The sequence below is a fragment of the Synechococcus sp. H60.2 genome (assembly GCF_047462315.1).
GTDB lineage: Bacteria > Cyanobacteriota > Cyanobacteriia > Thermostichales > Thermostichaceae > Thermostichus.
In genome coordinates this window covers 1-46,100 of record NZ_JANSIZ010000014.1, presented here as the reverse complement: position 1 = coordinate 46,100, position 46,100 = coordinate 1, and the positions used below count along the sequence as shown (strand labels likewise).

45 protein-coding genes, 2 tRNA genes and 1 other RNA gene are annotated in these 46,100 nt (G+C 60.9%); 33 read left to right on the top strand and 15 right to left on the bottom strand.

The features are described from left to right. The first annotated feature begins 103 nt into the window (after positions 1-103). The gene (locus NW845_RS03840) at positions 104-1,378 is read left to right on the top strand and encodes a cytosine deaminase (RefSeq protein WP_414376922.1); all 1,275 of its coding nucleotides are present in this window, start codon (positions 104-106) and stop codon (positions 1,376-1,378) included. Here NW845_RS03840 and NW845_RS03835 read toward each other — a convergent pair. After that, a complete protein-coding gene (locus NW845_RS03835) occupies positions 1,375-2,544 on the bottom strand; it encodes a lipid-A-disaccharide synthase-related protein (protein ID WP_414376920.1) in 1,170 nt (389 codons plus the stop codon). The genes NW845_RS03840 and NW845_RS03835 overlap by 4 nt on opposite strands. A gap of 127 nt (positions 2,545-2,671) precedes the next feature. Here NW845_RS03835 and NW845_RS03830 point away from each other — a divergent pair, with 127 nt between their 5' ends. The 8 genes from NW845_RS03830 (at position 2,672) to NW845_RS03795 (ending at position 10,817) form a co-directional block, all read left to right on the top strand. Further along, positions 2,672-2,977, top strand: a complete 306-nt coding sequence (locus tag NW845_RS03830) for a hypothetical protein (RefSeq protein WP_414366606.1) — start codon at positions 2,672-2,674, stop codon at positions 2,975-2,977. Positions 2,978-3,044: 67 nt separating this feature from the next. After that, the gene (locus tag NW845_RS03825; RefSeq protein ID WP_414376918.1) at positions 3,045-4,091 is read left to right on the top strand and encodes a thiamine phosphate synthase; all 1,047 of its coding nucleotides are present in this window, start codon (positions 3,045-3,047) and stop codon (positions 4,089-4,091) included. A gap of 161 nt (positions 4,092-4,252) precedes the next feature. After that, a complete protein-coding gene (locus NW845_RS03820; protein ID WP_414376924.1) occupies positions 4,253-5,776 on the top strand; it encodes an AAA family ATPase in 1,524 nt (507 codons plus the stop codon). Between the two features lie 497 nt (positions 5,777-6,273). Further along, entirely contained in the window at positions 6,274-8,388 is a 2,115-nt protein-coding gene (locus tag NW845_RS03815; RefSeq protein WP_414376916.1) for an FAD-dependent oxidoreductase, read from the top strand. Positions 8,389-8,852: 464 nt separating this feature from the next. Next, positions 8,853-9,191: a hypothetical protein gene (locus NW845_RS03810; RefSeq protein WP_414366521.1), complete on the top strand. Its 339-nt coding sequence runs from the start codon at positions 8,853-8,855 to the stop codon at positions 9,189-9,191. 48 nt (positions 9,192-9,239) lie between these two features. Further along, positions 9,240-9,581 carry a histidine triad nucleotide-binding protein gene (locus tag NW845_RS03805; protein WP_414361150.1) on the top strand — a complete coding sequence of 114 codons (342 nt, stop codon included), beginning with the start codon at positions 9,240-9,242 and terminating at the stop codon, positions 9,579-9,581. Between the two features lie 60 nt (positions 9,582-9,641). Beyond that, positions 9,642-10,292 carry a precorrin-8X methylmutase gene (locus tag NW845_RS03800; RefSeq protein WP_414371540.1) on the top strand — a complete coding sequence of 217 codons (651 nt, stop codon included), beginning with the start codon at positions 9,642-9,644 and terminating at the stop codon, positions 10,290-10,292. A gap of 153 nt (positions 10,293-10,445) precedes the next feature. After that, entirely contained in the window at positions 10,446-10,817 is a 372-nt protein-coding gene (locus tag NW845_RS03795; RefSeq protein WP_414366525.1) for a hypothetical protein, read from the top strand. Positions 10,818-10,879: 62 nt separating this feature from the next. Here NW845_RS03795 and NW845_RS03790 read toward each other — a convergent pair whose 3' ends face one another. Together NW845_RS03790 and hflX are read right to left on the bottom strand one after the other, a co-directional pair. Continuing rightward, positions 10,880-12,610 carry a diflavin flavoprotein gene (locus NW845_RS03790; protein WP_414376914.1) on the bottom strand — a complete coding sequence of 577 codons (1,731 nt, stop codon included), beginning with the start codon at positions 12,608-12,610 and terminating at the stop codon, positions 10,880-10,882. A 123-nt stretch (positions 12,611-12,733) separates the two neighbouring features. Further along, entirely contained in the window at positions 12,734-14,476 is a 1,743-nt protein-coding gene (gene hflX / locus NW845_RS03785; protein WP_414376912.1) for a GTPase HflX, read from the bottom strand. Between the two features lie 161 nt (positions 14,477-14,637). Between hflX and NW845_RS03780 the strand changes: the two genes are divergently transcribed. Then, positions 14,638-15,915, top strand: a complete 1,278-nt coding sequence (locus NW845_RS03780) for an amidohydrolase family protein (protein ID WP_414376910.1) — start codon at positions 14,638-14,640, stop codon at positions 15,913-15,915. Positions 15,916-15,929: 14 nt separating this feature from the next. On the opposite strand, the gene NW845_RS03775 is transcribed toward NW845_RS03780, so the two are convergent. From NW845_RS03775 to NW845_RS03760, 4 genes are all read right to left on the bottom strand, one after another. Continuing rightward, entirely contained in the window at positions 15,930-16,370 is a 441-nt protein-coding gene (locus NW845_RS03775) for an FxLYD domain-containing protein (protein ID WP_414334570.1), read from the bottom strand. 25 nt (positions 16,371-16,395) lie between these two features. Next, entirely contained in the window at positions 16,396-16,992 is a 597-nt protein-coding gene (locus NW845_RS03770; RefSeq protein ID WP_414376908.1) for a 5-formyltetrahydrofolate cyclo-ligase, read from the bottom strand. A 108-nt stretch (positions 16,993-17,100) separates the two neighbouring features. After that, positions 17,101-17,565 (bottom strand): FKBP-type peptidyl-prolyl cis-trans isomerase, encoded by a 465-nt coding sequence (locus NW845_RS03765; protein ID WP_414334574.1) that lies wholly within the window; start codon positions 17,563-17,565, stop codon positions 17,101-17,103. A gap of 64 nt (positions 17,566-17,629) precedes the next feature. Further along, complete coding sequence (locus NW845_RS03760; RefSeq protein ID WP_414376906.1) at positions 17,630-18,292, bottom strand: hypothetical protein; 663 nt, start codon at positions 18,290-18,292, stop codon at positions 17,630-17,632. Positions 18,293-18,347: 55 nt separating this feature from the next. Here NW845_RS03760 and cobJ point away from each other — a divergent pair, with 55 nt between their 5' ends. The 7 genes from cobJ (at position 18,348) to NW845_RS03725 (ending at position 27,190) form a co-directional block, all read left to right on the top strand. Then, entirely contained in the window at positions 18,348-20,216 is a 1,869-nt protein-coding gene (cobJ, locus tag NW845_RS03755; RefSeq protein WP_414376904.1) for a precorrin-3B C(17)-methyltransferase, read from the top strand. 142 nt (positions 20,217-20,358) lie between these two features. Next, positions 20,359-22,206: an NAD(P)H-quinone oxidoreductase subunit F gene (locus tag NW845_RS03750; RefSeq protein ID WP_414376902.1), complete on the top strand. Its 1,848-nt coding sequence runs from the start codon at positions 20,359-20,361 to the stop codon at positions 22,204-22,206. A 13-nt stretch (positions 22,207-22,219) separates the two neighbouring features. Continuing rightward, positions 22,220-23,737, top strand: coding sequence for an NADH-quinone oxidoreductase subunit M (locus NW845_RS03745; protein ID WP_414376901.1), 1,518 nt, complete (start codon positions 22,220-22,222; stop codon positions 23,735-23,737). Between the two features lie 54 nt (positions 23,738-23,791). After that, positions 23,792-24,958 (top strand): CO2 hydration protein, encoded by a 1,167-nt coding sequence (locus NW845_RS03740; RefSeq protein ID WP_414364134.1) that lies wholly within the window; start codon positions 23,792-23,794, stop codon positions 24,956-24,958. A 157-nt stretch (positions 24,959-25,115) separates the two neighbouring features. After that, a tRNA-Cys gene (locus tag NW845_RS03735) sits at positions 25,116-25,187 on the top strand. Between the two features lie 30 nt (positions 25,188-25,217). Next, a complete protein-coding gene (locus tag NW845_RS03730; protein ID WP_414333171.1) occupies positions 25,218-26,378 on the top strand; it encodes a pyridoxal-phosphate-dependent aminotransferase family protein in 1,161 nt (386 codons plus the stop codon). A gap of 143 nt (positions 26,379-26,521) precedes the next feature. Beyond that, on the top strand, positions 26,522-27,190 hold the full coding sequence (locus tag NW845_RS03725) for a PHP domain-containing protein (RefSeq protein ID WP_414376899.1): 669 nt from the start codon (positions 26,522-26,524) through the stop codon (positions 27,188-27,190). A gap of 28 nt (positions 27,191-27,218) precedes the next feature. Here NW845_RS03725 and NW845_RS03720 read toward each other — a convergent pair whose 3' ends face one another. After that, on the bottom strand, positions 27,219-28,268 hold the full coding sequence (locus NW845_RS03720) for a potassium channel family protein (protein WP_414376897.1): 1,050 nt from the start codon (positions 28,266-28,268) through the stop codon (positions 27,219-27,221). An 89-nt stretch (positions 28,269-28,357) separates the two neighbouring features. Here NW845_RS03720 and NW845_RS03715 point away from each other — a divergent pair, with 89 nt between their 5' ends. Beyond that, positions 28,358-28,570, top strand: coding sequence for a DUF2997 domain-containing protein (locus NW845_RS03715; protein WP_414376895.1), 213 nt, complete (start codon positions 28,358-28,360; stop codon positions 28,568-28,570). Between the two features lie 39 nt (positions 28,571-28,609). Here the strand turns inward: NW845_RS03715 and NW845_RS03710 are convergent, their stop codons facing one another. Continuing rightward, positions 28,610-28,840 carry a hypothetical protein gene (locus NW845_RS03710; protein ID WP_414376893.1) on the bottom strand — a complete coding sequence of 77 codons (231 nt, stop codon included), beginning with the start codon at positions 28,838-28,840 and terminating at the stop codon, positions 28,610-28,612. A gap of 201 nt (positions 28,841-29,041) precedes the next feature. Further along, entirely contained in the window at positions 29,042-29,452 is a 411-nt protein-coding gene (gene petE / locus NW845_RS03705) for a plastocyanin (protein ID WP_414364139.1), read from the bottom strand. 1,814 nt (positions 29,453-31,266) lie between these two features. Here petE and NW845_RS03700 point away from each other — a divergent pair. The 12 genes from NW845_RS03700 (at position 31,267) to NW845_RS03645 (ending at position 39,408) form a co-directional block, all read left to right on the top strand. Then, complete coding sequence (locus NW845_RS03700; RefSeq protein ID WP_414364140.1) at positions 31,267-31,665, top strand: hypothetical protein; 399 nt, start codon at positions 31,267-31,269, stop codon at positions 31,663-31,665. Between the two features lie 79 nt (positions 31,666-31,744). Continuing rightward, positions 31,745-31,963, top strand: a complete 219-nt coding sequence (gene ndhO, locus NW845_RS03695; protein WP_414364141.1) for an NAD(P)H-quinone oxidoreductase subunit O — start codon at positions 31,745-31,747, stop codon at positions 31,961-31,963. Between the two features lie 96 nt (positions 31,964-32,059). Continuing rightward, entirely contained in the window at positions 32,060-32,845 is a 786-nt protein-coding gene (locus NW845_RS03690; protein WP_414376891.1) for a cell division protein FtsQ/DivIB, read from the top strand. A 21-nt stretch (positions 32,846-32,866) separates the two neighbouring features. After that, a complete protein-coding gene (locus NW845_RS03685) occupies positions 32,867-33,592 on the top strand; it encodes an energy-coupling factor ABC transporter ATP-binding protein (protein ID WP_414364143.1) in 726 nt (241 codons plus the stop codon). Between the two features lie 530 nt (positions 33,593-34,122). Next, a complete protein-coding gene (locus NW845_RS03680) occupies positions 34,123-34,431 on the top strand; it encodes a carbon dioxide-concentrating mechanism protein CcmK (protein WP_011430450.1) in 309 nt (102 codons plus the stop codon). A gap of 92 nt (positions 34,432-34,523) precedes the next feature. Next, positions 34,524-34,865: a carbon dioxide-concentrating mechanism protein CcmK gene (locus tag NW845_RS03675; protein ID WP_011430451.1), complete on the top strand. Its 342-nt coding sequence runs from the start codon at positions 34,524-34,526 to the stop codon at positions 34,863-34,865. Further along, the gene (locus NW845_RS03670) at positions 34,866-35,165 is read left to right on the top strand and encodes a EutN/CcmL family microcompartment protein (RefSeq protein ID WP_011430452.1); all 300 of its coding nucleotides are present in this window, start codon (positions 34,866-34,868) and stop codon (positions 35,163-35,165) included. Between the two features lie 48 nt (positions 35,166-35,213). Beyond that, on the top strand, positions 35,214-37,187 hold the full coding sequence (locus NW845_RS03665; RefSeq protein WP_414376889.1) for a ribulose bisphosphate carboxylase small subunit: 1,974 nt from the start codon (positions 35,214-35,216) through the stop codon (positions 37,185-37,187). A gap of 75 nt (positions 37,188-37,262) precedes the next feature. Beyond that, a complete protein-coding gene (locus tag NW845_RS03660) occupies positions 37,263-37,943 on the top strand; it encodes a hypothetical protein (protein ID WP_414371514.1) in 681 nt (226 codons plus the stop codon). 31 nt (positions 37,944-37,974) lie between these two features. Beyond that, positions 37,975-38,691, top strand: a complete 717-nt coding sequence (locus NW845_RS03655) for a BMC domain-containing protein (RefSeq protein WP_414364146.1) — start codon at positions 37,975-37,977, stop codon at positions 38,689-38,691. Between the two features lie 142 nt (positions 38,692-38,833). Continuing rightward, an RNA gene (gene ffs, locus NW845_RS03650) (signal recognition particle sRNA small type) lies at positions 38,834-38,931 on the top strand. Between the two features lie 63 nt (positions 38,932-38,994). After that, positions 38,995-39,408 carry a hypothetical protein gene (locus NW845_RS03645; RefSeq protein ID WP_414376887.1) on the top strand — a complete coding sequence of 138 codons (414 nt, stop codon included), beginning with the start codon at positions 38,995-38,997 and terminating at the stop codon, positions 39,406-39,408. A 69-nt stretch (positions 39,409-39,477) separates the two neighbouring features. Here the strand turns inward: NW845_RS03645 and NW845_RS03640 are convergent. Then, positions 39,478-39,550: transfer RNA gene (locus NW845_RS03640), tRNA-Trp, on the bottom strand. 59 nt (positions 39,551-39,609) lie between these two features. Continuing rightward, a complete protein-coding gene (gene rplS, locus NW845_RS03635; protein ID WP_414364148.1) occupies positions 39,610-39,993 on the bottom strand; it encodes a 50S ribosomal protein L19 in 384 nt (127 codons plus the stop codon). Positions 39,994-40,165: 172 nt separating this feature from the next. On the opposite strand from rplS, the gene NW845_RS03630 reads away from it, so the two are divergent. From NW845_RS03630 to thrB, 3 genes are all read left to right on the top strand, one after another. After that, the gene (locus NW845_RS03630) at positions 40,166-41,566 is read left to right on the top strand and encodes an efflux RND transporter periplasmic adaptor subunit (RefSeq protein ID WP_414376885.1); all 1,401 of its coding nucleotides are present in this window, start codon (positions 40,166-40,168) and stop codon (positions 41,564-41,566) included. Continuing rightward, on the top strand, positions 41,563-42,774 hold the full coding sequence (locus tag NW845_RS03625; RefSeq protein WP_414364150.1) for an ABC transporter permease: 1,212 nt from the start codon (positions 41,563-41,565) through the stop codon (positions 42,772-42,774). Before NW845_RS03630 ends, NW845_RS03625 begins: the two co-directional genes overlap by 4 nt. 357 nt (positions 42,775-43,131) lie before the next feature. Next, entirely contained in the window at positions 43,132-44,052 is a 921-nt protein-coding gene (gene thrB / locus NW845_RS03620) for a homoserine kinase (RefSeq protein ID WP_414376883.1), read from the top strand. 98 nt (positions 44,053-44,150) lie between these two features. On the opposite strand, the gene NW845_RS03615 is transcribed toward thrB, so the two are convergent. From NW845_RS03615 to eda, 3 genes are read right to left on the bottom strand one after another with little or no spacing between them, the layout of a single operon-like run. Then, entirely contained in the window at positions 44,151-44,711 is a 561-nt protein-coding gene (locus NW845_RS03615) for a diacylglycerol kinase family protein (RefSeq protein WP_414376881.1), read from the bottom strand. After that, positions 44,695-45,186, bottom strand: a complete 492-nt coding sequence (ybeY, locus tag NW845_RS03610; RefSeq protein ID WP_414364153.1) for an rRNA maturation RNase YbeY — start codon at positions 45,184-45,186, stop codon at positions 44,695-44,697. The genes NW845_RS03615 and ybeY overlap by 17 nt, the downstream gene beginning before the upstream one ends. A gap of 25 nt (positions 45,187-45,211) precedes the next feature. Continuing rightward, positions 45,212-45,949 (bottom strand): bifunctional 4-hydroxy-2-oxoglutarate aldolase/2-dehydro-3-deoxy-phosphogluconate aldolase, encoded by a 738-nt coding sequence (gene eda, locus NW845_RS03605; protein WP_414364154.1) that lies wholly within the window; start codon positions 45,947-45,949, stop codon positions 45,212-45,214. Positions 45,950-46,100 lie beyond the last annotated feature (151 nt).

Sequence of the window (46,100 nt, the reverse complement as noted above, 5' to 3'; positions counted from 1 at the left end):
GGGATCGATGAAGCAACTGGGGCAGAAGAAGAGACAAAAGCTCTGCTGTCAAGCGGGTGAGGAAACCCCACCCGCCTACGCGGTGGGGTAGTTCATAGATGCGGTGCCGGGGGCCGCGCCTAACCGGGAGGGCCTGGTGCTGCTGGATCTGGAAATAGAGGCGGGGAGAATTGCCCGCATCCAAGCAGCCAATGGGATCCCACCTCAGGGGATCGCGAGCGTAGATCTGAGGCGGGGCCAGGTGTGGCCCTGTTTTGTCGATATCCACACCCACCTGGACAAGGGGCACGTGTGGCCGCGCACCCCCAACCCCGACGGCACGTTTGCCGGGGCAATCCGGGCTGAGCAGGAAGACTGGGCCAAAATGGAGCGGGCCTACGCCGGCAGGCACGAAAAACTTTGGCAGGATATTTACCGCCGCTGCGACTTTGGCCTGCGCTGCAGCTATGCCCATGGATCCCAGGCGGTGCGCACCCACCTGGTCTGCAACGGCCCCCACGCCCAGCTGAGTTGGGAGGTGTTTGCCCAGTTGCGGCGAGAGTGGGCGGGCAGACTGGAGCTGCAGGCAGTGACGTTGACCCATTTGGACTTCTTTCTCACGCCGGCAAGGGAGAAGCTGGCGGACAAGGTGGCAGAGCTGGGCGGGATCCTAGGTGGGGTAGCGGCGATGGGGCCGGAGCTGGATGAGCAGTTGGAGCGGGTGTTTGCCCTGGCCCAGGAGCGGGGGCTGGATCTGGATTTTCATACCGACGAGACGGAGGATCCGGGATCCCTCACGTTGAGACACGTGGCAGCAGCAACCTTGCGCCATGAGTTTTCCGGCCAGGTGGTGTGCGGCCATTGCTGCAGTTTGGCGGTGCAGCCGCCGCAGGTGGCCCACCAGACCATGGCCCTGGTCAAAGAGGCGGGGATCGCCGTGGTCAGCCTGCCCATGTGTAACCTCTATTTACAAGACCGCCGCCCCGGCCACACGCCCCGCTGGCGGGGGGTAACGCTGCTCCATGAGCTGAAGGCTTTGGGCGTGCCGGTGATGATAGCCAGTGACAACTGCCGGGATCCTTTCCACGGCTTCGGGGATCACGACGGCCTAGAAGTGTTTCGGGAGGCCACCCGCATCCTGCACCTGGACACCCCCTACGGGGATTGGCCGCAGGCCATCACTGCCACCCCGGCCCGTAGGATGGGCTTGGTAGAGGCCGGACAAATTGGGGTGGGCCTGCCGGCAGACTTGGTGCTGTTCAAGGGCCGGGGGTTTGACGAGCTCCTTTCCCGACCTCAGCACGATCGGGTGGTGCTGCGCCAAGGCCAGCCCATCGACACGGCGCTGCCGGACTACGCAGAGCTGGACGACCTGATGGAGGGGGTGGGGCGGGCTTAGCCAGCAGGGTTGGAGAGCCAGGCTTTAATCTGGGCGGCAATGCGCTGAGCAGCGCCAGGGGATCCCATACGCCGCTGCCCGTGGGCCCGCAGTTGGGCGGCGTAAGCGGGATCGCTGGCCAGGCGGTCTAGAATTTGGCAGAGCACGGCAGGGGCCTGCTGGGGTGAAGTGAGGTGGACGGCGGATCCCAGGAGACGGGTTTGAGCTTCGGCAAAGCGGGGGGTAAATTGCGGCCCCTCCCCCGGCAGGGTGACCACCGGCTTCCCCAAGCCCACACATTGTTCGGTGGCCGTCCCCGCCATGGCCAGCACTGCCGTGGCCCGGTGGGCACAGGTGCCGAAATCTCCCCACACCAGGAGCAGGTCGCGGCGCCAAGAGGGGATCTTCTCCTGAAGAGGTGCCCGCTCCAGGTTGGGGCTGAGGGCGGCGTAAACTTGGATTTCCGGCGGCAGCTGCTCGACCACCTGCATCATCAAGGCCCAGTTGCGGTAGGCCTCTGGCGGGCGGGATCCCGGCAGCAGCAGCACCGCAGGCCGGTCGGGATCCAAAGGCAATTCTCCCCGCGGCTCCAAGTCATCCATCATCGGGTTGCCCAGGTAGAAAGCCCGGAGGCCCCGCTTTTGCAGAGCGGTGGCCGTCAGCTCATCTCGCAAGAAGGAGCCGCGACAGCGCCTACGGGCCATGAGCCAGCGTTCCCAGGGCAGGTAATCGGAAACCGGCTGCCCCATCCAAGCGCGTCGGTAGGGCCCTTGTTCGTCCCGCCAATAATAGTCCGACTTGGCTGTGCCCACAAAGACGTAGGGGCTGCCGCTCCACCAGGCCATTAACAAAGGCACAATGTCCCCCACCGCCAGCACCAGCTCCACTTGAGCCGCCGCCTGGCGAACCAAAGCCAATTGCCGCCCGGTCAGGCCCAGCAAGCCAGCACGCAGATCCCGCCACAACTGCCGCCAATCTTGATAGATAAATCCCCCCGAAGGCATCACCTGGGTCAGGGGCAGCAGCGGGATGCCGCGGCGGCAATAGGCGGTGCCTTCCCCCACAATCGGCAGGGCTTGCACCGAGATCCCCAGGCCAGTCAGGGCCAGGGCGATGCGACTACCTACCTCATCTTCCCCGTGGCCATTGCTCAGGCACAGCACCCGCGACAAATTCTGTGGATTCATTGGCTAGAGGATGGGGGTTCAACTCTGAAGTGTTGCCGCCTCTATTCGAGCTAAACGAGCAGAACTTCGTAGCCTACCCAAAATCTCCCCTTAAAATAGAGCCAACCTGCGAGGGGAAGCCAGGGTGATGATCCGCAATGAGCGACAACGAGCTGAGTTTATTGCAGCGGTGGAAGCTTTGCACCTGGAAGGCCCTTACTTCGTCGAGACCCGTCTTACCCGTCAGCGAGGGCATTTTTGGCGGGCGGTGAAGGATGTGGCCGCCGGCCAGCCCTGGTGGGAGATCCGCTACTTTCCTGCCTGCGAGTGCTACGCTTGGGCCTACCTGCCGGAAGGGATCGGCCCCCGCGAGTTTGCCTGGGGACACACGCCGCAGCAGGCTTTCCTCAACGCCCTTTGGCACCAGCCTGCTTCCTTTGCGGACAAAGGCTAGGGCAGGGGCCAGAAAAACCGTTTCAACTTACAGTAAAAAAAGATTAAAACTCCCACACGCAGGGGACATGAAACCGCAGGCCGTCGCCCGTATCCTGGATGCCAACCTCGACCGAGCTCGTGAGGGATTACGGGTGCTGGAGGAGTGGTTTCGCTTTGGCCTAGAAAACGGCGAGCTGGCTGGCGAATGCAAGGCGATGCGCCAGGCCCTAGCTCGTTGGCACAGCGACCCCCTGCGGTTGGCCCGCGACACCTCTGCCGACCCGGGCACCCAGATCTCCCATCCCCAGGAAGAGGAGCGGCGGGATCTCAGTCACCTGTTGCAGGCCAATTGCAGCCGCGTCCAGGAGGCGCTGCGGGTGCTGGAAGAATACGGCAAGCTGGCTGAATCCCACCAGTGGGTGGCCCCTGGGTTAGCCAAGCTGGCCAAAGACATGCGCTACCACCTCTACGTTCTTGAAAGTGAGCTGCTGGGCAGATCCCTGCGCCGGCGGCTTTTGGCAGCTCGCCTCTACCTAGTCACTAGCCCGGTGCCCAACTGGCTGGAGGTGGTGGAGAAGGCGCTGCGGGGGGGGGTAACCTTGGTACAGTACCGCCGCAAGAACCTCCCCGATAGGGAGATGCTCTGGGATCTCAAACAGCTGCGGCAGCTGTGCGACCGCTATCAGGCGTTGATGATTGTTAACGACCGGGTGGACTTGGCTTTGGTCAGCCAGGCGGACGGCGTGCACCTAGGCCAGACAGATCTGCCGGTTGCCCAAGCCCGGCAGCTGCTGGGATCCCAGCGCCTAATTGGCCTCTCCACCACCAACGCTGAGGAGCTGGCCCAAGCCCTCAGTAGCGGCGTGGACTACATCGGCGTCGGCCCTGTCTATGCCACTCCCACCAAAGCAGAAAAACCCCCTGCTGGTCTGGAGTACGTGCGCCTAGCCGCTGAGAAGGCCCATCTGCCCTGGTTTGCCATCGGCGGCATTGATCTCCACAACCTGCCGGAGGTGCGCCAGGCTGGCGCCAGCCGCGTAGCTGTGGTGCGGGCCCTGATGGAAGCGGCGGATCCCACCCAGACTGCCCGCGCCATGTTGGCGGAGCTGCAAGGGATCCCTGCTCTATCCTGAAGTATAGACCCCGAATCCTCTCAAGACCCTTTTAACTCCCGATGGCAGAGGCCGCAAAAGATCTCACTGAGCTCACTCGGCAAAGGGAAAGCAGTGGGGATCCCGGCTTGACTGGGATTGCCACTGAGGTGCAAGGGGAGCTGATCCAGGAGCTGGATCTGATGATCCGGGCCCGCTACCCCCTGATCTACCTGGTTTCCCCCGAAGAGGAGCCGGCGGACGCCGTGCTCGTGCAAGTAGCCAAGAGAACCGATCCGCCGCGGCGGCTGCTGTTTTGGGATTTGGTGCGGGGCTGGCAGGATACTGGCGAAGACCGCGGCTCCATCATGGCCGCCCTAGGGCGGGTGTGGCGCTCGGCCCCCCAGGAAGACACCCTGTTTGTGCTGCGGGATCTGCACTTTGTGCTGCGCAATGCCAGCAGTGAGAAAAACGCCCCCATCCTGCGGGAGCTGAAGAACCTCAGCCGCGAGCTCAAGCGCACCCGCAAGACGCTGATCCTGCTCAGCCACACCCTGGAAGTGCCCAGCGACTTAGCCGAGGAGATCACTGTTGTCGATATTCCCCTGCCCAACAGCGAGGAGATCAACCGCCTCATCCAGCTCTACGTGGCTCCGGAAAAGCTAAAGCTCAGCCCTCTAGGTCGTGAGCAACTGGTCAAGGCCTGTCAGGGGCTGAGCCGGGAGCGCATCCGCCGCGTTTTGGCCCGCGCCTTGGCCGCCAAGCAGGAGGTGAACGAGGCCGATATTGACCTGGTGTTGGAGGAGAAAAAGCAGGCCATCCGCCAGACCGGCATCCTGGAGTTTTTCACCGCCCGCGAGACCCTAAAAAGCGTGGGCGGGCTGGACAACCTCAAAGCTTGGGTGCGGGTGCGCCAGGAAGCCTTTACCGAAGAGGCGCGGCGCTACGGCCTGCCCAACCCCAAGGGGGTGCTGCTGGTGGGGATCCAGGGCACCGGCAAGTCTCTCTCGGCCAAGACCATTGCCAATGAGTGGCGTCTGCCCCTGCTGAGATTGGATGCCGGGCGCCTATTTGCCGGCATTGTTGGCGAATCGGAAAGCCGCGTGCGCCAGATGATCCAACTGGCGGAGGCCATGGCCCCCTGTGTGCTCTGGATTGACGAAATTGACAAGGCCTTTGGCAACATCACCAGCGGCGCCGACGGGGATTCGGGCACCAGCCGCCGGGTGTTTGGCAGCCTGATTACCTGGATGCAGGAGAAAACCAGCCCGGTCTTCATCGTGGCCACAGCCAATAACGTGCCTTTGCTGCCGCCGGAGCTGTTGCGCAAGGGCCGCTTTGACGAGATCTTCTTCCTCAACCTGCCCACCGAAGCCGAGCGCAAGGAGATCTTCCGGGTACACCTGCAGCGGTTGCGCCCCAGCCGCCTGCGGGAGTTTGACCTCGATGCCTTGGCAGCGGCTGCCCAGAACTTCAGTGGCGCTGAGATTGAGCAGGCCATTGTAGATGCTATGTACAACGCCTTTGGGGGCAGCGGCAGCGGCGCTCGGCGAGACTTTACCCAGGAAGACATCCTGCAGGCCATCCGCGAAACTGTGCCCCTGGCCTCCATTGCCCGCGACCAGATCGAAAGTCTCAAGTGCTGGGCTGCCCAAGCAGGCGCTAGAACTGCCTCCCAGGATGCCCAGGTGCTGCAGGAGATGAAGCAATGTTTTGCGGCTTCGTAGAGGGAATCCCCAAATCTTCTCGGCTCGAAGGAAGCAAGCGTTAGCACTCCCGCCAACTCGCAGTCCACAAACCGACGCGTAAAGGCGTTGTCAAACCGCCCCTCCCCCGTTCCTTGAGGCAAAGCCCCAAGGTTCTGCTTACTTTCTTCAGCAGGTTGGGCCGGAACCGCCTCTTTCTCGCGTAAGACCCGTGCAGAGGCTGGCCACTGGTCGGGTTTTTCACCGGCACTGGGCAGCTCGTTTGCCTTCAAGAAGCTGGCTTTTGCCCTGTAGCTATGCAAGCTGCATGAGCTTACGGGCTTTTCCGCCCGGCACTCAAGTACAGGGCCACCAAACTATCCCGTTGGGAAACCCACCAGGCTCAGGTTCAAGCCCTGGAGTCGGATTCCCGGCAGGCGGCTCATTTGTAACTGGGACTTGCCACTTTCCCTTCCTGAGCACTACTGACGTCTCTGGGGACGGATGGTTGAGACAACCGCCCCCTCAGGGATCCCGTCGTGTCACAATGGGTAAAAATTGGCTTTTTTTGTCTTGGCGCTGTGCTCAAGCCCCTCTACTACCGCGAGATCCCTTGCCCAGATACTGCTCAAGTGCTGCGCTGGCTACAGGAGCACCTGCCTCTGCCTACGGGCAGCCAAAAGGTGCTTACCCCCAGCGGTCTGCGCCTAGAGGGATCCGGAGCCAAGCTGGCCGTTTTCCTCTGGTCGGGGCTGAACACCACCTATCTCAAGATCTTTCAGTGGTCAGAGCGGCCTTTCCCCCGGCAGAACCGCTGGCTAAAGGAAGTGGAGAGGGCCATCCAAAGCCAATTTCCCCACCGCTACCCGCAGTTGCCAGAGGTCGATCCCAGCCAGGGATCCATCTTTGAGCAACTGGAGCCTTTTTACCCGCAGACGGTAAAGTACTTCCGCCGCATGCCCAACGGCGAGTTCGACCTGCAGCGGGTTTACTGGTGGGAGAAGCGCTGGCGGGAAGAAGTGCAATCCCCCCATCCTCAGCGGCAGCCGGTGCTGTTTCGCCAGCCGGCCCCTGAACCTGCCCCCTTGGAGTGGGACTTGGTGATCGTGGGCGGGGCGTTGGGGGCCATCTACGGCGCAGCCATGGCCCGCCTAGGCTATCGCGTAGCCTTGGTGGAACGGCTCCCCTTTGGCCGCATGAATCGGGAGTGGAACATTTCGCGGCGGGAGCTGCAGACGCTGGTGGAGTTTGGCCTCCTCAGCCCTGAGGAGATGGAGAGCCTCATCCTCAGGGAATACACCGATGGGTTTAACAAGTTTTTTGATGGCAACAGCCCCGTGCGCGCCCCCGTCTTGCACACGCCGACGGTGCTCAACCTGGCCATTGATGCCGAAAAGCTCCTGCAGCTCTGTGGTCAAATCTTGAGATCCAGGGGTGGTGCCATCTACGAGCGCAGCGAGTTTCAGCGGGCCTACATCGAGGAGCAGGGCGTCACAGTGGTGGTTAAGGACTTAACCACTCAAGAAGCGTTCTCTCTGGGATCCCGCCTGTTGGTGGATGCCATGGGGACGGCCTCCCCCATTGCCCAGCAGCTCTACGGCCGCCGCGCCTTTGACAGCGTCTGCCCAACGGTGGGGGCCACCATTGCAGGGGGGTTTGAGCCGGGGGTTTGGGATCCCCAATTTGGCGACATCCTCGCCAGCCACGGGGACATCAGCCGCGGTCGGCAGCTCATCTGGGAACTATTCCCTGGGCCAGGGGAGGATCTCACCTTCTACCTGTTCCACTACCACCAGGTGCATCCGGAAAACCCGGGATCCCTCTTGGAGTTGTACGAAGACTTTTTTACCATCCTGCCCGAGTACCGCCGCTGTGACCCGGAGCGTCTGCAGTGGAAAAAGGCCACCTTTGGCTATATCCCCGGGCGCTTCGGCCAGCAGCCAGCTCCCAAAGAGCCCTTCGACCGCGTCCTCTTGATTGGGGATGCGGCAGCCCTGCAATCACCCTTGAGCTTTACGGGGTTTGGATCCCTGGTGCGCAACTGCTCTCGCCTGTGCGATTTGCTGGATACGGCCTTGCGCCACGACCTGCTCAAAGCCTCTGACTTGGCTCAGGTTCGCGCCTACCAGGGCAACTCCGCTGTCACTTGGTTGTTCTCGCGGGGGATGATGGTGCCCACCGGCAAGGTGTTGCCGCCTGAGCGCATCAACGCCATTCTCAACAGCTTTTTCGGCATCCTCACCACCGAGCCGCCCGAGGTGGTGGACGACTTTATCAAAGACCGAGCCGGTTGGCTGGCCTTTAACCGCATGGCCGTCAAAGCCGCTCTGCAGAACCCGCGGCTGCTGCTGTGGATCTGGGAAGCAGTGGGGGCAGAAGGCTTTACCCGCTGGCTGCCCACCTACTTCAGCTACACTGGCCTGGCTTTGCTCTCAGCTCTGCTGCGGGGCTGGTTCCCCAAGCTGGTGCGGCGCCTGCAACCCTGGCTGGAGTCCCGCTACCCCCGCCTGTGGTTGCGCTGCCTGAGCTGGAGCTACACCCTCACCTATGGGGTAGGCCAGCCGCGCCTGGAGTTTCATCTCCCCGCTCCCAGCTCTCCTGCCGGGCAAAACCTGCAAAACCCAATACCGACCTGGATAGAAGAAAGGGCCTAGGCCGGAGACTTTCATCGCACCAGTTGTTTCTAGGCTTTCGCTCTCTTGGAACCACCGTTTCTCTGATGTCTGTAGGAGAGGTAGGTGCCGACTGTTATGTGGGCAGAATCAACTCGCAAAAAATCTCGATGAGTGCTAGCATTCGCTACCTTGGTTTGCTAGCAGTTTTCTCCCTTATCTGCACAGGATTGTTCACCGGAGCGCTCATCAGGCAAGGCTCCCCGCTTGCGTGCCAAAGCATCCATCCCCAGGTAGTAGCCGGCGGAGAAAGAGTTCTGTCCACCTGCTTTTTAGCCTTGGCAATTGGCCCAAGTTGAGTATAATCAGTGCCTACTATCCACCAACATTCAGGTTCAGGCCGATGAGGGTTGGGAAGGGATCCCAACTTAAGTCGGTCGAGGGGCTTCTAGCCTCTTTTGGCAAGATCTCTATTTTCGCGAGAAAACTCTGTAGGACTGAATCCAATGGTTTATACCTTTGAGATCATCGGCATTGCCCCTGCCCTCGATTTTTTCTGTCAGCAGCAGGAGCTGGCAAAGCGGCCTTGTGGGGTAGAGTACCTGGGCACCCGCCCGTGCACCCTGGATGCGCTGCTGGGATCCCTGGAGGAGGTGCCGGCGCGGCGGGGCTGGGACTGGGATCAGTTGGTCGAAACCGTCATCCGCTTTTGGTGCAGCAACCCTGATTTGGTGAGTTTGTGGCGGTCTCGCTTTCGGGATGCTGGGGAAGATGCCCTGTTGGTCTCGCGGGTGGGGCACATTCAATCCTTACAGCGGGAGTTTGAGTGGCTGCTCAACCAATGAGATCCATAAACCGGGTAGGCTAAGGGCAGGATTGGTTGGTGACTACCTATGAGCGACACCGTCTTCAGCAAGATCATTCGCAGGGAGATCCCGGCCCAGATTGTCTACGAAGATGAGCGGGCCATCGCCTTCAAAGACATCGCCCCTCAAGCCCCTGTCCACATCTTGGTGGTGCCCAAGGAGCCTATCCCCGGCATTGCCCAGGCCAAGCCCGAACACGAAGCGTTGCTAGGGCACCTGCTGCTGACGGCTCAGCGGGTGGCTGCCGAAGCTGGCCTCAGCAAAGGTTATCGCTTGGTCATCAACCAAGGAGAAGATGGCGGTCAAACCGTCTTTCACTTGCACATCCACGTCCTGGGCGGTCGGGCGATGGGCTGGCCGCCAGGCTAGCTCTGGGTTTACCCCAGCTAGAATGCTGGGAAGGCGGCTGGCGCACGAGGTCTAGGGGCAATGGAGTGGCATGTCACCGATGCGGAAAGCCTGATGATCATCGATCAGGAGGTGGGCAAGCATGAGCTTTCCCCTGCCGAATATGAGGTGGTGCGTCGGGTAATTTACGCTACTGCAGACTTTGAATATCTTCACCTCCTCCGTTTCGCCAACGAGGCGCTGCAGGCGGGGGCGGCGGCTTTGGCGGCGCGCACCACCATTGTGGTGGACGAGCCAATGGTGCAGGTGGGCATTGCACGGGCAGTGCAGAACACCTTCTCCAACCCCATCTACTGCGGCAGCGAAGCTGTCACCCGTCCCCAGAGGGACAAGACCCGCTCTGCTTGGGGCCTGCAAACCCTGGCCCAACGCTATCCTGAGGCCATCTTTATCGTTGGTCAATCCCAGACGGCTCTTTCCACCTTGGTGCAGTTAATCGCCGAGAAAGAGGTGGCCCCTGCCCTGGTAATCGCGACGCCGGCTGGGTTTGTGGATGTGGTGAAAGCCAAGCGGGAGCTGGCCGATTCGATGGTGCCCCACATCCGCACCGAGGGACGTAAGGGCGGCCCTGCCGTGGCGGCGGCGGTCTTGGATGGACTTTTGGACTTGGCTTGGCAGGCCTATGTGCAGGCCAGCAGCCCAGACCCTCCCGGCAAATCGGTTACCAGATAGACGGGAGCGCTCTGCACTTGAATCCAGATCACAGTTTCAGCGGGATCTCGGTCACTCCTCCCTCCGTCCAGCCTTGGCAAGATAAGAGCCATCTTCTCAGCGCCGGAGCGAAGAAGTGGCCTGGGAAGCGGCTAGTCGAACGGGGATCCGGTCATGCGTCAGTTGATCTGGGTTTGGGGAAGCGGCTGGCTTTTGGCGTTGACCTTGGCCGGGGGAGGGTGGGCCCAAACGGATCCCAGTCGAGTGGCGGCTCTTCTGCCCGCTGACCAGCCGGCTCTCCCGGCGCCGCCGGACATCGACCGGAGGGAAGCTCGGCTCAGCCCCTACCAGCGCTGGCAACAGCAGCATGCTGCTGCGGAGGTTCCCTTTTGTAGGTTCGAGGGGATCTTCTACCGCCTCTCTCAGAAGGCGGAACAAAGACCAGAAGAGCTGCCTTTTCCCCTGCAGCCAGCCGGGATCCCTTTGGGAGAAGGTAGCCCTTTTTTTCTACATGCCAACGGGCTGGTCTACCGAGTGTCCTATTGAAAGGGGGGAAGTGCTTGCGGCAGCAGGACAGCTATTTCTCCTCAGGGAGGGGGATCAGGGGTTCAGTAATGATTTCCCACCTTGCGATGGTGGATGGCGGTGAGGCCCTCAGGGCTGGAGACCCGTCCGGCTTCCAGGGTGCTGTACACTACCCAGTGGTCGCTGGTTTCTAGGCGGCTGACCACGCGGCACTCCAGGTAGGCCAGGGCATCAGCAAGGATAGGGGATCCGTTGGCGGCGGGGTAGGTCTTGATGCCGGCAAAGCGGTCGGCTCCCGGCGGGAAGCGCTTTAGGAAGTGGCGCATTAAGGGCTGGTAGTGGCCCTCCTGCAACACGTTAAGGACAAAGGTATCCCCCACCTGTAGGAAGGACTCAATTGCCCGATCCTTAGCCACGGCCACGCTGATCCCTGGCGGATCGCTGCTGGCCTGGGCCACCCAGGAGGCGAGCATGGCGCTGGTGGCCTGTCCTTTGCGGGCGGTGAGGATGTAAAGGCCATTGCTGATGCGGCCCAGGGCGCGATCCAGATCGGCATCCAAGGCTTTCATCTGCTGAATGTTGCGATCCCGCGTTAGCCATTGCCCTAGATCAGTGCCAGCTTCCTCCGCTGCTTGCAGCAGAGTTTCGTTCACGGGCTGCTTGAGGAGAATGGGAGGGAACACCTCTTTGGCGCCCAGTTCCTGCAGCGTGTTGCGGCAGAGGTAGACCGACTCATCATCTTCACCGCCCGACTCGAAGAGGCCAAAGCCTTGTTTGCTGTGGGCAGAGGCCAAGAGGGTTTTTAGCAGCACCTGGGTGGTGGCCGCATCTGGCCCTGATTGGGGGGGCATGCCTATCACCACGCCGGCGGCCAGGCTCATCAGCTCCCGCACCTCGTGGGCATCCAGCAGCCGCAGATCCGCCAGCTCGACGGCAACGCCGGTTTTTTGGATCCCGCGGGCAATCGCCTGAGCCAAGGCTTCTGCCTGGCCGTAGCCCGATCGGTAGAACACCGCCACCATTCGTTCGGCTTTGGCCTGCTCTAGGCTCCAGGTGCGGTAGTGCTCCACCCAGTCAGACAAGTGATGGCGCAGCAGGGGGCCGTGGCCGGTGGCAATGGCGGCAATGGGTGGCAGGGCCTCCATGCGCTTGAGGGCAGACAACACCGAGCGGGCATTGGGCCCCATGAGGCAGTCGTAGTAGAGCTTAAAGTCGGCCTGTAGCAGGTGGGGATGCTCGTCCCAGGCAAAGTCGTCGCAGTAGTGCATCCCAAAGACGTCGCAGGTGTAGAGGATATGGGTGCCGTGGTCGTAGGTGAGGATGGTGTCGGGCCAGTGCAGGTTGGGGGCAGAGATGAACTCCAGGACATGTCCCTTGCCCAGATCCAGGCGATCCCCCTGCTTCACCACCAGGTGCCGGAAGGGCCGATGCACGAGGTTTTCCAGAAATTGCACGGCCACTTTGGAGGCTACCACTGTCATTTGAGGGGCTAGCTCCAGCAGATCCCCAACTAGGCCGCTGTGATCCGGCTCGGTGTGGCTGACCACCAAGTAGTCGATGGTGGCGGGATCCAGGATGCCTCGCAGCAGATCCAAGTACAACTGGCGAAATTTTTCGTGGGAGGTGTCAATCAGGGCCACCTTTTCCCCGCGAATCAAAAAGGAGTTGTAGGTCGTGCCATTTTCCAGGGCAAACTCAATGTCAAACCGATCCCGATCCCAGTCTTGGGAGCGGATGGCCAGGGTATCGGCCCCAATGAGCAGAGTTTGCAGCGTAAGATGAGCTGAACGCGGTGCAACTGCCGTAGCGGCCATGTTTCCCCCCTTTACCAAATGGCAACTTTACTTAACACTCATCGTAACCCTGATGTAACTGAATGTTGGGGCCGGCAGGCGCGAGAGGGCAGCCGCCAAGTTTCGATTTTCTGATGAAATGCTTCAGGGATCCCCAAACTGCCGACCCCCAAAGGAAGTGGGAGCAAAGGCTGCGGCAAATTGGGCCAGGGTGTGGCGCAGTTGATCCAAGTTTTGGCCGGTGGCAGCGGAGACAAAGAGAGCCTTAGGATAAAGCAGGCGCACATCCTCTACCCATTCGGGATCGAGGCGGTCAATTTTGTTAAACACCAGTTGTCGCGGGCCGGTGGCCAGGGGCATCTCGTCCAGCAATTTTTCCACCGCCTCGATTTGCCCTTCCCAGTTGGGGTGGGAGAGATCCACCACGTGCAGCAGAGCATCCGCCTCCGTCACCTCCTCCAGCGTGGCTTGGAAGGCCTCTACCAGTTGCTCAGGCAGTTCGGTTAAAAAGCCCACCGTGTCGGTCAACAGCACCGCCTGGTGGTGAGGTAGATCCAGCCGCCGCGTGGTGGGATCCAAGGTGGCAAAGAGTTGGTCAGCCACGTAGACCTGGGCGTGGGTGAGGGCATTCAGGAGGGTGGATTTGCCGGCGTTGGTGTAGCCCACCAGGGCCACCACGGGAATTTGGGATCCCTCCCGTCGCTGGCGCAGCCGCTGGCGGTGGCGGCGCAGCTCTTCCACTTCTTGCTGCAGCTTGCTAATGCGCCGCTGGATGGCCCGCCGCTCCATTTCCAATTGGGTTTCCCCCGGCCCCCGGGTGCCGATCCCACCCCCCAGCCGCGACATGGTGCGGCCGCGACCAGCCAGGCGCGGCAGGAGATACTGCAGTTGCGCCAGTTCCACCTGCAACTTCCCGGCCCGGCTTTTGGCCCGCTGGGCAAAGATGTCTAGGATCACCTCGCTGCGATCCACCACCCGCACCCCCAGGGCCTCTTCTAGGTTGCGCACCTGGCTGGGGGTGAGCTCGCGGTCGAACACCACCAAGTTGGCCCCCAAATCCTGCACCAGCAAGGCCAACTCCTGGACTTTACCCGAGCCAATGACTGTAGCGGAATCGGGGCCCTCCCGCCGCTGCCAAAGAGTGCGGAGCACCTGTCCGCTGGCACTTTCCACCAGGCGGCCCAGCTCTGTCAGCCTGTCCACCAGGTCTTCGCTGCTCTGCCCCGGCTTCTGCAGCCCCACCAGGATGGCCCGCTCCTGCTGGGGATCCACCTGGTGAGCGCTTGCTTGGCGGCGAAAGCCATCTTCTAGCTCCGCCACCAGCTCCTGCAGATCCTGCTCTGCCAGGATCCCTAAGGGCAAAGGCTCAGAAACCTGCCAACGGCGCTCTTCCTCCGGCACCAGATGGGCTAGGTAGGCGCACTTGATAAAGCCTGTGGCCCCTCCTCCGCGGCGCAGCCGTCCCTCTAAGGGGGATACCGACAGGGTAATGAGAGCGTCCAGCCGCTGTAGGGCCATGGCTGTCAGGGCTTTTTGGCTAGGCCCCCCCGCCCCCACCTGGGTGGTGATGCAGCGGATCCCAGAGAGGCGCTCCGCCCCCTGGCGCGGCAGCTCCCAAGCCGGGATCTGGGTTTCAAAAGGGGATCCCAGCCCCACGCGAATTACTTGGCCGCGCCGGTTGAGGTAAACACTAATGGGCTGGCCTTCCAGATCTTGAGTGAGGGATCCCAGCCGTTGGGCAAACTCCACCGTCACCAGACAGTTGGGGGGCAGGCGCAGTTGGTAGAGGCGTTGCAGTTGCTTACGCTGGTAGGGCTTTAGCCCCTTGGCCTGGGCAAAGCTAAAACCGAGGTCATTCTGCTGGCGAGAGGTGCCAACGCTGGGCATAGGGAGAGGGAAAGACCCGAAAAGAGGCTTTCCTCTACCATATACGCTAGTAGCCAGCAGGAACTTGAGGAAAGCAGCGGCAGCAAACCCTAGACAAGGGATCCCTGGAGCAAACTTGCTTTTGAGCAAGAAAATGGTCAAGCCGGGTTGGGAAGAGGGGGATGGATGTAATCTTGCGTCGGGCCAACTTGCCGGATGGCCGTAAGGGAGTGGATATCGGCATTGAGGGAGACCGCATCGTTGCCCTGGAGGTGAATCTGCAGGCCACCGCTCCCCAGGAAATCGATGTGAGTGGCCGCTTGGTGTCACCCCCCTTTGTGGATGCCCACTTTCACCTGGATGCCACCCTTACCTACGGGATCCCGCGCGTCAACCAATCGGGCACCTTGCTGGAAGGGATCGCCCTTTGGGGGGAGTTGAAGCCGCTGCTGACGCCAGAGGCAGTGATGGAGCGGGCCTTGACCTACTGCGACTGGGCGGTGGCGCGCGGGATCCTGGCCATCCGCACCCATGTGGATGTGTGCGATCCCAACCTGTTGGCGGTGCGGGCCTTGCTGGAGGTGAAGCAAAAGGTTGCTCCCTACCTGGATTTGCAACTGGTGGCCTTTCCCCAAGATGGCTACTACCGCTCGCCGGGAGCGGTGCAGCTCTTGGAGAAGGCCCTGGACTTGGGGGTGGAGGTGGTGGGTGGGATCCCCCACTTTGAGCGGACGATGGCTGAAGGAACAGCTTCGGTGCGGGCCCTGTGCGAGATTGCGGCGGCGCGGGGTCTGCGGGTGGATCTGCACTGCGACGAGACGGACGATCCGCTTTCGCGCCACGTGGAGACCTTGGCCTATGAAACGCAGCGGCTGGGCTTGCAGGGGCGGGTGGCCGCCTCCCACCTTACCTCAATGCACTCAATGGACAACGCCTACGTGAGCAAACTCATCCCCCTGATGGCCGAGGCAGAGCTGGGGGTGATTGCCAACCCGCTGGTGAACCTGGTGCTGCAGGGCCGCCACGACACCTACCCCAAGCGGCGGGGGCTGACGCGGGTGCCGGAGCTGATGGCCGCCGGGCTGACAGTAGCTTTTGGCCAGGACTGCGTGATGGATCCCTGGTATCCCCTGGGCAGCGGCAACATGCTGGAGGTGGCCCACATGGGGATCCACGCTGCCCAACTGACCGGCTATGAGCAGATGCGCCAGTGCTTCTTGGCCGTTACGGAAAACCCGGCCCGCATTCTGGGGTTAGAAGGCTACGGACTAGAACCCGGCTGCTATGCCGATTTGGTGGTGCTCCAGGCTGCCGATGCCGTCGAAGCCATTCGCCTGAAACCGGCTTGCCTGTACGTTTTCCGTCGGGGACGGCTGATCGCCCAAACCCCGCCGGTGGTTACCCAACTCCATTTGACCGGGCGCCCGGCCCAGGTGGACTTCACCCGCCAACTCTTCTAGGGATCAACTGGATGTCAACGGCGCACGGTGCCGCTGAAGCCGCTGGCCTTGAATTGCTCCAGGGTCAAGGGCAGCGGGCTGGTCACGGGCACGGAGATGCGAATGGAGAAGGGGCTTTCGCCGGGGGGAACCTCTTCGATGGCTCCCACGCGGGTGCGCTCCGGCAGAACCTCATTGCCGTTGGCATCGTAAAGGCGACCGAAGACATCCGCATTGACCAAGGTGTTTTTGGAGCGGTTCACCACCGTCCCTTCAATGAACATGCACCTGGCCGGTATGGGGTTGCCGTTGCTGGTGACCAGGTTGGTGTATTCGGGGGTATCCGGGCAGGGGGTGATGTGCAGATCTTTCAATTGTAGGGGGATGGCGCCAAAGCCCAGCAAGAGGGCCGCCAAAGCCGCCCAGCCCAGGCTCCAGCAGAGGGAGCGAAGCCCCTTCTTCCAAACTTGGCTCATGTTTTTCCTCCAAGGCCCATCTCCCTTAGTCTAGGGGATCCCCCGCCGGGTAAAACCCCTCTTCGGTTTGGATCCCGTCCAGGCGTTGATCCCAGGGATCCTGAGGCAGAGGCTGCCGCAGCAGGCAAGCCTGCGGGACAATGCCCCACTTGGGCACACCGGGATCCGGCAGCGAGGCCAAAAAGCGGTCGTAATAGCCGCCGCCATAGCCCAAACGCCTTCCCCAGCGGTCGCAGGCCAGGGCGGGCACGAGGATCAACTCCGCTTCGGCAGGATCGATAACCTCACTGGTGGGAGAGGGCTCCGGCAGCCCCCAGCGGTTGGGAACAAGCTCGGCTGGGTGGTAGCGATGCCATCCCAACTGCCGCTGCGGCAAGCAACGAGGGATCCCCCAGCGCTTTTCAGGGAAAAGGGCGAACAGGGATCCCAGATCCACCTCGGAGTCGAAGGCCGCGTAGGCCAAGATGGTTCTGGCCGCCAAAAGCTGGGGGTGAGAGGCCAGATGAGCCACTATTTTCTGCTCGATCAGGGATCGTTCCAGCCCCTGCCGCACTTGGCGGAAGTGCTGGCGCAGGCGAGCTTTTTCTGCGCTAGGAGCTTCAGGGGGAAAATTGGGCTCCACAGACGGAGACAGGTTTGTTACCCAGAAGGGAGTTGCCGCAGCGCCCTGCAATCTCACCGCCTTGACTTTCCCCACCCCCAGTCAAGCTTAGGCGTGGATATCCAGAGTCTACTGGATGGCCAGGAGCTCCACTTCAAAATCAAGGGTGGCGTTGGGTGGGATCACGCCGCCGGCGCCGCGGCTGCCGTAGGCCAACTCCGGTGGAATGCGCAAGTACCGCTTACCCCCCACCCGCATGGTGGCCAGACCTTCCTCCCAGCCGCGGATCACCTGCCCTACTCCGTAGGTGAAGATGAAAGGTTGATTGCGCTTATAGGAGCTATCGAAGACGGTGCCATCCTGCAGCTTGCCCACATAGTTCACCACCACCGTTTGCCCCGGCTGAGGTGAAGGCCCACTGCCTTGAGCGATGTCGTAGTATTGCAGGCCCGACTCGGTGGTGATGAAGTCTTTGGCTGGGGATTGGATGCCCACCACGGGGTTGTCTTTGGCCCGCGACAGAGCCACGGCCGGCTGTCCACCCCACATCCCGATCCACAGCAAACCCAGCAACAGCAGCAGCATCCGTTTCATCTGTTGGCGTCTCCCCTCGCCGACTTTTTGCTTCCCCTTCCTTCAACAATCTTAGGGGATCCCTTCATCCTTTTATTTCAGCAAATTCGATGATCTGCCCTTGATGATCGCGCACCCAGAAGACAAAAGGCTTTTCGGAGCGGACGCTGTTGCGGATCCCTTGCTTGTTGATCCGCTTCAGGAGGGCTTTGAGGGCTTCCCGTTCATAGGTGGTGTGGCGATAGCGGACGCCGCTGCTGCGACCGGCTGCCGCCCCGTAGGCAGGTACAGAGGAGGGCCTGGAGGGACTGCCGTAGGGGACGGAGGCCGCGTAGGGATCAGTAGAACCAGGGATCACGTGCAGTTGCACCGTATCGGAGAGCTGATACCAGAGGCCAGGGGTATCGAGAGGTGTCGAGGTGGGGCGGGCTTTGGCATCGAGGCGGGAGCTGAGGCCAATATCCCCTGGAAAATAGGGTGATCCCAGGCCAGAGCTGACGACGCTTTGCTCGTAGCCGTAGTAGTACTGCAGTGGCAGCTCCGCCTCCGGCAGCCTCAAAACCTTTTCGTAGAAGCCCCTTGCCTGCTCCAGATCGGGCACGATGATGGTGTACACCCGGGGAGCGCCACTTAAAAATGTCCACATGGCCCCGCCATAGGCCGATAGCAACAAAAACATCAGCCCCTTCGTGGAGAGCAGAGCCTCCAGGGGGATCAGCGGCAGCATCAGTCCAAGGGGGGTTGGCATTGGCGCTCGTCTATTTGCGGGTGGCTCTGTAGTCCAGTATAGGATCCCTAGGCTAATGAAGCTTGCCCTGTTTGCCCCTACCCCGCGCGGTCGCCGCTTGGCCCAGCCTTTGCTGTCGCTACTGCCGGAGGAGTGGATCTGCTGGAGCAAGGCCAACCCCCCGGGAGAGCCGCTGCCACCCCCCTGGCAAGCCTATGGGGATCCCTTGCCGGCAGCGGTGGCCCAGAGCTGGCCGCAGGTGCAGGGCTGTATCTTTGTCTTGCCAGTTGGGTCGGTGGTGCGGCTCATTGCCCCCCTCTTGCAAGACAAATACCGGGATCCGGCGGTGGTGGTGGTGGACGAAGCTGGGCGCTGGGCCATTAGCCTCTGTGGCGGCCATGTGGGAGGAGCTGAGGCGCTGGCGCGGCGGGTGGCGGCTGCTTTGGGAGCCGAGCCCATCCTCACCTCTGCCTCAGAAGGGCTGGGGATCCCGCCTTTGGATTTGCTGGGGGATCCCTACGGTTGGCAGCGGGGCGCCGGCGATTGGAACGGGGTGGCAGCCGCTCTGGCGCGGGGAGAGCCGGTGGCCGTTGAGCAAACCTATGGCACGCAGCTTTGGCGCCAGGCCTGGCCAGCAGATCACCCCCTTTTCACCACCCCTCCTGAGCAGGCGGTGGCCCAGGTCCGGATTGGCGAGTATACAACACCCTGCCCCCCCATCCCCACCGTCCACTGGCATCCACGGGTGCTGTGGGTGGGTGTGGGCTGCGAGCGGGGCACCAGCCGCGCCTGGCTGGAGGGATCCCTGCGCCGCCTGCTGCAGGCCCAGGGGCTGGCCTTCGAGGCCGTTGCTGGCTTGGCCACCCTGGAGCTGAAACGGGATGAGGCGGGACTGCTGGAGTTGGCCCAGGCCCACGGTTGGCCCATCCAGTTCTTCTCTGCCGCGGCCCTGGCGGGGATCCCAGTTCCCCACCCTTCGGAGGCGGTGCGGCAGGCCGTGGGCACCCCTTCGGTGGCAGAGGCGGCTGCCCTCTTGGCCGCCCAGCGCATGTTGGGGAATGAGGATCCAGCCCAGGGGGGGGCCACCCTTCTCTGCCCTAAGCAGGTCTTTGCCTCAGCGACCGAGGGAGCGTGTACCCTGGCCATTGCCCGTGCTGCTCAGGAGTATTCCCCTCGCGCCGGGCACCTGTGGCTGATTGGCACCGGCCCTGGGGATCCCGCTCAATTGACTTTGGCTGCCCGCCTGGCTCTGGCCCAAGCCGACGCGGTGATTGGCTACCAGCTCTATCTGGACTTGGTGGCGCCCCTCTTGCGTCCTGGCCAGATTTGCGAAGCCTTTCCCATCACCCAGGAGGTGCAGCGGGCGCAGCGGGCCATTGCCCTGGCCCAGCAGGGGCTGCAGGTGGCGGTGATCTCTTCGGGAGATGCCGGGATCTACGGCATGGCCGGGCTGGTGCTGGAGTACTTGGCCCGCAGCGGCTGGGATGGGAGCTGCCCCTCTCTGGAGGTGCTGCCGGGGATCTCCGCCCTTCAGGCTGCTGCCGCTCGGCTGGGAGCCCCTCTCATGCAGGATTTTTGCGCCATTTCCCTCTCGGATCGGCTCACCCCCTGGCCGGCCATCGAGAAGCGACTGCAGGCGGCTGCCCAGGCCGACTTTGTGGTGGCCCTCTACAATCCCCGCTCGCGGCAGCGGTTGGATTCCTTCCTTAAAGCCCTGCAGATCTTTTTGGCCGCCCGTCCCACCCACACCCCTGTGGCGGTGGCCCGCAACCTCTACCGTTCCGGCGAGGTCCTCCACCTCACCACGTTGGGGGAGTTGGATCCTGAGCAGGTGGACATGTTTACCCTGGTGCTCATTGGCAACTCGCAGACCTTTCGCTACGGCAGGTGGCTGATCACCCCCCGCGGCTATCGCCTGGGCGCTGCTGATCCCCGGCGGGTTTGAGGATTCTGCTCCCCTAGGAAAAGCCTTACGGAAATCTGGGGATTTTGCACCTTCCTGAGCCAAGCTTCCTACGTACCCTGTATATATTTGGACTGTAGCCGTTCATTGAAAAAAATGCTTAGCTACTTGTTGCAAGCAGCAGATGGCGGGCTTTGAAGACTGGGCAATTGGGCTAGAGAGCGCCTGGTGGCTCCCCTTTTATGGCTGGGTGGGGACAGCGCTGGCTCTCCCTTGGGCCAGTGGCTGGATTAAGCGCAGTGGCCCACGTCCGGCAGCTTACCTCAATATCCTACTGACCTTTGCGGCCCTTGCTCATGGCCTTTGGCTGTTGCGGCAGGTTTGGGGTCGGGATCCCCAGATCCTGAACTACCTCTGGTTTCGGGTGGCCGATTTGGATTTGACCCTGTCTTTGGAGGTTTCGTCTCTGACGCTGGGAACCGTTGTCTGGTTCAGCGGCTTGAGCTTGCTGGCCCAGATCTATGCCTTGGGGTATTTGGATAAGGACTGGGGCTTGGGTCGCTTTGCCGCTCTGATGGGCTTTTTCGAGGGCGGGATGACGGGGATCGCCCTCAGCGATTCCCTGTTTTTCAGCTACGCGCTGCTGGAGATGCTGACGCTTTCCACCTATCTGTTGGTGGGCTTCTGGTACGCCCAGCCGCTGGTGGTTACTGCAGCGCGGGATGCTTTTCTCACCAAACGGGTGGGAGACCTGTTGCTGTTGATGGGGGTGGTGGCGGTCTCCAATTTCTCCGGCTCCTTGACCTTTTCCGGCCTGCGGGATTGGGCGGCTACGACCAGCTTGGATCCGACTTGGGCGGCCTTGATGGGGTTGGCTTTGATTGCAGGGCCGCTGGGCAAGTGCGCCCAGTTCCCGCTACACCTGTGGCTGGATGAGGCCATGGAGGCACCCAACCCGGCTTCGATCCTGCGCAACTCGGCGGTGGTAGCCTGCGGCGCTTTTGTCTTGATCAAGCTGCAGCCCCTTTTGGCTCTCTCTCCCCTCACCGATGGGGTGCTGGTGGTCATCGGCACGATTACAGCTATAGGGGGATCCCTAGTGGCCTTGGCGCAAATCGACCTTAAGCGCACCTTCTCCTACTCCACCAGTGCCTACCTAGGCTTGGTGTTTGTGGCGGTGGGGACGGGGCAGCCGGATTTGGCCCTGGAGCTGCTGCTCATGCACGGCCTGGCCAAGGCGCTGCTGTTTATGGGGGTGGGATCCCTCATCTACACCACTTCTACCCAGGATCTGACGGAGCTGGGGGGCCTAGGGAGCCGTATGCCGGCTACCCTGGCCGCCTTTGCCGTGGGATCCCTGGGGATGGTGGCTCCACTGGGGTGCTTTTGGACTCTCATTCGCCTGGCGCTGGTGTACAGCGAGCCGGCCCTGATGGGGGTGTTGCTGCTGGTTAACGGGCTGACGGCTTTGAATCTGGCGCGGGTGTTTGGTCTGGTCTTTTTGGGATCCCCGCAGCCCAAGACGCGCCGCGCGCCTGAGGTGGGCTGGCTGATGGCCCTGCCCATGGTTATCCTGACAGTGCAGAACTTGCTGATGCCCTGGCTCTTCTGGCGCTGGGGGCTTTATCCCGCTTGGATCCCGGAGCTGCAGCAGATGGCTGTCTTGCTGGGGACCGCAGGGTTGCTGGGAGCCAGTGTTGGTGCCTGGCTGTACTGGGGAGGCCGGCGGCGGCTGCGCCTGCCCTGGCCGGAGCTGCAGGATCTCTTGGCCCAGGATTTCTACACCGGGCAGCTCTACCAGGCGCTGCTGGTGCAGCCGGTCAGCGCCCTCTCCCGCGGACTGGAATGGCTGGATCGCAACGGGGTGGATGGCCTGGTGAACGGGGTGAGCCTGGCTTTTTGGTTTAGCAGCGAAGCCCTCAAGTACACCCTGTCGGGGCGGATGCAGCTCTACGTGCTGATCATTGTCATTGGGGTTGTGGTGGTTACCGCTTGGCTGCTGCGTTCGCCTCATTTGGGATTGGCCTATTGAGTGGGAGGAAGCGATGCTCAGCCTTTTGGTCGGGATCCCGTTGTTGGGCAGCATCTTGGTGGGGCTGATCCCCGAGCGAGCGGGGAAGGGCCTGCACCGGACTTTGGCTTTGGGGTTTGGCCTGGCTTTGTTGGGGCTGGGCTTGGGATTGCTGCTGCTTTTGGATCCTCAAGAGCAAGGGATCCAGATGGCCGAACGAGTGGCCTGGATCCCGCAGTTGGGCTTGGTTTATGAGCTGGGGGTGGACGGGATCTCCCTGCCGCTAGTGGTGATGACTGGCTTGCTGGTGTTGATTGCCCTTTGGGCCAGCGGCCAGGTGGAGCGGCCTCGCCTCTACTACAGCTTGGTGTTGCTGCTGGCAGCCGCCATTGCGGGGGCTTTTCTGGCCCAGAACTTGCTGCTATTCTTCCTGTTCTACGAAGTTGAGCTGATCCCGCTTTATCTGCTGATTGCCATCTGGGGCGGGCCGCGGCGCACCTATGCTGCCACCAAGTTTTTGGTCTACACCGCTGTCTCTGGTATTCTGCTGCTGATTGGCTTTTTCGGCCTCAGTTGGCTGAGCGAGGTTCACAGCTTTAGTTACACCGTTCTGCAGGCCCACCCCTTGCCCCTGCTGCAGCAGCTTTTGTTGCTTGTTCCCATCCTGCTGGGGCTGGCCATCAAGATCCCCTTGGTGCCCTTCCACACCTGGCTGCCGGATGCCCACGTGGAGGCTTCCACCCCCATTTCGGTGCTCTTGGCGGGGCTCTTGCTCAAGTTGGGCACCTATGGCCTGGTGCGTTTTGGCCTACAGCTTTTGCCGGCTGCCTGGGAGCAAGCCGGGCCCTGGCTGGCCAGTTGGGCGGTGGCCAATGTGCTGTATGGATCCCTGAACGCCTTGGTGCAGCAAGATATGAAAAAGCTGGTGGCCTACAGCTCCATTGCCCATATGGGCTACATTCTCCTGGCCACGGCGGCGGCCACCCCCCTCTCCTTGGTGGGATCCCTATTCCAGATGGTGAGCCACGGCCTGATTTCCTCGCTGCTGTTTCTGCTGGTGGGTGCCGTCTACGCCAATACCGGCACGCGGGATCTCAGGTTGCTGCGGGGATTGCTCAACCCAGAGCGGGGCTTGCCGCTTATTGGCAGCTTGACGGTGTTGGGGGTGATGGCCAGCGGCGGCACGCCCGGCCTGGTGGGCTTTATTGCCGAGTTCACCCTCTTTCGGGGCAGCTTTCCCGTCTTCCCCCTGCAGACGCTGCTGTGCATGGTGGGGACAGGATTGACGGCGGCCTACTTTCTGCTAATGGTGAACCGTGTCTTTTTCGGGCGCCTCTCGGAAGTGGCCATTGCCATGCAACGACATGCCGCCGGAGAACGCCTGCCTGCTGTAGTTCTAGCAGTGCTGGTGGTGTGGCTCGGCCTCCAGCCTGCCTGGGCAACCCATTGGGTGGAGTCCACCGCCGCTCACTGGGCCAGGCCGGTGGTCCTCAATCTTGCTGAAGCAGGCAGGCCGATCACTGCTTTCGGGCCTGGGTCATCTTCGTTGTGACGATTTGGTGAGATCAACTGGGTTTTTGTTGTTGTCTCAACTGCTGCTTCTCCCATGACTGCTACCCTGGTTCCCGCTCCTTCCTGTTTCTTTCTGGCCGGCTTAGATCCTCTAGAGCAATGGCGACTGGCTCCTATTGTCCAACGCCTAGAGGCAGGGGGAGCCCTTGTGCCGGATTCCCCCAGCAACCGGCTGGAGGTGATCGGCATCCTCCATAGCTACGGCCGGGTGCTGGATGCCTACTCCCAGAATTTAATCTTCATTGCCGACCACCAATTTTTGGAGCTGTTCCCCGCTTTTAAGTACTTTAACGGCGAAATTACGCCGGGCAAATGGCTGCGCTACCTCTGGCACGATCGCATCAACTACGAGTTTGCCGAATACTGCATGAAAGCCATGCTCTGGCATGGGGGGGGCGGTCTGGATCGCTATCTGGATACTCCCGAATTTGTCGAGCGGGCCAAGGTGGCCATTCGGGCCAAGTTCCGCTTCAACCCCCTTCTACAGGGCCTTAACTTCCTCTGCCCCGACTTTGCGCTGGAACAAGTGCGCATGCTGGCCATGTACAGCGGCCTGGGCCAGTTTTGGCGGGTGATGAGCGATCTCTTCCTGACCCTGGCCAAGCGCCACGAGAGCGAACCCCAGCTCACCCTTGCCGACGTGGTGGCCCACATCCAGCAGGGGTTGGTGGCAGCCGCCAACAAGCCCATCACCTACGCTCCCTGCATCTGGGGCCACCGCTATGAGATCATCCCCCTGTCGGCGGGGCTGACCTTCCTGCCCGACACGGCCCTGCCCTACGTGGAAGCCGTGTTTTTCCGCTCTTTCCCCTTCATGGGCACAGTCTCCTACAACGCCCAGGCGCACCAGATCCCAGTCGAGCAGGCGGACTTCGCCTATGGAGCCCTCTATGCCGATCCGCTGCCGGTGGGGAGCGCCGGGATCCCACCCACCCTCTTGATGCAGGATATGATGCGCCACCTGCCTGAGTCTTTGCGGGAGCACTACCGCCGCCAGCCACGCGGGGAAGATGACCTCAGGGTGAAAATCTGCCTCAGCTTCCAAAAGGCCATGTTCTGCGTTACCACTGCCGCCCTGCGGGCCCTTGCCCCCTTTCCTCTGGAAACCCAGGATCCAGAGCAGCAGTCGGCTAACCGCGAGTTCCTTGCCCCTTGGCTACAACGCCTGCTGGGATCCCGTCTGTTAAGTGTGCAAGACTAATGTTGGTTCTGTCGTTTTTCCAGGGGCGCTTGGAGCGATATCTGGCTCGCCAGAAGAGCAGGGGCTGCTTTGTAACATCCTACGTCTGTAGCTCCCGCGCAGCGGTGGCTAGGGGATCCCATTTTCGGATACAATGTCTTGTCTGATTGAGGAGTAGGGTGGCGTAGCCAAGTGGTAAGGCAGAGGTCTGCAAAACCTCTATGCGCCAGTTCGAATCTGGCCGCCACCTCTTAAACCTGACCTCCCTGGCGGGACACGCATGAAAGACAAGTTGATGTTGATGATCCCCGGCCCCACTCCCGTTCCCGAGAGTGCGCTGCTGGCCATGGCGCGGGGGCCTATAGAGCACCGCAGCAAAGAGTTCACCGCCATCCTGGAAGAGGTGACGGAGGGGCTGCGTTGGCTGCACCAGACTACTTCCGATGTGTTTGTCTTTGCCTCCAGCGGCACCGGGGCCATGGAAGCCGGGATCCTCAACACCCTTAGCCCAGGGGAACGGGTTTTGGTGGGGGTCAACGGCAAGTTTGGCGAGCGCTGGGCCGAGATGTCGGAGCAATTTGGCCTGCAGTGCGAGCGGATAGAAACCCCCTGGGGCGTGCCCTATCCCGTCGAGGTCTTCCAAGAAAAGCTGGCCGCCGACCGGGAGAAGACCATCAAGGCGGTCATTCTCACCCATTCGGAAACCTCTAGCGGCGTGGCCAACGATGTGCAGGCCATTGCGGCTGCCGCCCGCGAGCATGGGGAAGCGCTGGTAATTGTGGATGCGGTCACCAGTTTGGGGGCGATGCCAGTGCCCATGGACGAGTGGGGCTTGGATGTGGTGGCCTCTGGATCCCAGAAGGGCTACATGATCCCGCCGGGGCTGGGGTTTGTGGCCGTCAGCCCGCGGGCCATGGCTGCTGCCGAGCGCTCTCGCTTTCCCAAGTACTACTGGAGCTTCAAGCTGGCCCAAAAAGCCCTACGCCAGGGCACCACTCCCTTTACCCCGGCAGTAAATCTGTTTTACGCCTTGCAAGTTACCCTGCGCCTGATGCGGGCGGAAGGGTTGGAGGCCATCTACCGTCGCCACGACCGCTTGGCCCAGGCCACCCGCGCCGGTGTCAAGGCGCTGGGGCTGAAGCTTTTGGTGAACCCAGAGTCGGCGGCCAGCCCCTCGGTAACAGCCGTGCTGGCTCCCGAAGGGATCAACGCCGACACTATCCGCAGCACCCTGAAGAAGCATTTCGACATTGCCCTTGCCGCTGGCCAAGACCACCTCAAGGGCAAGATCTTTCGCATCGGCCACCTGGGCTTTGTGAGCGACCGAGACATTCTCACCACGCTGGCTGCTCTCGAGTCAACCCTGCACACACTGGGCTACAGCGACTTCTCTCCTGGAGCAGCCCTCAAGGCTGCTGAAGAGATCTTGACCAACCCTTAGGGATCCCTGGCCACTACTGTAGTTCTCCACACCTGGCACCCCTCCTGCACCCCGGCTAGAATGGGTGGACATCCTTAACAAAACATAAAACTTCGGAGCTTAGCTTCTCTGGAGCAGCGCCTGTTGGGGAGGCAAGGGTAGCCATGCTGGTTGGTTTGCAATGGGATCCCTGTAGAGTAGCTTCTGCGGTGGAGCTGCGGCAGGTGCTGCAAGGGATCGGCCCTCTTTCTTGTCCCTTGCAGTACAACTTTCATCTGCACACCTGCTGCTCCGATGGGCGCATGGATCCGGCAGACTTGGCAGAGCAGGCGCGCCGGCACGGCCTCAAGGGCCTGGCCATCACCGATCACCACACCCTGAAGGGCTACGAACAGGCCCGCGCTCACCTGGATCGCGCCGAGGATCCCATCCTGTGGCCGGGGATCGAGATTACAGCCAACCTGCTGGGCTGCGAGGTGCATATTCTCGGCTACGGGTTTGATCCTGCCGACCCTGTTTTGGATCCCTTTATCCAGGGGGAGCAGGTGCCCGGCCTGCCCGCTGCTGAGGCCATTGGGGCTATTCAAGCGGCTGGGGGCCTGGCAGTGCTGGCCCATCCTTTTCGCTACGGGTTGCCTGCGGAAGAGCTGGTTCCGGAAGCCGTGGAGCTAGGATTGGACGGCCTTGAGGTCTACTACGCCTACAAAAACCCGGAGATCTGGATCCCCTGCCCCGAAGTGACGGGGAAGGCCGAAGAGTTGGCCGAGACCTACGGACTTTTGAAAACCTGCGGCACCGATTCTCATGGCCCCAGTATCCTGAGGCGGATTTGAGCAAAGCCACCCAATAGAAAACTGGCTCCTAGGGGCGGGGATAGAGCAACTGGTCCAGCCGACGCAACTGCTCGGCCGTGCCCATACACAGCAATAGATCCCCCGGCTGCAGCAGGGTATCTCCACTGGGGCCGCCAATCAACTGGCCATCTGCCCGCCGAATCGCCACCACCAAAGCGCCAGAGCGGGCTCGCAAATTGGCTTTCCCCAAGGTTTGGCCGACATAGGGGCATTCTTGGGCCGCCAGCTCGTACTCCTCTAGGTAAAAAGTGCGATCCCGACCCGACAGGATCCCATCGACAAAGTCCACCACGCGGGGGCGCAAGGCAGCCGCCGCCATCCGCTTGCCGCCTGTGATATAGGGAGAAATGGCGTGGGCAACCCCGGCTCGCTGCAGCTTTTGCAAAGCCTCTTCCGTGTTGGCGCGGGCAATGGCGCGGATGCGGGGGTTCAGAGTGCGGGCCGACAGCACCACATAGAGGTTTTCGGCATCGCTGGAGAGGGCGGCGATCAACCCCTCGGCCTGCTGCACCCGCGCCGCCAACAAGGTGGCATCCAGGGTGCTGTCCCCATGAAGAGCGATATATCCCAGCTCTTGCGCCACCTGAATTGCCTCGGCAGATTGATCGATCACCAAAAACGGCACCCCCTCTGCCTGAAACTCTTGCGCCACCTGCCGCCCAATGCGCCCAAAACCGCAAACGATGTAGTGGTTGTTCAGTGCTTCCATCTGTTTCTTCCACTTTCGCTGCCGGATCCCTTCCTGAAAATGCCCTTGGATGAGGGCCTCTGTAAAGCGGTTCACCATAAACCCGATGCTCAAAACCCCCATCAGGATCAAGGCCACCGTGAACAAGCGCCCCCGGTTTCCTAGCGGCCTCACCTCCATAAAGCCCACAGTGGTTAGGGTAATGACGCTCATGTAAAACGCTTCCACCCAAGGCCATTGCTCCACCCTGTGGTACCAGAGGGTGCCGATTAGGACAACGCCCAGCAGCGCCCCTACCCCCAAACCAAGATCCCGCCGGATGCCGGGATCCCTGTTGGCAGGGGGAAAAGGGTGACGAGCAGAAGCCATACGGCCCAGCCAGATCGAGTCGGGGAAAAAGTGGGAACTACAATGGGTAGGAGAAAGTCAGTTTTCGAGCAGCAGCGAGGGGAGTGCAGATGCCCGAGTACATCAAGGTGGAATATCGGATCGACAAAAAAGGACAGGTGACCGAGACTGTGTTGAACGGATCTGGCTCCAGTTGTACTCTAGCCACGGCAGAGCTAGAAGCAGCCCTTGGAACTGTGCAAGAACGCAAGCTATTGCCGGAGTTTCATCAGCCAGCAGAAGCCGAGATAGAATCCCAAGTCTCTTTACCGCAAACCTGCTGACTCCGTCTCCTTGCCCCCAGTTTTCCCCTATCTACCTGCCTACCTTCGCTTCTTGCTCCCCTTGCCAGCAGCGCCGCTGGACCGCGCCGCCCCAACTGCCGACTGAAACAGCCAAACCGCCAAAGGGGCGGCGACGACCAAGATGATACTGGTGGGGCCGACGCCAAAATCCGGCTCACCGGAAGCCAACTCGAAAATCGAACCCACAGCGGCGATGGCACTGATGCAGGAAACGGCCAAGAGCAGGTAGCCTTTAACACTGGTGGTCATAGGGAACTCGTCTGTGGACTACGGTTAAGCGGTACAGCCTGTCTGGCACAAGGGGCAGCCGGGCAAACGTCTATTCGCGAAAAAGCCCTCCCACTCTCGAGAGGGCTACTTTCTATGCTACGGGCAGGGATCCCCAGCCAGCAAGCCAGAGCTGGGCTCTCTCTTAAAAAGCAACCCGGGAAGTGCAATTAGAGGGCAGGCCTAGCCATTGACGATGATCTTGCCGACCATGCCAGCCCCGCGGTGGGGAGTGCAGTAGTAGGTGTACTCACCCGGAGGGACATCGACAAAGGCCGATTCCACCACTTGGTTGGGAGCCGTGAGCAGGGCCTTGTGGGACAGCTTGGCCGCCAAGGCCGCATCGCCACCGGGTACCTTGTCAAAGACAACGTTGTGAGGATAGACCTTGTTGTTGACCCACCGAACAGTATCTCCCTGATTGATGGTGAGGGAAGGGGGATCGAAAATCAGTTGGGCCTTGTCAGAGCCCATTTTAACTGTGTAGGTTTCAGCAGCAGCAGGGTTGGACAGGAAAGCTACCCCAGCCACCCCGACTACGAGAGCGAGGAGGATGAGCTGCAGACGCTTCGCTAGGTTAAAAATGAACAACATGGATTCCTCTCAAAACGTAACGGCCGTCGCCCCCGCCTCTGCGACTAGTCCACCACTTTCCAAGTTGTGAAGGAAAGGTACCCAGCTCAGCAGGGACGTTCAACTTCTATCTTAGGATTTTAAGGCGGAACAGGAACACAGCGGGGCAGCTGGGTAGCCCCGTACTAAAGTACGGGGCGGAGAAGCTCGCTCGCGTTAGCGGGACGTAGTCCTTAAGCGACTTGAGTCGCTCGCCAATGTAAGCACCCACCCTGGTGAAAGGCCGCGACAGTGCCGTAAGTCAACAAGTAAGCGGAACCTCCAAGCCTTGCCTTTAGGAACCGTCTAGGGGCATCCTGACAGCGCCTTTGTGAGTTCCTCTGTGGACTGCGTAAGAATCCCCTGACTTAAAATCAGGGGAGTATCAACTACTACCTTGCTAGAGCCAGGGGCTGTTCCAGACGTTAGGGCCACAGGGAGAGATCGGGCTACGGGATTGCCTCGAGTCTCTCCCTTTCTCATTGTCTCTCACCGCAAGTCGGCGATTCTTGGCTCTGTAGGGTCTCGGAGAGAAAGCTGACCATTCCTGAAAATCCGGGAGTGCCTTGCCAGCCAAAATCCGTAGGGTTGCCGATGCGGGAGGGGGGTAGGCCATTCTAGCCTCTAAGCAGAGAACAAGGTGCTCTTCTCCTGCTGTTCTCCGATTGCTTGCTAGGTTGCGTGTAAGACACCAACTCGCTCAGTAGAACTGGAATGCTGTCTAAAATGTACAGTATTCGTCCATCGCCCGTACGAGTAAGCCTTCTACTCAGATTTTGGAATTGGCAGAACAAGGGCGAAACATTCAGGTCTTGGCTCGCTGCATCGGCACAGCCTTGAATTTAGGCAGTCCGCTCAAGTTGTAGTACATTACACTCCGCAGGCATGGGAGTAATGCCTGCTTTTCAACTCCTACCAGCTAATCTCGCTTGCACTTCTGCAGAGTTCCTCAGCAGCTTTTTCAGCCTGATGAGTTTTGTGGAGGGAGGGATCCCAAAAGTTTTTGGGCCCTCTCGGTAAGACAGGCATCCAGAGTGCCGCCTCTAATTTGGGGATCCCAAGGCTAGTGCTGAACGATTCCCTGAACCATAGCGTCGGTCAGTTGGCATACTCCCCAGCCCTAAAGAGTGGGGATTCTTGTTCTTGGTTCCACGACAGCACTTGCTGAGTTGTGGGCTGCCCCTTCCCAATAGCAGTGCTCCTCTCCCCACGCGTTCCCCTCTTACAGGGCAGTTCCCCAATGCCCCTAGGTGCTGTTCCAGCTTAATACTGCTTGCCCATACTGATTGTGAAGAGTTAAGCCATACCTCAAAAAGGGAGTCAACACGGATTTTCCAGCAAAAAAGTTGTATATTGGCCAGCCATTGGGATCCCCAAGCTTAGTGAACAACTCCCGCCACTCATCTTCGTTGAGTAAACGCAACAGAGATTTAACTTATTCTCCTCAATTGCAGTACGAACGGCTTTCATCCCGACACCGATTTGCGCTTGAGTCAACACAATTCACCCATACAGTGCGGGGCTTCCCGCCGATTAAGCTAAAGAGCCGTGACTGAGGATGTGCTTGCTGCCCTTGACCAGACCACTTGCCTAGGGTCGAAAGCCCTCCCCTGGCAGAGCCTCCAAGAGTTGAACACTTGGACGAAACAGCCGTCCTGCAGCCAGGGAGCATGTTATCCTGAGTTGGCTTAGTATGATTTCATAGCCGGGCTCAGCCGTCATCTTTCTAACTGCGGCTGGCTAACCCGCCGTTTAGGGATCCGGCTCAACTTTCTTCGCATTGCAGGCAAAAGACAATGGTAGGCATCTTCAGGCGCTTTTTCGGCTCTCGCGGTCAAGCAGATTCCAAACCTTCCTCAGAGACAGCTGCTCAGCCAGCTAAAAAGAAAGACAACACCTTTTTTCTCGACCCGGATGAGGCCAAAACCCTTGGCAACATCGAATACATGCGCACTCCCAGGATCGTGAAGCACACCTTCCAGGATTTTGGCTCTGCGGAGAAGGTGGAGGTAGTGGAGCAGGTTTCTTCCCTAAGCAAAGTTAAGTTGGCCGTAGAACAGGCCAAAGCTCCTGAACCTGCTTCTGAGCAGAGCTCTTCCACCTCAAACAGAAGCAGTGAAGCAGGCTTACGCCGCCAGGGGGGATCCGACCTGGACATGTTTCGCAACATGGCCCGCAGCCTGAAGCGCAAGTAGGCTGGATCCCAGCTTATTGGCTGCATAGGATACAACGGCTATCGAAACGGCCAACCAACACGAAATTCAAGGAGGGGCAATGGCGATTAAGCGAGGCACTCTGGTGCGGGCCATCCGCGAGAAATTGCAAGGCAGCCTGGAAGCCCAGGCCAGCGACTCTTTTATTCCCAGCTACGTCTTCGATACTGCTGGAGAAGTGGTGGATATCAAAGACAACTACCTCCAGATTAAGTTTGGGGCTGTTCCCACCCCCCCAATTTGGCTGCGGGCGGATCAGGTCGAGGAGATCGCGAGTTGAACAGGAGCATGGAAGGCTCCTCTTTGGCTTGAGGGAGGGCTAATGCTACCTCTGGCTTCTCCCACGCGCGAACAACTTCTGCAACGCAGGCGACTTTTGCGTCAGCAACGTCGCAACCGCTTTTGGCAGGGATCCTGGCGCTTAGCCAGCTCGATGGGCGTTCTGACACTGCTGGTGTTGGGTCTGCAGCAGCCCTACTGGCAAATTCGCCGGCCGGAGCAAATTCAGGTAAAGGGCAGCTACTGGGTGGATCCCGACTGGATACGGAGGCAATTGCCTCTGACCTATCCCGTGAACATCTGGCAGGTGCAGCCGGCTGTGTTGGAAAGAGCCTTACTGGGATCCCCAGCTCGCCCTTCTCCCCTCAAAAGCGTCCAGGTACAGCGGCAGCTGCTGCCGGTGGGGGTGATCGTCCAGGTGCGGGAACGGCAACCGGTTGCACGCGCCCGCCAGGGCGACCAGACAGGCTGGGTGGATCGGCAAGGCCATTGGCTGCCCCCCGATCCCTTTCGACACCACAGCGGATCCTCTCTCTCCTGGCCTGAGCTGGAGTTGCTGGGCTGGGAGAACCACACGCCCGAGCAATGGGCCTTGTTGCTCGAAGCCCTGCAACAGTCTGAGATCCGGATCGAGACCGTAGATTGGCAATCAGGAGAGGGAATCACGCTCCACACTGAGCTGGGCAACGTTTACCTGGGGCCGATTTCTGACCGCCTGCCCCTGCAAATTCAAACCCTCAACCAAATGCGGGATCTGCGCCGCTACTGCGAGTGTACACCCGACGAAATTCTCCAGATCGACCTGACCAGCCCCAGCGTACCCACCCTGCAGCTCACCCCTGCCGCCACCCAGAAGCGCTGGAAGCCCTTGGAGCAGCGCTAGCCCTGGGATGAGCTTGCTGCCATGAACACAGTGCCAGCGGTGGAAGTCAAACAGTTGTGGGTCGGCTATCCCGGTTGTCCGCCGGTGCTGCAAGGGCTGGATCTACGGGTTGAGGCCGGGCAGCACCTAGGGATCATTGGCCCCAATGGCGCCGGCAAAACCACCCTGTTCCTGGCCCTCGCCGGCCTGTTGCCCCCCTGTTCCGGCCAGATCACGTTGTTTGGGCAGCCGCTCCGGCCTGGCCAGTTTCGCCCTGAGGTGGGGCTGGTGTTTCAGGATCCCGACGATCAGCTGTTTGCTGCCTCGGTGGCCGAAGATGTAGCCTTTGGGCCACGCAACCTGGGACGTTCTGAGGCGGAGGTCGCGGCTGTGGTTCAAGCAACCCTGGAGATGACCGGCACCCTGCATCTGGCCAACTGTCCCCCCCATCATCTCTCCGGCGGCGAAAAACGCATGGTTGCGATCGCCGGGATCTTGGCGATGCAGCCGCAGTTGATCCTCTACGATGAGCCGACTGCCAACCTGGATCTGCGCGCCCGTCGCCGGCTAATCGCCTTTTTGTTGCAAGCAACGCACACCTTTCTGCTCGCTTCCCACGATCTGGAACTGATCCTGGAAGTGTGCGATCGGGTGCTCCTCTTGGATCAAGGCCGGATTTGTGCCCAGGGATCCCCGGCCCACCTGATGAGCCAACCCAACCTCATGGAAGCCCATGGCTTGGAAGTGCCACCCTCGCTGCGCCGATAACGGCAAAAGTTGAAAAGATGTCAAGAATTATTTTTGAGTTGATAACAATTTTGCCTCTCTTAATAAAAAGCTATCGTGCTAATTAAAAATATTGATTTTCGTCCAGGATTGAATGGGGATATCATTCTGTTAAGTCGGGGGATCCCTTCTCTGGGCTGTCCTCGTCGATTTTGTCGGATCGATTTTGTGCAAGAAAGATGGGGACTTAGCCTGGAGTTGGCAGCTTTGCCCGCCTAAGTGACAGTTGTGGTTAACCCAGATGGCTCCTACAACCTTTTCTGGCTTCAGTCTATTGAGTCTGAGGTCGGCGGCTGGGCAGGGCCTTCTCTCCAGGGGGAGGTCTGTGGTGGCTGGGGTAGGTGTGGCCGAGAAGAGCTGTCCACTGAGGTTTGGGCAGAGAATCTCCCGGATGAGTTCGATGGAAATTGCAGGATCGAACCCAATAGGGGAGATCAGGTTGGAGATCGATTGGCCTTATTGCTGGGTTCGGCAACGTTCAGGAACTGAGTGTTCAAAAGTGGAGGGTTGATATGCCTATTGCAGTCGGAATGATCGAAACCCGTGGGTTCCCGGCAGTGGTAGAAGCTGCCGATGCCATGGTAAAGGCCGCGCGCGTCACCCTCGTGGGTTACGAGAAAATTGGCAGCGGGCGCGTCACCGTGATCGTGCGGGGCGATGTCTCCGAGGTGCAGGCCTCGGTGGCCGCCGGCTTGGAGTCTGCCAAACGGGTGAGTGGGGGCGAGATCCTCTCCCACCACATCATCGCCCGTCCCCACGAAAACCTGGAGTTTGTGCTGCCCATCCGCTACACGGAGGCAGTGGAGCAGTTTCGCACCTAAACCAAGCAGTTGCACCTAGCCCGGAATTGACCCGAGCCGGAAAATCGGGCCGGGTTTACACTCCCCCAAAAATTTCAGCGTAAGGAGTCCCTATGGCTATTGCAGTCGGAATGATCGAAACCCTGGGCTTCCCGGCAGTGGTAGAAGCTGCCGACGCCATGGTAAAGGCCGCGCGCGTCACCCTCGTGGGTTACGAGAAAATCAGCAGCGGGCGCGTCACCGTGATCGTGCGGGGCGATGTCTCCGAGGTGCAGGCCTCGGTGGCCGCCGGGATCGAGTCGGTGAAGCGGGTCAATGGCGGCCAGTTGCTCTCCTGGCACATCATCGCCCGTCCCCACGAAAACCTGGAGTACGTGTTGCCCATTCGCTACACCGAGGATGTGGCTCAGTTCCGCGAAGGGGTCAACGCCATCCGTCCCTTCACCCGTCCATAGATGCGTATCGCGATTGTGCGGGGCACTGTTACCAGCACCCAAAAGGATCCCAGCCTGACGGGGGTGAAGTTTCTGGTGGTGCAGTATGTCGATCTCGAGGGCCGACCGCAGCCCGACTACGCTGTAGCCGCCGATCCGGTGGGGGCCGGCGCTGAGGAGTGGGTGCTGGTCAGCCAAGGCAGCGCAGCTCGCCAGCCGCAGGGGAACGAAACCCGCCCGTTGGATGCAGTGGTGATGGCGATCATCGACACCGTTAGCATTGGCGGTCGCTCCCTCTACAACAAGCGCGACCAACGCTAGCTGGGATCTCTCTTTCCTTTCCCTGACGTGTTCTAGAGGCTCACGGTTATGCCTGCTCACACCTACGCTGCGCCGCCAACGCCCTGGTCTCGCCGCCTGGCGGAGCCTACCATTCATCCCTCTGCCTACGTGCATTCCTTTTCCAATCTCATTGGGGATGTGCGCGTGGGCGCGCAGGTGCTGATTGCCCCAGGAACTTCCATCCGTGCGGATGAGGGCTCCCCCTTCTACATTGGCGACGGCTCCAACGTCCAGGATGGAGTGGTGATCCATGGCCTGGAACAGGGGCGGGTCATTGGCGAGGATGGCCAGCCTTACTCGGTTTGGATCGGCAAGAATACCTCCATTGCTCACATGGCTTTGATCCACGGGCCAGCCTACGTGGGCAACAACTGCTTCATCGGCTTTCGCTCCACGGTATTCAACGCGCGGGTGGGGGATGGCTGCATCGTCATGTTGCACTGCCTGATCCAGGATGTGGAGATCCCGCCGGGCAAGTATGTGCCCTCCGGCTCCATCATCACCACGCAAGCTGAGGCGGATCGGCTGCCCGATGTGCAGGATAGCGATGCCAAGTTTGCCCAACATGTGATCGGCATCAACCAGGCTCTGCTGGAAGGCTATCACTGCAGTGAAAACCTCGTCTGTATTGCTCCCATTCGCAACGAACTTCTGCAGTCGCGCACCTCTAACCCAACGGCTACGGAGACGGCATCTATGACTCATTCCTCCTCTCGCGCCAACGGCCGGAACGGCGGCGGATCCGTTCTCAAGCCGGAGGTGGTGGAGCAGGTTCGCGCCCTGTTGGCCCAAGGCTATCGGGTAGGGCTGGAATATGCCGATGCCCGCCGCTTCCGCACTTCTTCCTGGCAAAGCGAAAGCCCAATCACCAGCACCCGCGAGGCCGAGGTAATGCAATCGCTGGAAGCTATTCTGGCGGAGCACCGCGGCGAATACGTGCGCCTGCTGGGGATCGACCCCAAGGCAAAACGACGGGTGCTGGAGCAGATCATCCAAACCCCGGAGGGGCCGGCGACCGTTTCCGGATCCCCCAGCCACGTCTCGGTTACAGCCCCAGGTTCTGGGGCAGCCAGCCCGCGCCCTGACGCCGGCTTGGAGGAGGAGATCCGGGCGCTATTAGCGCAGGGGTATCGCGTCGGCCTGGAGGTGGCCGATGTTCGCCGCTACCGCACCTCTTCCTGGCAGACTTTGGGCAATTGGAGTGGCTCGGCCCAAGAGATCCTGGCGGCTGTGCAGGCGGCCCTGGCTGAACACACGGGAGAGTATGTGCGCCTGCTGGGGATCGATCCCAAGGCCAAACGGCGGGTGCTGGAGAAGGTGATTCAAACGCCCCAGGGGCAGGTGAGCAGCAGCAGTGGCGGAACAGCCCCGCCTGCAGAGGGGGGCAACCGGGGAGGGAGTGCTGCTGGCCTCGACCTGGAGTTACAGGAAGAGGTACATCGGCTGCTGGCTCAGGGCTATCGCATCGGCTACGAATATGCTGACGAGCGCCGCTTCAAAACCTCCTCTTGGCAAAGCGGGCCGACCATTCACGCTAGCCGCGGGCCGGAGGTGTTGGCCAAGCTGACGGCTGCTTTGGCGGAGCACCAAGGCCATTACGTGCGCCTATTGGGGATTGATCCCAAGGGGAAAAAGCGGGTTTACGAGCGCATCATTCAAACCCCCGGCGGCAAGTCGCCCGCCCCTGCAGCCCAGGGATCCCCAGCGGCTACTCCTGTTTCCACCGTTCCTGCCAGCACCCGACTCAGCAGCGAGGTGGTGGCACAGGTGCAGCAATTGCTCAGCCAGGGCTACCGCATTGGCACCGAACACGCGGACAAGCGGCGTTTTCGCACCTCCTCTTGGCAGAGCTGCAGCCCTATCGAGGCCACCCAGGTGCCCCAGGTGGTAGCGGCTCTGGAAGCCTGCCTGGAGGAGCACCGCGGCGAGTATGTGCGTCTGCTGGGCATCGACCCCAAAGCCAAGCGACGGGTGCTGGAGCAGATCATCCAAACCCCTTGAGGGATCCGCATTTTCTCTGAATCACTGTCGGTTCAAGGTTGGTTTTGGTCCGACCTCCTAGCGATGAGGAGCACCTTGGCTTTGCCTCTGCCCACCTCCACAATGCTGCGCTCCTGGCCCAGCCAGAACGGCGAAACTCACTACTATGTCAGTGGCGAAGTGCAGGTGGAGGCAGGAGCAGGCATCGGAGCGGGAGTGCTGTTGCGGGCCAACCCCGGCTGTCGCATCGAGATCGGGCGGGGCGTCTGTATTGGCATGGGATCCGTTCTCCACGCCTGTGGGGGATCCCTTGTCGTGGAGGCGGGGGCCACCCTGGGGATGGGGGTACTGGTGATCGGTCAGGGCACCATCGGCAAAAATGCCTGCATTGGCTCGGAAACCACGCTGCTCAACTGTTCGGTGCTCAGCCAGGCAGTGATCCCTCCCCGCTCGCTGGTCGGGGATCCCACCTATTCCAGCAGGCAAGAGGCGGAGGTGGGCATAGCTAGCGAGGCAGAGCCCGTGTCGGCAGTAGCCCCGCCAGAACCCTCTGAGGAAACCTTGCCTGAGCCGGCCTCTCCCCCCGATTCGCCGCTGGTTCAGGTGGAAAAGCAAACCCGTCGTTGGCAGGAGGCGGCTGAGCAAACCCAAGAGAACTCAAGATCCCCTAAGACCCGCAAGCTCAATGGGATCCCGGGCTATTCGGAGCTGGATCGGCTGCTGGGCAAGATCTATCCTTACCGGCAGATCCTATCCTCTGGGGGTGGCCAGTCTTGAGGGCTACACTGGCATAAAGAAGTAGGGTGCTATGTCCACCTCTTTGGGTCTTATTCAGACACGCAGCTTTCCGGTCATTGTGCGCATTGCCGACGCCATGACCAAGTCGGCAGGAGTGGCGCTGATCGGCTTTGAGAAGATCTCAGGAGGCTACTGCACGGCAATCGTACGGGGAGGGATTGCCGATGTGCGCATTGCCATCGAGGAGGGGATTGAGCTAGCCCGCCAGTTTGACCAAGAGGAAATCTCCAGTTTGGTCATTCCACGGCCTTTGCCCAACTTGGAGGCGGTGCTGCCCGTCAGCAGCAAGCTGTCTCAACTGGCGCAAAACCGCGGCTACAGCCGCCTCAGCAACTTGGCCGTGGGCCTGCTGGAAACCCGCGGCTTTCCGGCTATGGTAGGGGCCGCCGATACAATGCTGAAAACGGCGGATGTGCAACTGGCCGCCTACGAGACCATCGGCGACGGCCTGTGTACGGCCATCATTCGGGGCACGGTGGCCAACGTGGCCATCGCCATCGATGCCGGCATGTACGAGGCAGAGCGCATCGGCGAGTTGCATGCGGTGGCCGTGATCCCGCGCCCTCTCGACGAACTGGAGCAGGCTCTACCAGTGGCCAGTTGTTTCGTTGCCCAACCGGTTACCTTGCCGGTGGCCATCCCCCAAGCCCAAGGACAAGAGGTGCGGCGCAGCGATACCGTTGTCGAGCGGATCCCAGTTTATCTGGAGCCGCCGGAAACCCCTTAGGTTGACCTTGCAAGACGGGAAAGCTCGTGCTGTACCTGACCTCTCCGTATATGGGGGGGCACAGGGGGATGTTAGTTGAAGATCTGGGATTACCTCCAGAAAGCCGAGCGGGGCAGAGAGGAAAAATGTTAGGCTACTGGAAGACCTGGGTCCGTGCAGCTCCGACGCCCAAACCGTGTCAGGATCGGAAGATAGCAGCACTACGGGATGCTCTGAGCAGGCGCGTCAACCCGGGTCGCCCTTTTCCTGCACCTAGATTTTCCTTGTTCAAGTTGTTCCGCTGGCCCTGGCAAGGCACACCCTATGGCTGAGAAAGACAACCCCCTCGCCAACTTGGCTGAGAAAGCTTTCTACTTTGGTATGGGTCTGGCCGCTCTGGTGGCCGACAATGCCCCCAAGGTAGCTGGGAGTGCTAGAGAGCGCCTGCTGGAGCTGCGCAAGCAGGTGCAAGCCTTAGTCGATGAATTGGTAGAGTTGGGGGCAATGAGAGCCGAGGAGGCGCAGGCCTACATGGACGCCATTGCCGCCAATGCTAAGCGCAAGGAAGGGGGGGAGCCTGCTGGTGGCCCCCGCAAAATCACTATCGAAGATATAGGCGGAGCAGAGCTAGAAGGGAGTACTGCCATTGAGCTGTCGGAGGCAGCTCGCCTGCGCCGGCAGATTGCTGAGCTGCAGGCAGAACTGGAGCGCATCAAGAAAGAGACAGGTAGAGCCTAGGTCTCGCTAAAGACAGGGAGGGCTCCCTAGCTCTGCAGAAGCCAGCCCGCCCTCACAACTGTCCAGCAACGCGTCCTGGAGGACTCGAACCCCCGACATCCGGTTTTGGAGACCGACGTTCTACCAACTGAACTAAGGACGCATGGGTAAAGAACCAGCCCCTTACCTAGTTTACCCAGTGTAGCAGGTATGCCCAAAGCCTCAGAGGGCTTCTTCTTTAGAATCCGTTTTGGCTTTGATGCGAGTGGCCTTGCCCACTCGGTTTCGCAGATAGAACAGCTTGGCCCGCCGCACCTTGCCACGCCGCAACACCTGGATTGACTCAATGCGCGGCGAGTGAACCAGGAAGACCCGCTCCACTCCAATTCCCTGGAAAACCTTGCGCACCGTGATGGTGCGGTTGCATCCAGAGTGACGCATGGCGATAACCGTGCCTTCAAAGGCTTGCACCCGCTCTTTGCCGCCCTCTTGAATGCGCACCCCCACCCGTACCTGATCGCCAACATGGATCTCTGGCAGATCCGGCTTCATGTAGGCCGCTTCGATGGAGCGGAGGATCTCTTCGGCGTTGATGCGAGCGTTCATGGCTTTCCCGCGCTATCGGCAGCTAATCAGTGTAGCAATCCCCCCCTTTTTTGTACAGAGCCTGCCAGCCGCCCGCACCCACTAGCCGATGTGGGAAACCGCGTTTGCACCCCCTCTCCTTTTTCAATAGGCTGGATACAGAGAAAGCCCTTGTGAAAGGCGAGAGACTTTTGTGATCCTGCGCACCAATGAGCCCCAGACGGGATCCCCACCCCCTGCCAAATCTACTGACCAACCCCTGCCACAGAGCGGATCCCGCAACAGAGGACTGCCCATCGGCTGGATCCTGGTGGGGATGCTGTTGGCCGGCTTGGGCGGTGGCGGCATTCTCGTTCAGCGTCAGCTCCGGCAACAGATGGCCCAGCGTCTGCAGAGGCTAACGGTGCCCGTGCAGGTGACAGATCTCACCCAACGCCTGAGGGTGAGCGGCCAGGTGCAGCCGATCCGGCAGGTGAATGTCAGCCCCCGCGAGTCCGGTCGTCTGGCGGAGCTGCTGGTGGATCAGGGGGATGAGGTGGTGGCGGGGCAAGTGTTGGCTCGGATGGACTACGGCGATCTGGCCAGCAGCATTCGCCAAGCCCAAGCCCGCATCCAAGAGCTACAGGCCCGCCTGGCGGAACTGCAAGCCGGCGAGCGACCCCAGGTCATCGCGGCAGCCCAGGCTAGGGTGGACGCGGCGCGGTCGCAGGTGAGTTTGGCCCAAAGGGAATTGGAGCGGATTCAGGCGCTGGTGCAGGAGGGGGTTGTAGCCCGCAGCGAGCTGGATCAACGCCTAGCTCGCTTGGAACAAGCGCAAGCGGACTTGCAAGCTGCCCAACAAGAGCTGGAGCGATTGCAGTCAGGTAGCCGCCCAGAAACGCTGCAGCAGATCCAAGCTCAGATTGCCCAGGCGCAAGCCGAGCTGGCGCAGCGGCAATCTCGCCTGGCTGAGGCCGAGATCCGGGCGCCTTTTTCCGGCGTGGTGGTGCAGCGCTTTGCCGAGGTGGGATCCTTTGTAACTCCCACTACCGCAGCTTCCGATGTCACCGCCGCCTCTTCCAGCTCCATCTTGGCACTGGCCCAAGGGATCGAAGTGCGAGCAGAGGTGCCGGAGGCGCAAATTGCCCAGGTGCGGGTGGGGCAGCCGGTGGAGATCCGATCCCTGGCCTATCCGGATCGGGTGGTGCAGGGGCGGGTGAAGCGGATTGCCCCTGCCACGGTGGTGGTGCGGGAGGTCACCGTCTTTCGGGTCATGATCGAGCCGGAGCCGGGGGCAGACTTTTTGCGCACCGGCATGAACGTCTCGGTGGATTTTATCGGGGAGCGGCAGCCTCAGGCGCTCACAGTGCCCTCGGTGGCCATCCTGCGGGAGCAGGGCCAAGAGGGGGTGATCCTGCTGGATCCGCAAACCCAGCGGCCCGTCTATCGACCAGTGGAAACGGGCCTCACCCAGGGCGGGATCACCCAAGTGCTCTCCGGCTTGCGGGCGGGGGATCGGGTCTTTACGGCGCTGCCGCCGGGGGTGAACCTAGAGGCTTTGATCCGACAAGAGCAAAATCGCAGCGAAACCGCTCAAATCAAGCCACACCCATGAGCCTACCGATTGCAGCCCAAATGGCCTGGCAAATGGTGCGCCGCTACCGCCTGCGCACCGGTTTAAGCATGTTGGGGATCCTCATCGGCAACGCCGCTGTGGTGGCCATTGCTGGGTTTGGCCATGCCGCCCAGGAGCTGGCCGTGGATCAGTTCCGTTCTTTGGGCACCAACTTGCTCATTGTCTTTTCTTCCAGCTTGGGCCTGGCGGACGCCAGCAACACCCGTCCCATCACCCTCGACGATCTACGGGCAATTGCCGCGGAAGTGCCCGCTGTGTCGGCAGCCGTCCCCAGTCTTGTGGTCAATGTGCGCGCCGTGCGGGGCGGAGTGGATCGCCGCTATGAGGCCACAGGCACCTGGCCGGAGTATTTGTCGGTGCTGAATTTGGAGGTTGAGGAAGGCCGCTTTCTCTTGCCGGCGGATATTGAGGAGCAGCGCCCGGTGGTGGTGCTGGGCAGCGAGGCCGCCCGCGAGCTGTTCGGCTTGGATCCTGCCGCTGCAATTGGGGAGACGCTGCTGCTGAACAACTTGCCCTTTGAGGTAATCGGCACGTTGCGTTCCAAGCCAACGGTGTTTGGCAACAGCGATGCTGGCCTGTTTTTGCCGGTGGATGTGGTGGCCAACCGCTTTGTCGGGCGGCGTTCCCCCTACGGCCTGGAGCTGACGGCGATCTTTGTCTCGGCCCGCTCTGAAGCCGATCTGCCGGCTGCCGAGTTCCAGATCCGCAACTTGCTGCGGCAACGGCACCAACTGGTGGGGGAGGATGACTTTGTTGTCCGCAACCAAAAGGTGTTGCTGGACGGGGCGGCCAGGATCTTAACTCTGCTGCGGGTGTTGTTGACCGGCACAGCGGCGCTCTCGCTGCTGGTGGGCGGGGTGGGGATCATGAATGTGATGCTGATCTCGGTGGCGGAACGCACCTCTGAGATCGGGCTGCGCAAGGCGATCGGCGCCGATAGCCGGCAAATTTTGCAGCAGTTTGCCACCGAAGCTATTCTCATTGCCGTCAGCGGCGGCGTGGCCGGGATCCTCCTCAGCAGCGGCCTGCTGGTGGCGGTGCAAGTGTTCACGCCCCTGGCTACCCGCGTGGATGCAGTGGCAGTGGCAGTGGCCTTTTCCCTCTCGACAGGGATTGGGCTGGTCTTCGGCATTTTCCCGGCCCGGAAAGCGGCGCAACTGGATCCCATCGAGGCCCTGCGAGCCTGAGATCCCCCATTCGTAGGATAATGGGAGCTTACAGTTGACACTCCCGCGACTAAAGTCGGGGGATTCTTACGCAGTCCACAGTTGGACTCGTAAAGGCGCTGTCAAGACGCCCCTAGACGGTTCCCAGAGACAAGGCCTCAAGGTTCCGCTTACTTGTTGACTTACGGCACTGTCCGGGTTTTTCACCGGGGCAGGTGCTGACTTAAGATTACAAGATAACATTGGCGAGCGACTCCAGTCGCTCGAAGGCTTTTCTGCCCTGCACTACTCGCGCTAGCGGCGCGGAGCGCTGAGTACGGGGCTACCAAGTTACTCTGCTGTGTTGAGTTGTCCGCCGTTCGCTAAGGAGCTTCCCCCTTGGTCAGAGAGCGAGTAGAGGTGATCGTCCCTGCCACCACCGCTAACTTGGGGCCGGGGTTCGATTGCATCGGTGCAGCCCTGGAGCTCTACAACCACTTCCAATTTCGCGAGATTCCCACCGGTCTCAGCATCCACTATCGAGGCAGCGATCACATCAGCCAGAGCAAGGACAACCTGGTGTATCGCGCCTTCTGCCGCGCTTTCGAGCTGCTCAGCAAGCCGGTGCCGGGGGTGGAGATTGAGATTACCCTCAACGTGCCCCTGGCGCGGGGGCTGGGCAGCTCTGCCACTGCGATTGTCGGCGGCCTGCTGGGGGCCAATGCTCTTGGATCCCTGAACCTGGCTCCTGAGACTCTCCTGCAGTTGGCCATTGCCCTCGAAGGCCATCCCGACAACGTGGTGCCTGCCCTCCAGGGCGGCTGTCAACTCTGTGTGCAGGGGCAGCAGGGGCAATGGGTATTTTGTCCGGTGGATTGGCACGAACACATCGGCCTGGTGGCGGCAGTGCCTAACTTTAAGCTGTCCACCCAGGCGGCCCGCGAGATCCTGCCCAAGTCCGTCAGCCTGGCGGATGCTGTCTTTTCCGTCAGTCACCTGGGGCTGCTTATCCGCAGCCTGCAGTCGGGGCGGGTGGACTGGCTAAAGGTGGCCTTGCAGGATCGGCTGCACCAACCGGCGCGCATGGAGCTAATTACCGGCTTCAAAACCGTCCAGGCGGCGGCTCTGGCTGCCGGGGCCTATGGGGTGGTGATCAGCGGGGCTGGCCCCACACTTTTAGCCTTCTGCGCCCCGGAGGAGCGAGAACGAGTGGGATCCGCCATGGTCGGCGCCTGGGAGCAACTGGATATCGAAGCAGAGGCCAAACCCCTGAATTTGGATCGAGAGGGGGGACGGGTGGTGATCCATTCCCAAGTATAGAGGAGGCTCTTGGGTCAAGCTGGTCATCCCGATTGAAAGGGGGTCGTGCTTTTAGAATACGACCCTTTGAAAGACTGGGCAAAACTCTTTCGGCATCCCTACCCTGGCAGGAGCAGGCCCTCTGGCAGCAATAGGAGCAGGGGGGGGAGAAACAGCCAAGCTGCCACCGCCAAAGCCGCCATCGCCGCCACCAACACCGCTCCGGCAGCGCAATCTTTAGCAATTTCTGCCAGCAGGTGATAGCGGCTGCCCAGGGTCAGATCCACCACTGCTTCCAGGGCAGTATTCACCAGCTCCAAGGCCATCACCATCCCGCTGGTCAAGCTGATCAGGGCCATTTCTACAGCGCTCAGCCGCAGGGCCAACCCCAAGACAAAGGCCACCACCGCCACAGCCAGGTGGATGCGAAAGTTGCGCTGGGTGCGGGCGGCGTACAGCAGGCCCTTTCCCGCATAGTAGAAGCTTTTACTGAGGCTAGTGGCCACCTGCCACGAGGGGGGGCGCTGCCAGGGATCCTTCGCCGTGAGGTCAGCCTGGGCTCCCGCATCTGCTGCCTTGGAGGGATGGGCCGAATTGACCTGCGCTGAAGTAAAAGGAGCTCGCTGTCGCAATGCCGCCAAACGCAGCGGCTGGGGAAAACGGCTAGGGCTGCTGGCCATGGGTCACCTCCAGATCTTCTTGGATGGCGGCAAGCAGGTAGCGCTGTTGCTGCAACATGCGCTGTAGGGAAAGCTCATCGGGGTGATCCCATCCCAGGAGATGCAGCAGGCCGTGGCTGGCCAGCCAGGCCAATTCCTGCGACAGCCGCTGCCCCTGGGCTTTTGCTTGCGCGCAAGCAGTGGGTACCGAAATTACGATATCCCCCAGCAGGCGCACCCCTGTTATCTTCTGCAGCTCGACAGGGGTGGACATCTCCTCGGCGGCAAAGGCCAGGACATCGGTGGGAGCGTCGATGTGGCGAAACTCGCGGTTGAGCTGGCGGATGTGCTCGTCGGAGGTGAGGCAAAGGCTGAGCTCGCAGGGATCCTTCACCCCCAGCTCTCGCAGCCACACTGCAAACCAACGGTGCCAAGTGGCTTCCTCAACTGGGCTGGGGACGTTTAGCTCCAGGTACAGATCCAGGAATCCATCCATGCAGGCCTCACTCACACCATGCACCTTATTCTAGTGGTTTGCTCAGCTCGGGCCAGGCCTCGGCGGCTCTCTGGTTGGCAAGCTGTTGTAGCGTTTGCCGCAGCCGATTCTCCAGCTTTTGCCGGCAACTGTCTGGATCGACCCCTCGCGGGGAAAGAAGCTCCGCTGGGAACAGATCTCCGGCGATGCCGACAGCCCAGGCCCCTGCCTGCAGATATTCTGCTGCATTGGCCAAGGTGACTCCCCCCGTTGGGATCAAAGGCAGGGATCCCAGCACTGGTTGCAGGTGGCGTAGGTAACGGGATCCGCCAAGGCTTTCTGCCGGAAACACCTTCACTGCCGTTGCCCCCGCCTGCCAGGCCCTCCAGATCTCGCCAGGGGTGAGGGCGCCGGGCACGATGGGCAGCCCCGCTTCCCGACCCCAGCAGATGATGCTCTCGTCCGTAAAGGGGCAAACATAGAATTGGGCTCCCGCTTGCCAAGCCTGCTCTGCCATCTGCCGATTTAAAACCGTGCCCACTCCTATCCAGCAATGTGGGTAGTCTTGCCGCAGTTGGGCAATCAACTCCAGATATCGGGGAACGTGGGGAGTGATCTCAATGTGGCGGATCCCGGCCCGGATGGCCAAGGTGGATCCCTCAAGGGCCTGAGCGTGGCTGGCCGAGAGGCGAATCACTGCGATTAGCGGCTCCTGCCACAGGTGGAGCAGCCAGGGGTGCTGTGACCTTTCTCCAAATTTGCCTTCAGAATGCTCGAACACCATCTGTGGGAAAGTAACCTCTCATGGATTTCCCCTGCTGCAGTTGCTTGGCTTCAATATGAACTACCCCACCGCGCAGGCGGGTGGGGTTTCCTCACCCGCTTGACAGCAGAGCTTTTGTCTCTTCTTCTGCCCCAGTTGCTTCATCGATCCC

Bases quoted from the DNA above. Each gene is read 5' to 3' on its own strand.
- NW845_RS03795 (WP_414366525.1), top strand. From the start codon at position 10,446: ATGCGTCAGTTGATCTGGGTTTGGGGAAGCGGCTGGCTTTTGGCGTTG.
- NW845_RS03710 (WP_414376893.1), bottom strand. From the start codon at position 28,840: ATGACCACCAGTGTTAAAGGCTACCTGCTCTTGGCCGTTTCCTGCATC.
- cobJ (WP_414376904.1), top strand. From the start codon at position 18,348: ATGAAGCTTGCCCTGTTTGCCCCTACCCCGCGCGGTCGCCGCTTGGCC.
- petE (WP_414364139.1), bottom strand. From the start codon at position 29,452: ATGTTGTTCATTTTTAACCTAGCGAAGCGTCTGCAGCTCATCCTCCTC.
- NW845_RS03820 (WP_414376924.1), top strand. From the start codon at position 4,253: ATGATCCGGGCCCGCTACCCCCTGATCTACCTGGTTTCCCCCGAAGAG.
- NW845_RS03825 (WP_414376918.1), top strand. From the start codon at position 3,045: ATGAAACCGCAGGCCGTCGCCCGTATCCTGGATGCCAACCTCGACCGA.
- NW845_RS03725 (WP_414376899.1), top strand. From the start codon at position 26,522: ATGCTGGTTGGTTTGCAATGGGATCCCTGTAGAGTAGCTTCTGCGGTG.
- NW845_RS03720 (WP_414376897.1), bottom strand. From the start codon at position 28,268: ATGGCTTCTGCTCGTCACCCTTTTCCCCCTGCCAACAGGGATCCCGGC.
- ndhO (WP_414364141.1), top strand. From the start codon at position 31,745: ATGGCGATTAAGCGAGGCACTCTGGTGCGGGCCATCCGCGAGAAATTG.
- NW845_RS03730 (WP_414333171.1), top strand. From the start codon at position 25,218: ATGAAAGACAAGTTGATGTTGATGATCCCCGGCCCCACTCCCGTTCCC.
- NW845_RS03760 (WP_414376906.1), bottom strand. From the start codon at position 18,292: ATGCCAACCCCCCTTGGACTGATGCTGCCGCTGATCCCCCTGGAGGCT.
- eda (WP_414364154.1), bottom strand. From the start codon at position 45,949: ATGGTGTTCGAGCATTCTGAAGGCAAATTTGGAGAAAGGTCACAGCAC.
- NW845_RS03775 (WP_414334570.1), bottom strand. From the start codon at position 16,370: ATGAGCCAAGTTTGGAAGAAGGGGCTTCGCTCCCTCTGCTGGAGCCTG.
- NW845_RS03790 (WP_414376914.1), bottom strand. From the start codon at position 12,610: ATGGCCGCTACGGCAGTTGCACCGCGTTCAGCTCATCTTACGCTGCAA.
- NW845_RS03675 (WP_011430451.1), top strand. From the start codon at position 34,524: ATGGCTATTGCAGTCGGAATGATCGAAACCCTGGGCTTCCCGGCAGTG.
- NW845_RS03645 (WP_414376887.1), top strand. From the start codon at position 38,995: ATGGCTGAGAAAGACAACCCCCTCGCCAACTTGGCTGAGAAAGCTTTC.
- NW845_RS03835 (WP_414376920.1), bottom strand. From the start codon at position 2,544: ATGAATCCACAGAATTTGTCGCGGGTGCTGTGCCTGAGCAATGGCCAC.
- NW845_RS03740 (WP_414364134.1), top strand. From the start codon at position 23,792: ATGACTGCTACCCTGGTTCCCGCTCCTTCCTGTTTCTTTCTGGCCGGC.
- hflX (WP_414376912.1), bottom strand. From the start codon at position 14,476: ATGCCCAGCGTTGGCACCTCTCGCCAGCAGAATGACCTCGGTTTTAGC.
- NW845_RS03750 (WP_414376902.1), top strand. From the start codon at position 20,359: ATGGCGGGCTTTGAAGACTGGGCAATTGGGCTAGAGAGCGCCTGGTGG.
- NW845_RS03810 (WP_414366521.1), top strand. From the start codon at position 8,853: ATGGTTTATACCTTTGAGATCATCGGCATTGCCCCTGCCCTCGATTTT.
- NW845_RS03745 (WP_414376901.1), top strand. From the start codon at position 22,220: ATGCTCAGCCTTTTGGTCGGGATCCCGTTGTTGGGCAGCATCTTGGTG.
- NW845_RS03715 (WP_414376895.1), top strand. From the start codon at position 28,358: ATGCCCGAGTACATCAAGGTGGAATATCGGATCGACAAAAAAGGACAG.
- NW845_RS03765 (WP_414334574.1), bottom strand. From the start codon at position 17,565: ATGAAACGGATGCTGCTGCTGTTGCTGGGTTTGCTGTGGATCGGGATG.
- NW845_RS03780 (WP_414376910.1), top strand. From the start codon at position 14,638: ATGGATGTAATCTTGCGTCGGGCCAACTTGCCGGATGGCCGTAAGGGA.
- NW845_RS03830 (WP_414366606.1), top strand. From the start codon at position 2,672: ATGATCCGCAATGAGCGACAACGAGCTGAGTTTATTGCAGCGGTGGAA.
- NW845_RS03625 (WP_414364150.1), top strand. From the start codon at position 41,563: ATGAGCCTACCGATTGCAGCCCAAATGGCCTGGCAAATGGTGCGCCGC.
- NW845_RS03805 (WP_414361150.1), top strand. From the start codon at position 9,240: ATGAGCGACACCGTCTTCAGCAAGATCATTCGCAGGGAGATCCCGGCC.
- NW845_RS03800 (WP_414371540.1), top strand. From the start codon at position 9,642: ATGGAGTGGCATGTCACCGATGCGGAAAGCCTGATGATCATCGATCAG.
- NW845_RS03700 (WP_414364140.1), top strand. From the start codon at position 31,267: ATGGTAGGCATCTTCAGGCGCTTTTTCGGCTCTCGCGGTCAAGCAGAT.
- NW845_RS03685 (WP_414364143.1), top strand. From the start codon at position 32,867: ATGAACACAGTGCCAGCGGTGGAAGTCAAACAGTTGTGGGTCGGCTAT.
- NW845_RS03670 (WP_011430452.1), top strand. From the start codon at position 34,866: ATGCGTATCGCGATTGTGCGGGGCACTGTTACCAGCACCCAAAAGGAT.
- NW845_RS03655 (WP_414364146.1), top strand. From the start codon at position 37,975: ATGTCCACCTCTTTGGGTCTTATTCAGACACGCAGCTTTCCGGTCATT.
- NW845_RS03680 (WP_011430450.1), top strand. From the start codon at position 34,123: ATGCCTATTGCAGTCGGAATGATCGAAACCCGTGGGTTCCCGGCAGTG.
- ybeY (WP_414364153.1), bottom strand. From the start codon at position 45,186: ATGGATGGATTCCTGGATCTGTACCTGGAGCTAAACGTCCCCAGCCCA.
- NW845_RS03615 (WP_414376881.1), bottom strand. From the start codon at position 44,711: ATGGCCAGCAGCCCTAGCCGTTTTCCCCAGCCGCTGCGTTTGGCGGCA.
- NW845_RS03665 (WP_414376889.1), top strand. From the start codon at position 35,214: ATGCCTGCTCACACCTACGCTGCGCCGCCAACGCCCTGGTCTCGCCGC.
- rplS (WP_414364148.1), bottom strand. From the start codon at position 39,993: ATGAACGCTCGCATCAACGCCGAAGAGATCCTCCGCTCCATCGAAGCG.